The organism is Acetobacter vaccinii, from assembly GCF_008365315.1.
Lineage (GTDB): Bacteria > Pseudomonadota > Alphaproteobacteria > Acetobacterales > Acetobacteraceae > Acetobacter > Acetobacter vaccinii.
Window position 1 is genome coordinate 1,443,239 of record NZ_CP043506.1, and the last position, 55,333, is coordinate 1,498,571.

The 55,333-nt window shown below is 61.1% G+C and carries 55 protein-coding genes and 2 tRNA genes (1 of these 57 only partly in view); 28 read left to right on the plus strand and 29 right to left on the minus strand.

Annotation, left to right across the window (positions count from 1 at the left end):
* Positions 1-74 precede the first annotated feature (74 nt).
* Complete coding sequence (locus FLP30_RS06415) at positions 75-767, minus strand: YggS family pyridoxal phosphate-dependent enzyme (RefSeq protein WP_149279073.1); 693 nt, start codon at positions 765-767, stop codon at positions 75-77.
* Between the two features lie 130 nt (positions 768-897).
* Between FLP30_RS06415 and FLP30_RS06420 the strand changes: the two genes are divergently transcribed.
* Positions 898-1,185 carry a CBU_0592 family membrane protein gene (locus FLP30_RS06420; RefSeq protein ID WP_149279074.1) on the plus strand — a complete coding sequence of 96 codons (288 nt, stop codon included), beginning with the start codon at positions 898-900 and terminating at the stop codon, positions 1,183-1,185.
* Here the strand turns inward: FLP30_RS06420 and FLP30_RS06425 are convergent.
* The 9 genes from FLP30_RS06425 to tkt all read right to left on the minus strand — a co-directional run bounded on the left by FLP30_RS06425 (position 1,172) and on the right by tkt (position 12,702).
* On the minus strand, positions 1,172-2,197 hold the full coding sequence (locus tag FLP30_RS06425) for an NAD(P)H-quinone oxidoreductase (protein ID WP_246856445.1): 1,026 nt from the start codon (positions 2,195-2,197) through the stop codon (positions 1,172-1,174). The genes FLP30_RS06420 and FLP30_RS06425 overlap by 14 nt on opposite strands.
* A gap of 221 nt (positions 2,198-2,418) precedes the next feature.
* A complete protein-coding gene (locus FLP30_RS06430) occupies positions 2,419-4,182 on the minus strand; it encodes a chloride channel protein (RefSeq protein ID WP_149279075.1) in 1,764 nt (587 codons plus the stop codon).
* Positions 4,183-4,259: 77 nt separating this feature from the next.
* Positions 4,260-4,487, minus strand: coding sequence for a hypothetical protein (locus FLP30_RS06435; protein ID WP_149279076.1), 228 nt, complete (start codon positions 4,485-4,487; stop codon positions 4,260-4,262).
* Positions 4,460-5,089 carry a gluconokinase gene (locus tag FLP30_RS06440; protein WP_149279077.1) on the minus strand — a complete coding sequence of 210 codons (630 nt, stop codon included), beginning with the start codon at positions 5,087-5,089 and terminating at the stop codon, positions 4,460-4,462. The genes FLP30_RS06435 and FLP30_RS06440 overlap by 28 nt, the downstream gene beginning before the upstream one ends.
* Before the next feature lie 4 nt (positions 5,090-5,093).
* Entirely contained in the window at positions 5,094-5,807 is a 714-nt protein-coding gene (gene rpiA / locus FLP30_RS06445) for a ribose-5-phosphate isomerase RpiA (RefSeq protein WP_149279078.1), read from the minus strand.
* Entirely contained in the window at positions 5,804-6,616 is an 813-nt protein-coding gene (pgl, locus tag FLP30_RS06450; protein ID WP_149279079.1) for a 6-phosphogluconolactonase, read from the minus strand. Before pgl ends, rpiA begins: the two co-directional genes overlap by 4 nt.
* Positions 6,617-6,629: 13 nt before the next feature.
* Positions 6,630-7,628: a phosphogluconate dehydrogenase (NAD(+)-dependent, decarboxylating) gene (gnd, locus tag FLP30_RS06455; protein WP_149280270.1), complete on the minus strand. Its 999-nt coding sequence runs from the start codon at positions 7,626-7,628 to the stop codon at positions 6,630-6,632.
* Positions 7,629-7,653: 25 nt separating this feature from the next.
* Positions 7,654-10,506: a bifunctional transaldolase/phosoglucose isomerase gene (locus FLP30_RS06460; protein ID WP_149279080.1), complete on the minus strand. Its 2,853-nt coding sequence runs from the start codon at positions 10,504-10,506 to the stop codon at positions 7,654-7,656.
* A 93-nt stretch (positions 10,507-10,599) separates the two neighbouring features.
* A complete protein-coding gene (gene tkt / locus FLP30_RS06465) occupies positions 10,600-12,702 on the minus strand; it encodes a transketolase (protein WP_149279081.1) in 2,103 nt (700 codons plus the stop codon).
* A 258-nt stretch (positions 12,703-12,960) separates the two neighbouring features.
* Here tkt and FLP30_RS06470 point away from each other — a divergent pair, with 258 nt between their 5' ends.
* From FLP30_RS06470 to FLP30_RS06485, 4 genes are all read left to right on the plus strand, one after another.
* Positions 12,961-13,527 (plus strand): ankyrin repeat domain-containing protein, encoded by a 567-nt coding sequence (locus FLP30_RS06470; protein WP_149279082.1) that lies wholly within the window; start codon positions 12,961-12,963, stop codon positions 13,525-13,527.
* 151 nt (positions 13,528-13,678) lie between these two features.
* Positions 13,679-14,746, plus strand: a complete 1,068-nt coding sequence (locus FLP30_RS06475) for a pyridoxal phosphate-dependent aminotransferase (RefSeq protein WP_149279083.1) — start codon at positions 13,679-13,681, stop codon at positions 14,744-14,746.
* Positions 14,747-14,928: 182 nt separating this feature from the next.
* Positions 14,929-15,183, plus strand: coding sequence for a hypothetical protein (locus tag FLP30_RS06480; RefSeq protein WP_149279084.1), 255 nt, complete (start codon positions 14,929-14,931; stop codon positions 15,181-15,183).
* A 140-nt stretch (positions 15,184-15,323) separates the two neighbouring features.
* Positions 15,324-16,379, plus strand: coding sequence for a CorA family divalent cation transporter (locus tag FLP30_RS06485; protein ID WP_149279085.1), 1,056 nt, complete (start codon positions 15,324-15,326; stop codon positions 16,377-16,379).
* 91 nt (positions 16,380-16,470) lie between these two features.
* Here the strand turns inward: FLP30_RS06485 and FLP30_RS06490 are convergent, their stop codons facing one another.
* Positions 16,471-17,259 carry an ABC transporter ATP-binding protein gene (locus FLP30_RS06490; RefSeq protein ID WP_149279086.1) on the minus strand — a complete coding sequence of 263 codons (789 nt, stop codon included), beginning with the start codon at positions 17,257-17,259 and terminating at the stop codon, positions 16,471-16,473.
* Complete coding sequence (locus FLP30_RS06495) at positions 17,256-18,074, minus strand: ABC transporter permease (protein WP_149279087.1); 819 nt, start codon at positions 18,072-18,074, stop codon at positions 17,256-17,258. The genes FLP30_RS06490 and FLP30_RS06495 overlap by 4 nt, the downstream gene beginning before the upstream one ends.
* A gap of 180 nt (positions 18,075-18,254) precedes the next feature.
* Here FLP30_RS06495 and FLP30_RS06500 point away from each other — a divergent pair, with 180 nt between their 5' ends.
* Positions 18,255-19,622 carry a lytic transglycosylase domain-containing protein gene (locus FLP30_RS06500; RefSeq protein WP_149279088.1) on the plus strand — a complete coding sequence of 456 codons (1,368 nt, stop codon included), beginning with the start codon at positions 18,255-18,257 and terminating at the stop codon, positions 19,620-19,622.
* 121 nt (positions 19,623-19,743) lie between these two features.
* Here the strand turns inward: FLP30_RS06500 and FLP30_RS06505 are convergent, their stop codons facing one another.
* The 5 genes from FLP30_RS06505 to rfaD are packed head-to-tail and all read right to left on the minus strand — an operon-like array spanning position 19,744 to position 24,380.
* Positions 19,744-20,685 carry a hypothetical protein gene (locus tag FLP30_RS06505; protein WP_149279089.1) on the minus strand — a complete coding sequence of 314 codons (942 nt, stop codon included), beginning with the start codon at positions 20,683-20,685 and terminating at the stop codon, positions 19,744-19,746.
* Positions 20,682-21,482: a peptidoglycan editing factor PgeF gene (pgeF, locus tag FLP30_RS06510; RefSeq protein WP_149279090.1), complete on the minus strand. Its 801-nt coding sequence runs from the start codon at positions 21,480-21,482 to the stop codon at positions 20,682-20,684. The genes FLP30_RS06505 and pgeF overlap by 4 nt, the downstream gene beginning before the upstream one ends.
* Positions 21,479-22,507, minus strand: a complete 1,029-nt coding sequence (locus FLP30_RS06515) for a class I SAM-dependent methyltransferase (protein WP_149279091.1) — start codon at positions 22,505-22,507, stop codon at positions 21,479-21,481. The genes pgeF and FLP30_RS06515 overlap by 4 nt, the downstream gene beginning before the upstream one ends.
* Entirely contained in the window at positions 22,504-23,376 is an 873-nt protein-coding gene (lgt, locus tag FLP30_RS06520) for a prolipoprotein diacylglyceryl transferase (RefSeq protein ID WP_149279092.1), read from the minus strand. Before lgt ends, FLP30_RS06515 begins: the two co-directional genes overlap by 4 nt.
* A 23-nt stretch (positions 23,377-23,399) precedes the next feature.
* The gene (rfaD, locus tag FLP30_RS06525) at positions 23,400-24,380 is read right to left on the minus strand and encodes an ADP-glyceromanno-heptose 6-epimerase (protein ID WP_149279093.1); all 981 of its coding nucleotides are present in this window, start codon (positions 24,378-24,380) and stop codon (positions 23,400-23,402) included.
* A gap of 133 nt (positions 24,381-24,513) precedes the next feature.
* On the opposite strand from rfaD, the gene FLP30_RS06530 reads away from it, so the two are divergent.
* Both FLP30_RS06530 and FLP30_RS06535 read left to right on the plus strand, forming a co-directional pair.
* Positions 24,514-24,816, plus strand: coding sequence for a putative quinol monooxygenase (locus FLP30_RS06530; protein ID WP_149279094.1), 303 nt, complete (start codon positions 24,514-24,516; stop codon positions 24,814-24,816).
* Between the two features lie 188 nt (positions 24,817-25,004).
* Positions 25,005-26,111: a lytic transglycosylase domain-containing protein gene (locus FLP30_RS06535; RefSeq protein WP_246856446.1), complete on the plus strand. Its 1,107-nt coding sequence runs from the start codon at positions 25,005-25,007 to the stop codon at positions 26,109-26,111.
* A gap of 79 nt (positions 26,112-26,190) precedes the next feature.
* Here FLP30_RS06535 and FLP30_RS06540 read toward each other — a convergent pair whose 3' ends face one another.
* The 4 genes from FLP30_RS06540 to FLP30_RS06555 form a co-directional block, all read right to left on the minus strand.
* Positions 26,191-26,637: an Ivy family c-type lysozyme inhibitor gene (locus tag FLP30_RS06540; RefSeq protein ID WP_210419257.1), complete on the minus strand. Its 447-nt coding sequence runs from the start codon at positions 26,635-26,637 to the stop codon at positions 26,191-26,193.
* Positions 26,638-26,872: 235 nt separating this feature from the next.
* Positions 26,873-27,289 (minus strand): hypothetical protein, encoded by a 417-nt coding sequence (locus tag FLP30_RS06545; protein WP_149279096.1) that lies wholly within the window; start codon positions 27,287-27,289, stop codon positions 26,873-26,875.
* 220 nt (positions 27,290-27,509) lie between these two features.
* Positions 27,510-27,586 (minus strand) — tRNA-Arg (locus FLP30_RS06550).
* Positions 27,587-27,709: 123 nt separating this feature from the next.
* Positions 27,710-28,150, minus strand: coding sequence for a hypothetical protein (locus FLP30_RS06555; RefSeq protein ID WP_149279097.1), 441 nt, complete (start codon positions 28,148-28,150; stop codon positions 27,710-27,712).
* Between the two features lie 220 nt (positions 28,151-28,370).
* On the opposite strand from FLP30_RS06555, the gene guaA reads away from it, so the two are divergent.
* Entirely contained in the window at positions 28,371-29,969 is a 1,599-nt protein-coding gene (guaA, locus tag FLP30_RS06560) for a glutamine-hydrolyzing GMP synthase (RefSeq protein ID WP_149279098.1), read from the plus strand.
* Positions 29,970-30,317: 348 nt separating this feature from the next.
* Here guaA and FLP30_RS06565 read toward each other — a convergent pair whose 3' ends face one another.
* Positions 30,318-31,004 carry an acyl carrier protein gene (locus FLP30_RS06565; protein ID WP_149279099.1) on the minus strand — a complete coding sequence of 229 codons (687 nt, stop codon included), beginning with the start codon at positions 31,002-31,004 and terminating at the stop codon, positions 30,318-30,320.
* A 659-nt stretch (positions 31,005-31,663) separates the two neighbouring features.
* Here FLP30_RS06565 and FLP30_RS06570 point away from each other — a divergent pair.
* Both FLP30_RS06570 and FLP30_RS06575 read left to right on the plus strand, forming a co-directional pair.
* Entirely contained in the window at positions 31,664-32,023 is a 360-nt protein-coding gene (locus FLP30_RS06570) for a hypothetical protein (protein WP_168200058.1), read from the plus strand.
* Between the two features lie 307 nt (positions 32,024-32,330).
* Positions 32,331-33,053 carry an MgtC/SapB family protein gene (locus tag FLP30_RS06575; protein WP_149279101.1) on the plus strand — a complete coding sequence of 241 codons (723 nt, stop codon included), beginning with the start codon at positions 32,331-32,333 and terminating at the stop codon, positions 33,051-33,053.
* 50 nt (positions 33,054-33,103) lie between these two features.
* Here FLP30_RS06575 and FLP30_RS06580 read toward each other — a convergent pair whose 3' ends face one another.
* From FLP30_RS06580 to FLP30_RS06595, 4 genes are all read right to left on the minus strand, one after another.
* Positions 33,104-33,523, minus strand: a complete 420-nt coding sequence (locus tag FLP30_RS06580; protein WP_246856447.1) for an RcnB family protein — start codon at positions 33,521-33,523, stop codon at positions 33,104-33,106.
* A gap of 118 nt (positions 33,524-33,641) precedes the next feature.
* Positions 33,642-34,214, minus strand: coding sequence for a DNA-3-methyladenine glycosylase I (locus FLP30_RS06585; RefSeq protein ID WP_149279102.1), 573 nt, complete (start codon positions 34,212-34,214; stop codon positions 33,642-33,644).
* On the minus strand, positions 34,195-34,614 hold the full coding sequence (locus FLP30_RS06590; RefSeq protein ID WP_149279103.1) for an ArsR/SmtB family transcription factor: 420 nt from the start codon (positions 34,612-34,614) through the stop codon (positions 34,195-34,197). The genes FLP30_RS06585 and FLP30_RS06590 overlap by 20 nt, the downstream gene beginning before the upstream one ends.
* Complete coding sequence (locus FLP30_RS06595; protein WP_149279104.1) at positions 34,611-35,273, minus strand: peroxiredoxin; 663 nt, start codon at positions 35,271-35,273, stop codon at positions 34,611-34,613. The genes FLP30_RS06590 and FLP30_RS06595 overlap by 4 nt, the downstream gene beginning before the upstream one ends.
* Before the next feature lie 107 nt (positions 35,274-35,380).
* Here FLP30_RS06595 and FLP30_RS06600 point away from each other — a divergent pair, with 107 nt between their 5' ends.
* Together FLP30_RS06600 and FLP30_RS06605 are read left to right on the plus strand one after the other, a co-directional pair.
* Positions 35,381-36,307: an MBL fold metallo-hydrolase gene (locus FLP30_RS06600; protein WP_149279105.1), complete on the plus strand. Its 927-nt coding sequence runs from the start codon at positions 35,381-35,383 to the stop codon at positions 36,305-36,307.
* A gap of 41 nt (positions 36,308-36,348) precedes the next feature.
* Positions 36,349-37,134 (plus strand): sulfite exporter TauE/SafE family protein, encoded by a 786-nt coding sequence (locus FLP30_RS06605; RefSeq protein WP_149279106.1) that lies wholly within the window; start codon positions 36,349-36,351, stop codon positions 37,132-37,134.
* A 112-nt stretch (positions 37,135-37,246) separates the two neighbouring features.
* Here FLP30_RS06605 and FLP30_RS06610 read toward each other — a convergent pair whose 3' ends face one another.
* Positions 37,247-38,935: a SulP family inorganic anion transporter gene (locus FLP30_RS06610; RefSeq protein ID WP_408834351.1), complete on the minus strand. Its 1,689-nt coding sequence runs from the start codon at positions 38,933-38,935 to the stop codon at positions 37,247-37,249.
* Between the two features lie 107 nt (positions 38,936-39,042).
* Here FLP30_RS06610 and arsC point away from each other — a divergent pair, with 107 nt between their 5' ends.
* The gene (gene arsC / locus FLP30_RS06615) at positions 39,043-39,393 is read left to right on the plus strand and encodes an arsenate reductase (glutaredoxin) (protein ID WP_149279108.1); all 351 of its coding nucleotides are present in this window, start codon (positions 39,043-39,045) and stop codon (positions 39,391-39,393) included.
* A 100-nt stretch (positions 39,394-39,493) separates the two neighbouring features.
* On the opposite strand, the gene htpG is transcribed toward arsC, so the two are convergent.
* Together htpG and FLP30_RS06625 are read right to left on the minus strand one after the other, a co-directional pair.
* The gene (htpG, locus tag FLP30_RS06620) at positions 39,494-41,356 is read right to left on the minus strand and encodes a molecular chaperone HtpG (RefSeq protein WP_149279109.1); all 1,863 of its coding nucleotides are present in this window, start codon (positions 41,354-41,356) and stop codon (positions 39,494-39,496) included.
* Positions 41,357-41,489: 133 nt separating this feature from the next.
* Complete coding sequence (locus FLP30_RS06625) at positions 41,490-42,413, minus strand: N-formylglutamate amidohydrolase (protein ID WP_149279110.1); 924 nt, start codon at positions 42,411-42,413, stop codon at positions 41,490-41,492.
* Between the two features lie 68 nt (positions 42,414-42,481).
* Between FLP30_RS06625 and FLP30_RS06630 the strand changes: the two genes are divergently transcribed.
* From FLP30_RS06630 to FLP30_RS06695, 14 genes are all read left to right on the plus strand, one after another.
* A tRNA-Val gene (locus FLP30_RS06630) sits at positions 42,482-42,556 on the plus strand.
* A gap of 505 nt (positions 42,557-43,061) precedes the next feature.
* The gene (locus FLP30_RS06635; protein ID WP_149279111.1) at positions 43,062-43,544 is read left to right on the plus strand and encodes a flavin reductase; all 483 of its coding nucleotides are present in this window, start codon (positions 43,062-43,064) and stop codon (positions 43,542-43,544) included.
* Positions 43,545-43,632: 88 nt separating this feature from the next.
* Complete coding sequence (locus tag FLP30_RS06640) at positions 43,633-44,217, plus strand: amino acid synthesis family protein (protein WP_246856448.1); 585 nt, start codon at positions 43,633-43,635, stop codon at positions 44,215-44,217.
* Positions 44,210-45,010 (plus strand): alpha/beta fold hydrolase, encoded by an 801-nt coding sequence (locus FLP30_RS06645; protein WP_149279113.1) that lies wholly within the window; start codon positions 44,210-44,212, stop codon positions 45,008-45,010. Before FLP30_RS06640 ends, FLP30_RS06645 begins: the two co-directional genes overlap by 8 nt.
* A 23-nt stretch (positions 45,011-45,033) precedes the next feature.
* Complete coding sequence (locus tag FLP30_RS06650; protein WP_149279114.1) at positions 45,034-46,068, plus strand: LLM class flavin-dependent oxidoreductase; 1,035 nt, start codon at positions 45,034-45,036, stop codon at positions 46,066-46,068.
* Between the two features lie 28 nt (positions 46,069-46,096).
* Positions 46,097-47,566 (plus strand): aldehyde dehydrogenase, encoded by a 1,470-nt coding sequence (locus FLP30_RS06655; RefSeq protein WP_149279115.1) that lies wholly within the window; start codon positions 46,097-46,099, stop codon positions 47,564-47,566.
* Positions 47,567-47,570: 4 nt separating this feature from the next.
* Positions 47,571-47,885 (plus strand): NIPSNAP family protein, encoded by a 315-nt coding sequence (locus FLP30_RS06660; protein ID WP_149279116.1) that lies wholly within the window; start codon positions 47,571-47,573, stop codon positions 47,883-47,885.
* A gap of 15 nt (positions 47,886-47,900) precedes the next feature.
* Entirely contained in the window at positions 47,901-48,908 is a 1,008-nt protein-coding gene (locus FLP30_RS06665) for an ABC transporter substrate-binding protein (protein WP_149279117.1), read from the plus strand.
* Positions 48,909-48,929: 21 nt separating this feature from the next.
* Positions 48,930-49,751: an ABC transporter permease gene (locus tag FLP30_RS06670; RefSeq protein ID WP_149279118.1), complete on the plus strand. Its 822-nt coding sequence runs from the start codon at positions 48,930-48,932 to the stop codon at positions 49,749-49,751.
* A gap of 12 nt (positions 49,752-49,763) precedes the next feature.
* Positions 49,764-50,564: an ABC transporter permease gene (locus FLP30_RS06675; protein WP_149279119.1), complete on the plus strand. Its 801-nt coding sequence runs from the start codon at positions 49,764-49,766 to the stop codon at positions 50,562-50,564.
* Positions 50,561-51,628, plus strand: a complete 1,068-nt coding sequence (locus tag FLP30_RS06680; RefSeq protein ID WP_149279120.1) for an ABC transporter ATP-binding protein — start codon at positions 50,561-50,563, stop codon at positions 51,626-51,628. The genes FLP30_RS06675 and FLP30_RS06680 overlap by 4 nt, the downstream gene beginning before the upstream one ends.
* Before the next feature lie 59 nt (positions 51,629-51,687).
* Complete coding sequence (locus FLP30_RS06685) at positions 51,688-53,214, plus strand: alginate export family protein (RefSeq protein WP_149279121.1); 1,527 nt, start codon at positions 51,688-51,690, stop codon at positions 53,212-53,214.
* 356 nt (positions 53,215-53,570) lie between these two features.
* On the plus strand, positions 53,571-54,998 hold the full coding sequence (locus tag FLP30_RS06690) for a gamma-aminobutyraldehyde dehydrogenase (protein ID WP_149279122.1): 1,428 nt from the start codon (positions 53,571-53,573) through the stop codon (positions 54,996-54,998).
* An 8-nt stretch (positions 54,999-55,006) separates the two neighbouring features.
* Positions 55,007-55,333, plus strand: the 5' portion of a protein-coding gene (locus FLP30_RS06695; RefSeq protein WP_149279123.1) for an ABC transporter ATP-binding protein. 714 nt of this gene lie beyond the right edge of the window; only the first 327 of its 1,041 coding nucleotides appear in the window; its start codon is at positions 55,007-55,009; its stop codon lies beyond the right edge, outside the window.

Sequence of the window (55,333 nt, forward strand, 5' to 3'; positions counted from 1 at the left end):
CATAGGGGGATAACACAGGCCAAGGCAAGGTATACCGGTGTCCGGCCATGGGCAGGCCGGGCGGTCGGCAGGTGTCAGGCGCTGGCGGGCCGTGTGCCGAAGATGGCACTGCCAACCCGGACATGGGTGGCCCCCTGGGCAATGGCCTGCTCAAAGTCGGCGGACATGCCCATGGACAGCACGGACAGCCCATGCGTGTGGGCCATGGCGCGCAGTAGCGCAAAGTGGGGCACGGGGTCTGCATCGGCGGGGGGGATACACATCAGCCCGCGCACGTTTGCCCCAAAGCGCTGGCGGCAGGCGCGGATAAAGCTGTCGGCTTCCTCCCGTGGGACGCCGTATTTTTGGGGTTCGTCGCCTGTGTTGACCTCAATCAGCAGGTCGGGCAGGCGGCCTTCGGCCTGGGCAGCCCGGTCCAGCGCATCGGCCAGGGCGGGGCGGTCCAGACTTTCGATCATGCTGGCAAGGCGCACGGCCTCGCGCGCCTTGTTGGTTTGCAGTCCGCCGATCAGGTGCAGTTGCACGGCCGGGGTGGCAGCCTGAAGGGGGGGGAACTTGGCGGCGGCTTCCTGCACGCGGTTTTCCCCAAACACATGCTGGCCAGCCTGTATGGCCTCCAGCACACTGCTGGCGGGGTGGAACTTGGACACCGCGACCAGTGCCACGGCGGAGGGGTCACGCCCGGCGCGGGTTGCCGCGCTGGCCATGCGGGCGCGGATGGCGGCAAGCCGCCCGGCCACGCCGGAAAGGGAAGGAAGGGTCTCCATGCGGGCGCAGGATTCCTTGAACTCGCCTGTGTGGTCAAGTGTGGCGTAGGGGCAGGCGGGGAAGGGTTGCCCCTTTGGTCCCCACGGGCGAAGAGGGGGGACGAAAAACAAGAAGCGGGAGAATGACCAGATGGTTCCGGGTCTGCACTGGTATGATGTGTTCGGCTATATGGGGTCAGCCATTGTCGTGGTGCTGTATTTTCTGAACATGAGGGGCATGATCAGCACCCGCGGGCTGTCTTACCCGCTGGTCAACCTGCTGGGCTGTTTCCTGATCATCAGTTCCCTCTGGCACGATTTTAACCTGCCCGCGTTTCTGATCGAGGCCTTCTGGGCGCTGGTCAGTGTTTACGGCATTGCCGAAACCCTGTGGCAGCGCCGTGTGAGCCCAGCCAGTCGCCAGCCTAATCAGGGCTGACCTGAAGGATGATTTTGCCGCTGTGTTCCCCGTCTTCCATGGTCTGGTGGGCGGTTGCTGCGTCCTCCAGCGGGAAGACGGCGTGGATCAGCGGGGCAATGGTGCCTGCGTCCAGCAGGGGCCAGACATGGGTGTGCAACTCTTGGGCAATCCGGGCCTTGCTGGCGCTGTCACGCGGGCGCAGGCTGCTGCCTGTTACCGTCAGCCGCCGGGTCATGATCCGGGCCAGATCAGCCTGCTCCGCCTTGGCACCACCCTGAAGCGCGATGATGACCAGCCGCCCATCCATGGCCAGGCACTTGAGGTTGCGGTTGAAATACGCCCCACCCACAAGGTCGAGGATGATGTTCACCCCCTTGTCGTGTGTCATTTCCCGAATACGGGTCAGAAAATCCTCGTCCCGGTAATTGATGGCTCTGGCACCCAGTGTTTCGCACAGGGCGCATTTTTCCGCCGTGCCTGCCGTGGCATAGGCCTCGCCACCCAGGGCATGGACAAGCTGGATGGCCGTTGTGCCAATGCCGCTGGTGCCCCCATGCACCAGCACCCGCGTGCCAGCGGGGGGGATGGCGGGCATGAACAGGTTTGACCAGACTGTAAAATAGGTTTCAGGCAGGGCTGCGGCCTGCACGGCGGTGTATCCGGTGGGCCAGGGCAGGCATTGCCCCGCAGGCACCAGACAGTACTGCGCGTAGCCGCCCCCGTTTGTCAGCGCGCAGACACGGCTGCCAATGGCGGGCATGGTGGTGCCCTCCTGCGGTAAGCCACAGGCGACAACTTCCCCCGCAATTTCCAGCCCCAGCCGTGGGCAGGCACCGGGCGGTGGCGGGTACAGGCCCTTGCGCTGCATGATGTCGGGGCGGTTCACGCCTGCTGCCATAACCCGCACCAGCACTTCCCCCCGGCCGGGTTGCGGCAGGGTCAGGGTTTCCACGCGCAGGACATCCGGCTCGCCGGGGTCGGCAAAGGTGATAGCCCGCATGGTGGTGGGCAGGGGGGGCTGAACTGTCATGACATGGCCGCAATGCTGTAAACACAATGCTAAGAACTATGGTCTCGCCCCGGTCGGTATGAAAGGGGCGGGCTGTTCACGACACTGCTAGCGCGGTCAGGCTGATTTCAACACTCTGCGACCCCGGTTGGGTACCAGTCAGTCAGGGGCTGCGGTGCGGTGCTGCGCAATGTCAGACGGAAGAAAGTCTGCGGCGTATGGTTCTGCCGGGGTGCTAGGGCTCAGCGGGTGTATTTTTCCCCCGCAAGGTCCCGGCGGGTGCGCTCCAGTTCCTCCGCATGGCGGCGCAGGACATAGCGCTCGCTCAGCAGGCCCACAACATGGCGCTGGGCATCCACAACAGGCAGGGCGGGGTAGTTGATGCGCTCAAACGTCGCAACCGCTTCCGAAATGCAGGAGGACGGTGCCAGCACTTCCTGCATGGCTTCCGCCAATGAGGACAGGGGAGCATCGGGCTTTGCGTCCACGCTGTTCAGCCGCGTGCTTTCTACCATGCCCCTGTAATGGCCCTGTGCATCCAGCAGCACGACATGGCGGGGCGGTGTTTTGCCAAAGGTGGTGCGGGCCTGCTCCACGCTCAGGGTTTCTGGCAGGGTATCCACCTGCGGGCGCATCATCTGCGCCACGGTCAGGCTGCGCATCCAGCCAATATCCACACCGGAGTGGATGTTTTCCCCCCGCAGGTGGAAGCGCCATGTCGCAAAGGAGTAGCCGAAGATCCGCCGTGTCGTGACCGAGGCCACAATGGCCGCCAGTGCTACGGCGGCGGTCATGGTCGGGCTTTTTGTGGTTTCCAGCGCCAGCAGGATGGTTGTCAGCGGCCCGCCGACAATGGTGGTGGCCAGTGCCGACATGCCCGCGATGGTGCAGAGTGTTACCGGCAGGGGCGCAAAGGGGGCAGTAACCCCGGCAAAAGCGGCCCCTAGCAGCACCCCCAGATAGAGCGAGGCAAAAAACAGCCCACCCCGAAAACCCGCTCCGATGGAAATGCTCGACGCCATGGCCTTGAGCGCAAACAGCCACAGTGCCAGCAGCAGCCCCGGCGGCGCCACCAGCCCTTCGCGCATGGCAATATGCCCTGATGACAGCACCGAGGGCGAGACCAGCGCCAGCAGCCCGACCAGCAGCCCCCCCACAGCCGGGCGCAGCCAGTTGGGGCGGATAGCCTGCCGGAACAGCCGTTCGGCCACGGTCACGCCCTTCATCAACCCCACGCCGGTCATGGCTGCGGCAAAGCCCAGGGCAATCAGCAGCGGGTAGGCCAGTGGCGGTACAGTCGCGGGTGTTGTCAGCGCCAGTTCGGGCAGGGTTGCGCCGCAGAGCCGCACCACCGCCAAGCCGCACAGGGTTGCACACATGACCGGGGCCAGCAGCGGGAAGGTGTAGGACCCCAGAATAAGCTCGAACGCGTAAAACGCCCCGGCCAGGGGGGCATCAAACGCTGCCCCGATGGCCCCTGCCGTGCCACAGCCCACCAGCAGGCGCACATCGGCACGGTGCAGTCGCAGGTTCCGCCCGATGCGTGCGCCAAAGGCTGCGGCAATCTGGCTGAACCCGGCCTCCAGCCCCAGTGATGCCCCGCAACCGTTGGACAGAATCGTCTGCCCCGTGACCACAAGGCTGTCACGCAGGGACATCCGCCCCCCATGCAGGGCATTGGCCTCAATAGGGTCAACCGGGCGGTGGCGTGGGCTTAGCCGTAACTGCCACAGGCCCAGCAGCAGCCCGCCCAGCGTGGGCACGCACAGGGCACGCCAGGGGGTAATGGCGACCAGCCCGGACAGGCGCTCCTCCCCCGGTGAGAGCAACTGGTGGGCGTAGAGAGTAGTCCAGGTAATCAGCGCCACGGCCAGCCCTGCCAGCAGGCCGGTGATAATGGCCAGGACGATCAGCCACAGCGAATCCGTCCGCACCAGCGCGCGCAGGGCGGCCAGCAGGCGGGTGGGGGTGTGGTGGGCGCGCAGATGCTCCAGCAGGGCTGTCATGCCCCTGCCTTACCAGCATGCAGGGCTGTGCTTCAACGACAGAGCGTAGGTGTACCCTGCCGGAGGGGGCTTTCAGCTCAGGTTATGACCGTGCGGTTACGCCGCCAGCTCTCTTCCAGCGCGCTGGCCGGGTCTGGGGCGGGGTCGCTCCACTGGCCATCCTGGCCTGGAGCCTGCGCCAGGGCACGCCATGTGGCCTCGCCAGCGGTGCGCTCCACCACAATGCGCCAGGACGGGGGGATACGCTCTAGAAGGCGTTCCATTTTCTGGCCTGTGGTCAGGGGGCGGGCGTAATTATGTCCCATGCTGCCATGTCCTGCTGTGGGGTGGGTTGGCTGCCAGCCTGCCCTGTGTCGGGCAGGGCGGCAAGGCGGGCCAGAACATGGGTGAGTGTTGCCTGCACGGGGGCTGTGGCGTCAAAGCTCCAGGCCAGTTCGTCGGGCTGGGGTGGTTCCAGCGTGGCAAGCTGGCTGGGCAACAGGCTTGCAGGCATGAAATGGTTGGTGCGTTGGGTCAGCCGTTCTGCCAGTTGGGCAGGGCTGGCGCAGAGATGGATGATGATGGGCTGCCACGGTGCAGGCAGGCCAAGGCCCAGCCTGTCGCGGTACCTGCGCTTTAGGGCGGAGCAGGCCAGAATCCCACCCTCGCCCCGTGCGGCCTGTCTGGCCAGCCAGTCGTGGCAGCGGGTCAGCCAGCCTGCACGGTCCTGATCATCCAGCGCGATTCCCGCCGCCATTTTGGCACGGCTGGCGGCACTGTGCAGGGGGTCGGCATCCTGCCAGGGCCAGCCCAGTGCCTCATGCAAGGCGGTGGCAAAGGTGGTTTTGCCAGTGCCGCTGACACCCATGACCACAATCAGCCGTGGGCGCAGGCCGGGCCGGAGGGTGGTCGGGGTGTCGGCCTGCATGGGTTCAGCGGGGCTTGGGGGTGAGAACTTTTACGCCGTCCGGCCCGGCGGTAATGGTCTGGGTGGCCATGTGCAGGAACAGCCCGTGCTCCACAACGCCCACAATGTTCAGGATATCGGCCGCCAGTGCATCGGGGTTGGTCATGGGCGGGAACAGGCAGTCGATGATCAGGTTTTTCTCATCCGTGAGGAAGAGGGAGCCATCGCGCAGACGGCGTGGTGTGGTCTGTGCCCCCAGTGCGTCCAGCCTGTGGGCGGCACTTTCCCAGCCGAAGGGAATAACCTCAACCGGCAGCGGGCAGTGCATGCCCAGATGGTCCACATATTTGCTGGCGTCAGCCACAATCACGAACTGGCGCGCAATGGACGCCACGATTTTTTCCCACAGCAGTGCCCCGCCCAGCCCTTTGATCAGGTTGAGGGTGGTGGGCTCGATTTCGTCCGCCCCGTCGATGGCAATGTCCAGCTCCGGGTGCTCGGCAAAGGTTGTCAGCGGGATGCCTTCTTCCTGTGCCTGCGTGCGGGTGGCGATGGAGGTGGGAATGGCGTTGATCCGCAGCCCTTCCTCACGCACACGGCGGCCCAGTTCCGCCACCACAAAGCGTGCGGTGGAGCCGGTGCCGAGGCCCACGGCCATACCGTCCTGCACGAGGGCCGCAGCCTGAATGGCGGCCTGCTGCTTGAAGGCGGCTGCCGGATCGGGGGGGAGGCTGCTCATGCGTCGGGTCCTGTTGCTGTATGGGTGTCTAGCGGGTGGGAGGGGGCGGCCGCCTGGTCCACAAACCATGAGACATCGCCCATGGCGGTAATGGCGCTGGCCGGGTAGGGGGACCCTGTGGTGCGGACCTGGGCCAGAATATCGGCTTTGCCCGCACCTTCGGCCAGGAAGATAATGTGCTGGCTGGCGTGCAGGGCCGGGTATGTCAGGGTCAGGCGCGTATGGGGTGCCGTTGTGGGGGTGCAGGGGGCAACCCAGGCTGTGCGCTCGGACAGAACCGGCTGGGTGGGAAAGAGCGAGGCGGTATGCCCGTCGGTGCCAAGCCCCAGCAGTGTGACATCAAACAGCGGCCTGTCGGGGTGCAGGGTGGTGCTGCCGTACTGGGCGCGCAATGTGGCCTCGTAACTGGCGGCGGCGTCCTGCGGGGTGCCGCTGTCAGGCATGAGGAAAATGGCGCTTTCAGGAACAGGCACCTGTGACAGCAGCAGGCGGCGGAACATGCCTGCGTTGCTGTCGGCGTGATCGTGGGGCACAAAGCGGTCGTCCCCCACAAAAAACTGCATCTGTTGCCACGGAAAACGCTGGGCGTAAGCCGGGCTGGCCATCAACGCATAAAGCCGCTGCGGGGTGGAACCACCGCTGAGGGCTATGCGGAAAGGACCGTCCTTACGCGCCACTTTTTCCAGCGCCAGAGCCAGCAGGCGGTCTGCCAGCGCGCGTACAAGATCGTCCCCCGTGGGGTAGACGTGGAGCGCGCCGGTAATGGCGCTTTGCCCCTGCGGGGGGGTACCCTGTGTGTGTGCTGTCATCCCGCCGTACCCTTCAGCCTTTGGTTTCGATATGACCACCAAAGCCGTAGCGCATGGCAGAGAGTATCTTTTCAGCAAAGGTGTTGCCGCTGCGGGAACGGAAACGTGTGAACAGGGCAGCGGTCATGACCGGCACCGGCACGGCTTCCTCAATCGCGGCTTCGATCGTCCAGCGGCCTTCGCCCGAATCGCTGACTTCACCGCTGAAGGGGGCAAGGTCCCCATTGCGGGCCAGGGCCTCGGCTGTCAGGTCCAGCAGCCAGGAGGACACAACACTGCCACGGCGCCACACCTCGGCAATGTCCGCCAGATTGAGGGAGAAGCGCTCACCTTCGGCAACAAGGGGGGAATCCTTGCGGTGCATGACATCAAAGCCTTCGGCAAAGGCCTGCATCATGCCGTATTCGATCCCGTTGTGGACCATTTTGACAAAATGGCCCGACCCGGCTGGGCCGCAGTACAGGTAGCCCTGCTCGGCACGGGGGTCCAGCCCGTCGCGGTCACGGTCGCGCGTGCGGGGGATGTCGCCCTGGCCGGGGGCCAGCGCGGACAGGATCGGGTCCAGGTAGGCAGCGGCGTCGGGGTTGCCGCCGTACATCATGCAGTAGCCGCGCTCCAGCCCCCACACCCCGCCAGAGGTGCCGACATCAAGGTAATCGATCCCCTTTGCCGCCAGTTCGGCCGCACGGCGGATGTCGTCCTTGTAGTAGGTGTTGCCACCATCGATGATGATGTCACCCTGCCCCAGCAGGCCACCCAGGGTCTGGACTGTGGTTTCGGTAATCTCACCCGCAGGCAGCATGGACCAGACCACCCGCTTGGAGCCAGCCAGCTTGGCCACCATGTCTTCCAGGCTGGTGGCGGCGACCGCACGCCCGGCTTCGGCCCGGGCAACGGTTTTTTCCACCACGGCGGGGTCATGGTCATGCACCACAACCTCGTGCCCGTGGCGTGTCAGCCTGACGGCAATGTTGCCGCCCATCCGGCCCAGTCCGACAATGCCAATCCGCATGATGTGCTCTCCTGTATTGCGCGTGTTACAGCGCGTCATGCAGGGCGGTGGCCAGGGCTGCAAGCCCTTCTTTCAGCGAACCGTGCAGATGCACGCGGATAATGCGCCGCTCCCGCTCGGCCAGAACGCTGAAATCCCCACGGGCCTGGGCACTTTCCACCAGCCCGAAGGTCAGGCTTGTGCCCGGTATGGGCAGGTCCTGCGCGTTATCGGCGGTGATCTGGAGGAAAACACCCGTATTGGGGCCAGCCTTGTACGCCTGCCCGGTGGAGTGGAGGAAGCGCGGCCCGAACTCGGCCGCTGTGGCGCAGTTCAGCCCGTCGCGCAGGTGCAGCCGTGTGTGCTGCATCCATTCCTGCGTGTCGCGGTTGCGGGGCAGGTAGGCCAGCAGGGCTACGTAGTCCGAAGGCTGGACCCGCGCAAAATGGGCCTTGAGGACAGCCACGGCATCCGCCCCCTGCGTGGCGGCGGCATTGGCCGGGTCGGCAAAAAAGGACAGCGGACCAAAGCTTGCAAACGGGGCTTCGGGCGGCAGGGAGCCTGTTTTTTCGTAGGCTTCGGTCAGCCTGCGGGTTTCGATCTTGCTGAATTCCACGTCCTGCTGGTCAAAGGGGTGGATCCCCAGCACGGCCCCGGCCACGGCGGTTGCCATTTCCCAATGGAAGAACTCCTGCGCGATCTGGCGGCGGTTGTGCAGGGTTATGGTCAGCACAGGCTGTCCCGCCTCGCGCAGGGTGGCGATGGCCTCGTCCTGCTCATGGCGGTGTTCTGGGGCCAGACGCAGGTAAACAAACAGGCGGTCTGCACCATAATGGCGCAGGCTGCCCGGTGTTTCATTATCGATGGGGATAATGCCCAGACCGTTCTTGCCCGTGGATTCGGCCACGAGCTGTTCCATCCATGCCCCGAAATCCGCGATTTCCGGTGTGGCCAGAATGGTCAGCTTGTCGCGGCCAAGGCGGGCTGCTGTGCCCAGAATCAGGCCAAGCTGCACACCCCGGTTAACGGCGGGGGGCACGCTGGCATCGCACAGGCGCACACCGCGCAGGGCGTCAGCAACAAAGGGGTGCAGCGGCACACCCGCAGCGGCTGCGGGGACAAGGCCGAAATTGGACAGGACGGAATAGCGCCCGCCAATTTTTGGGTCCCCGTGGAAAATTTTCCAGAACCCTTCCGCCTGCGCCAGTTTTTCCAGGCTGGAGCCGGGGTCGGTAATGGCCACAAAATGCGCCCCGGCCTGTGCGCCCAGAGTGCGTTTGGCCAGATCGTGGAAATAGGACAGCATGATGCTGGGTTCGAGCGTGCTGCCCGACTTGGACGCCACGATAAACAGCGTGTGCGCGATATCGAGCTTCTTCTCGGTCGCGGCAACCTGCTGCGGGTCCGTGCTGTCGAGGATGTAGAGGTGCCCAAAGCCCTCGTGCTTGCCAAAGGTTGTGGCCAGCACTTCCGGCCCAAGGCTGGAGCCCCCCATGCCCATGAGCAGAACCTGGGTAAAACCACGGGCACGCACTTCGGTCTGAAAGGCCTCCAGTTCCGCCAGATTGGCGGCGCGGTCGTCCACAATGGTCAGCCAGTTCAGCCAGTCGGCCTCGGTGCCGCCTGTCCAGACGGTGGCGTCTTTCGCCCAGAGGCGGCGGATGGTGCCATTGCGCCGCCAGTCGTCCTGCGCCTGTGTTACGGCGGCGGACAGGTCGGCGGGCAGGCTGGTTTTCAGCCCGGTCAGGCTGTCGCCCATCAGGGCGGCCTGCTTGGCAGCGACCGAGGCCAGAAGCGTATCAAACGCTTCCTCAAACGCGGTCACACCTTCATCCAGCAGGGCGTCGGTCACGCTGTCCAGGTCCAGTCCAAGGCGCTGGGTTTCTGCGAGAATATGGCGGGCGTCATCCAGCCCTGCGGTCAGGGTCTCGCGCACGGTGCCGTGGTCGCGGAAGGCGTCCATGGTGGCCGGGGGCAGGGTGTTGACGGTCTGCGGGCCGATCAGGCTGTCCACGTACAGCACATCGCTATACGCTTTGTCCTTGGTGCCGGTGGAGGCCCACAGCAGGCGCTGGGTCTGTGCCCCGGCGGCTTCCAGCACTTTCCAGCGCGGGCTTTGCATGATGTCCTGCCAGTAGGCATAGGCCAGCTTGGCGTTGGCAATGGCGACCTTGCCGCGCAGGGTGGCCAGAGCTGCCGCCTGGGCATCCCCCGCACTGGTGCGCTGGTCGATGGCGCTATCAATCCGGGCATCAATCCGGCTGACAAAAAAGGACGCTACCGACGCCACGCGGGACAGGTTGCCGCCCTTGGCGTGCAGCTCTTCCAGCCCGGTCAGCCAGGCTTCCACCACGTCCCGATAGGCCGCGAGTGAGAAAATAAGCGTGACATTGACATTGATACCCGCCGCAATGCTCTGCCGGATGGCAGGAATGCTCTGCGGTGTGGCGGGGATTTTGACCATCAGGTTCGGGGCGGCAACATCGGCCCACAGGCGTGCGGCTTCCTGCGTCGTGCCGTGTTCATCCCGCGCCAGATAGGGCGACACCTCAAGGCTTACAAAACCGTCCGTGCCCTGTGTCTGCTCATACACGGGGGCCAGCACCTTGGCTGCGGCCTGGATGTCGGTAATGGCCAGGCGCTCATACAGCGCGCCGGGGGTTGGCGTGCTTTTGGCCAGAAGGGCGCGCATCTGGGCATCGTATTCCGTGCCGTCCCCAATGGCCTTCTGGAAAATGGCGGGGTTGGAGGTCACACCCCGGATATCGCCTGCGTGCACCAGTGCTGCAAGGGAGCCATCTTCAACAAAGGAGCGGCGGATAAAGTCCAGCCAGGGGGATTGTTGGGCGCCAGCAAGAGCCTGCAAAGGGTTGGCACCGGTGGGGGCGGAGGCTGTCATAGTGCTATCCTTGGAATGCGTTCGGCCACATAGCGCCTGCATAAAGCGGCGGATATGTGGCCGGGTATTGTCCTGTTCGCGGTGGGGCGGGGGTTAGCCCGCCTGCCTGCGTGCGGCGGCGAGAACAGCCTCGGGCGTAAAGCCGAAGTGCCGGGCAAGCTGCCCGGCCGGGGCGGAGGCGCCAAAACCACCCATGGCGATAATGTCCCCACTGGGTCCGGCGTAGCGGTCCCAGCCGATGGGCGAGGCGGCTTCCACCACCACGCGGCCGGTGACGGTGGGGGGCAGAACGCTGTCGCGGTAGTCTTTGGACTGGGCTTCAAACAGTTCCCAGCTTGGCATGGACACCACGCGGGCGGGAATGCCCTCGGCGGTCAGGGTTTCGTAGGCACCGACAGCCAGCCCGATCTCACTGCCCGAGGCAATCAGGATCACACGCGGGGTCTGTGTGCTGCTGGCCAGTACATAGCCACCCTGGGCCAAGCCGCTGGCGGGGGCGTAGTGGGTGCGGTCCAGTGTCGGCAGGTTCTGGCGGCTCAGCGCCAGGGCCGTGGGGCCGGTTTTGCGGGCCATCAGCACACGCCATGCTTCGGCAACCTCGTTGGCGTCAGCCGGGCGCAGGGTCACAAGCCCAGGTGTTGCACGCAGTTGCACAAGCTGTTCCACCGGCTGGTGGGTCGGCCCATCCTCGCCCACCCCGATCGAGTCATGGGTGAAGATGTAAGTTACCGGCAGGCCCATCAGCGCGGACAGGCGGATGGGGGCTTTCATGTAGTCGGAAAAGATGAGGAAGCCCGCTGCATAGGGGCGCAGACCATAGAGCGCCATGCCGTTGACGATGGACCCCATGGCATGCTCGCGCACACCAAAGTGGAAGTTGCGTCCGGCGTAGTCCCCACCCCAGCGCGGGGGCTGGAAGCTGTCCTGCCCCTTGAGCAGGGTTTTGGTGGAGGGAGCAAGGTCGGCCGAGCCACCCAGCAGCCACGGCAGGCGGCCTGCCACGGCGTTCAGCGCTGTGCCAGAGCTGGAGCGGGAGGCATCACCCTTGTCACTGGTGGGGAAGGTCGGGATATCGGCATCCCACCCTTCGGGCAGGGTGCCTGCAAAAATGGCAGCCAGTTCCGCCCCTTCGGTCGGGTAGGTGGTGTTGTAGCGGGCCAGCAGCGCCTTCCATGCCGCATTGGCAGCCTTGCCCCGTGCGCCCAGGCCCGCGGCGATATGCGGCAGCACGCTGTCGGGTACCTCAAAGCTGCTGTCTTCGGGCCAGCCCAGAACCTGCTTGGTGGCGCGGACTTCGGCCTCACCCAGGGCCTCGCCATGGGCGGAGGCCTTGCCTGCCTTGTTGGGTGAACCCCAGGCAATGACAGAGTGGGCAATAATCAGGCTCGGGCGGGTGGTTTCAGCCTTGGCCTGGGCCAGCAGGGCGCGCAGGGTTGCGGTGTCGTTGGCGTCCTTGAGCTCCAGCACCTGCCAGCCATAGGCGGCAAAACGCTCGGCCACGTTCTCGGTAAAGGCGACATCGGTCGAGCCTTCAATGGAGATCCGGTTGGAGTCATAGATCCATGTCAGGTTGCCAAGCTGGTAATGCCCGGCAAGGGATGCGGCCTCGCTTGTCACGCCTTCCATCATGTCGCCATCGCCACACAGGGTGTACACCGTGTGGTCAAACAGCGTGTAGCCGGGGCGGTTGTAGCGGGCGGCAAGCCATTTTTCGGCCACGGCCATGCCAACGGATGTGGCGCAGCCAGCACCCAGCGGGCCTGTTGTGGTTTCCACGCCGGTGGTGTGGCCATATTCGGGGTGGCCGGGTGTGCGCGAGCCAAACTGGCGGAACTGGCGCAGGTCTTCCACGCTCAGGGCGGGCTGGTCTGTCACAACGCCGTCGCGCACGTCGCGGATACCGGTGACATGGATCAGGGCGTACAGCAGCATGGAAGCATGGCCGATGGACAGCACAAAGCGGTCGCGGTTGGGCCACAGCGGGTCTGCCGGGTCATAGGCCATGACATCCTGCCACAGCGTATAGGCGACGGGTGCCATGGACATGGCAGCACCGGGGTGGCCCGAATTGGCTTTCTGCACCGCGTCCATGACCAGCGTGCGGATTGTGTTGATACACACGGCATCGGCCTTGGCGGCCCCACCGGCTTCGGCTCCGGCAGGAGCGCGGCAAGGGGCGGGAAAAGAAACGCGCATGCAGACCTGTCCTCCATCTGGGCTTTGTCCGCAAAGCCCGTATGTCATATCGGGGGCCGTGATAAGGGCCCGGCAAGTGGGGGCACAATCCCATGGTTCCGGGTTTTTCGGCAAGACGTTGTCGTGCGTGTTATGTCAGATGGTGCGTGCGGGCCTGCTCTGGCGGGGCTGTACGCGCGGTGTTTGCGGTATGGGCGTGGGCGGGATATGCTGTGCGCCGTCGTAGTGTACAGATTAATTTTTCCCCGGAGGTCAAAAATGACACAAGAGTCTTCCCGGACTCCGCCCGTGCAGGACCAGGCCGCTCCGGTATCGGGGGAAGGCGCGCAGGCTTTCACACGCGCCCAGGTGGAGGAACTGTTCCTGAACGCCGCGCGGGAAGGGGATGCAGACCTGCTGACCCGCTTTCTTGCCGCAGGGATGGACCCGAACCTGAGGGCGGAAAAAGGATACACACCGCTTATTCTGGCCACCTACAATGGTCATGCACAGGCCGCTGCCGTGCTGCTGGCCCATGGTGCCCAGCCCGACCTGCAGGACGAAAAAGGGGCAACCGCCTTGGCCGGGGTGGCTTTTAAGGGTGATGTCGCTCTGGCCCGCCAGTTGCTGGATGCCGGTGCCAGTGTGGACGTGCCCAACGCCGTGGGGCGCACCCCGCTGATGTTTGCGGTCATGTTCGGGCGCGAGCCCATGGCCCGCCTGCTGCTGGAGGCTGGTGCCAGCCCCACCCTGCGTGATGGGGAAGGGCTGAGCGCGGTTGATCTTGCCCAGCGACAGGGCAACACGGCGCTGGCGCAGGATATCCGACACGCAGCCCAGGGCTGACAGACAGCCCGTTTGCGTGTGGCCATGGCGTTGGGGCGTGCCCCGCCCATGGTGCCGGCGCGGGGGCACGCTGGATTTTTTCTAACCCTTTGTGATCCGATTTTTCCTCGGTCCGGTTTCCGGGCCTGCATTGTTGTGGATAGTACCCGCCATGAGCCGTTTCTGGAGCCCCCTCGTTCACAGCCTGACCCCGTATGTGCCGGGTGAGCAGCCCAAGCTGGCTGATCTGGTCAAGCTGAACACCAATGAACTGCCCTGCGGCCCATCCCCTCGCGCCCTGGCCGCCATTAAGGCTGCGGCGGATGACACGCTGCGCCTGTACCCCGACCCGGAGGCTCTGGCCCTGCGTACGGCTCTTGGCGCGCGCGTGGGCCTGCCAGCGGACCATGTTTTTGTGGGCAACGGGTCGGACGAGGTGCTGGCCCACGCCTTTCAGGCTTTTTTCTCACACGGGGAGGCCGTGCTGTTCCCCGATGTGACCTACAGTTTCTACAAGGTCTATTGTGGCCTGTATGCCCTGCCATACCGTCTGGTGCCGCTTGATGCGGGGATGAAGCTGGTGGTCGATGACTACGCCGGGCCGTGCGGTGGTGTTGTGATTGCCAACCCCAACGCCCCGACAGGCACGGCACTGGGGCTGGAGGACATTCGCCGCCTGCTGGCCCTGCACCCCGACCGTGTGGTGCTGGTTGATGAAGCCTATGTGGACTTTGGGGCCGAGAGTGCCGCAGCCCTTGTGCGTGACTACCCCAACCTGCTGGTGGTGCAGACATTCTCCAAGTCCCGTGCGCTGGCCGGGTTGAGGGTGGGGTTTGCCTTTGGCCAGCCCGAGCTGATCGAAGGGCTGACCCGCGTCAAGGACAGCTTTAACTCCTACCCGTTGGACCGGCTGGCCCAGGCCGGGGCGCTGGCCTCTGTCGAGGATGAAGCCTGGTTTACCAGCGCTGTGGCCGCTGTCGTGCAGGCGCGCGGTGTGCTGGCGCAGGGGTTGGAGGGGCTTGGCTTCACGGTCTTGCCGTCGGCGGCCAATTTTGTTTACACTCGTCATTCTGGGCATGACGCGGCAGAGCTTGCCGCCCAGTTGAGGGCGCGTGCCATTATTGTCAGGCACCTCAAGGGTGACCGTACGGCCCAGTGGTTGCGCATCACTGTTGGCACCGACGCGCAATGCGCGGCGCTGCTGTCGGCCTTGCGCGATATCCTGCACCGCGTTTCGTAACTTTCGGTCTTTCCTCCACGCTGTTTGTGGTGGTGTCGCCCCTGCCTTTTCCGGTTGGCATGGGGCGTTGGCCCTGTGTGCTGTTTGCCTCAGGGGTGGGCCTGAACATTAGCCGGATGTGCCGCAGCGTGTGGGTGTGCCCCCTGCTGCGTGCCCTGTGTATTTTATGATGGAGTTTAAAAATGCGTTCTGTTCATGGACAGTTATCCGACAATCAGCCAATCCGCCGCTCGCTGGAAGAAAAACAGCGGCAGTTGCGTGACCTTAAGGAAACGCTGGCGGCCATGAAAGCCCATACATCTCCCGCTCTGCGTGAGAGCGTGCGTAAGCGTATTACCCAGCTGGAGGCAGAACTGGCGGCAGCACCCGTGCTTAAGGCAGCCGGGCGTGGTGGTGCGCCGCGTACACCCCGGCCTGCTCGTCCGGGTGCACGCTAGACATCATAGTTTCATTTTTGCATGGCGTTTCGCGGCCTTTTGCATGGGGCTGGCCCATGGTAAGAAACGCCAAGGCAGCCCCTGGAGACCCGGCTACCGCTTGACCAACACAGCCTATGCTTTCGACGGGGAATGCTGCGATGGCCCAAACCTCACCCTCCCTGTCCCAGATTGTTTCAGAAGGCGGCACCTTTCAGCGTGACGGGCTTGTGTGGGGCATTTTCTGCCAGCAGGGGCAGGAGCCTGTCGAACTTGAGCGTGATGTGGTGCTGCACCGCCTGACCACAGGCGTCTTCCCCCCCGAATTTTCTGGCAAGGAAGGGTGGGGCTGGTTCCATTTTGATATCGTGCACACGCTGTCCCGCACCCAGATTGAATCCCTGCCGTTTTTTCCCGAGGTCGTGCGGCAGGGGCTGACCAATATGGAGCGGGGCATCCGTCTGGAAAGCGTGGGGCAGATCGTTTTTGGCGCGCTGCCCTCTTTTGACGATACCTCCCCCGATGATGAGCGTAATGTCAGCACATGGCGGTTTGCCCTGGAGCCGGATCTGCTGCTGACAACCCGCCGCCACCCCATCCCGGCCCTTGGGGTTGTGTACCACGAGCTACGGCGTGGGTTTGTACCGCGCTCTCCCGCCATGCTGGTGGACAGGGCGTTGTTGGAATTTGCCGATACCCTGCGCCGGGACTTTGCCCGTCTGGACGACCAGCTTGACCGTGCGGAAGACGTGCTGCTCATGCTCGACCGGGATACCGATCTGGGCCGTGTCAGCGGGTTGCTGGGTGTTGTGCGGCGGCGATCGACCGAGTTGCGGCGTGTTCTGGCCCCTGTTGACCGTATTTTCAGCGATGAGGAGTTTGACCTGCCCGACTGGGCAGAGGATGACCTGCGCGACCGCTCCCACCGGCAGGTTCATGCTGCACTGGACGATCTTCTGGCTTTGCAGGACCGCGCGCGCTCCTTGCAGGACGAGCTGACCTCCAACCAGACGGAAGAGACCAACCGGCGGCTGTATATCGTCTCGGTTGGCACGACCTTGATGCTGCCTGCCACCTTTGTAACCGGCTTTTTCGGTATGAACACCGGCGGCATGTTCCTGACAGACGGACCATGGGGCACGGTGGAGGCAGGTGGCCTGTGCTTTCTGATCATGGTGGGCACCTGGCTGGTGCTCAAGCTGACCAAACTGCTTTAGGGCTGGGGTATGCCCGCCTGACAAGATGGCGGTCTTTGTCGCCTGTGAACAGGCGCGGCAGATGGGGCGGCCTTGTTTTTAAAACGCCCGCTCACCCCTCGGCAGCGGCGCGGTAGGCTGCAAGTACGGCAGGGGCGGGGCCATCACGCACAATCCGCCCGGCCTCCAGCCAGAGGATGCGGGTGCACCATTTTTCCAGCACGTCCAGCGCGTGGGATGTCATGACGACAATCTGGGTCGCATTGACTAGGCGTGTCAGCCTTTGTTCCGCCATGGCCTGAAAATGCGCGTCCCCGGCCATGAACCATTCATCCATCAGCAGAATATCGGGTGTTACGGCGGTCGCCAGCCCAAAGCCCAGGCGGATGCTCATGCCGCTGGAATACAGGCGCACAGGCAGGTCCATAAAACTGCCCAGCCCAGCAAAGGCCTCCACATCGTCTTCAAGCTGGCGGATGCGCCGTTTGTCAAAGCCCTGCTGGTGGCCAAACAGGGTAATGTTGTCGCGGCCGGTCAGGCTGGGTTGCATGCCAGCATTCAGGCTCAGTAGTGCGGCGACATGGCCTTGTATAGTCACATGGGGCGAATCCGGTAGGTAAATCCCGGCCATAACCCGCAGCAGCGTGGACTTGCCTGCGCCGTTATGGCCCACCAGCCCGACGCGCTCTCCGGCTGTTATGTGCAGGTTCAGGTCATGCAGGGCGTCCACCATGGTTGTGCCGGTCTGGCTCTGCGCCGTGCCGGACAAGCGGGACCGCCCCCAGTGGAACAGCATCTTCTTGAGCGACCGCCCCCCACTTTGAAAAATGGGGAAACGCAGGTTCAGGGTCTGAATAGTAATGGCGGCCTGTATCTGGGGGGCGGGGCAGGGCGCGCTCATACCCAGAAGGCCAGTTGTGCGCGGCAGCGGGCAAACACCCCAAGAGCCAGCGCCCAGATGGCAAGACTACTCCCCCCGGCGACCAGCCAGAGTGCCGGGCGCGGCGTATGGCCCAGCAGGGGGGTGCGCAGGATTTCCAGCATGGCGTAGCACGGGTTGTACACAAGCCACCCTCCAAGATGGCCCAGTTGCCGGGCCTCCCAGATGACAGGTGTGACATAAAACACCAGTTGCAGCACACTGCCGACAATGGGCGTGATATCGCGGTAGCGCGCGCAGGTGCAGCCCAGCAGCAGGCATAGTCCTGCACCTGTGGCCAGCCAGAGCCCAAAGGCAGGCAGGGCCAACAGCAGGGGCCAGCCCGGCCAGAGCCTGAAAATAGCAAACACGACAATGGGTACAACCATGGCGTGGGCCAGTGTCAGGGTGCAGCGTGTCAGTGTGCGAATGACCTGAACGGTATAGGGGAGCCTGACCGAGCGTATGCTGCTGGCGGCCTGCGTGAACGTGGTGCAGCTTTCCTGCACCAGCAGGGCAAGGCCGGATTGCCATAAAATAAGCGAAATTGAGAGGTAAGGCAGGTAGTCGCGCAGGACAAGATGGAACAGCTGCGAATAGATTAACCCCATGGACCCCGCCATGACCCCACTTGTCACTGTCAGCCATAACGGCCCCAGCCGCGCGCCCTGGAACTGTAGGCGAATGTCCAGCCACCCCAGGGCTGTGGCCAGCCGCCACAGGCGCAGCCCGGCCAGCAGGTCGTGGCTGGCGGCACGGGCCGGGGGTAATGCAGTGTGTAGTGGGGTGGCCGTCATGCTGTCCTGTCAGTGTGGGCGTGTGGCTGGCGGCAATGTCGGGCGGGGCAATGCTGTGGCGTTTTCTTGCACGCATCCCGCGTGGGGTGTACAGCATCGTACGGTGTTTTCATGCCAGTTTGCCAGAGTGAATTCCGGACAGGCCGGCATCCCGTTCCGTGACAAGGATCGATGAGCAGCATGCAGGCCAGACAGTCCCTTGAAAGTGGCAGGGTGCCCGGTGGCCCCCGTGGTGGCAACGCCCGGCGGATGGCGCGGGCGGCACAGGCCTGTCTGCTTTTTGGGTTCATGGCTCTGCTGTCGGCTTGTGCCAATGGCCCCGGCGGCAGTGACATGACCGTGCCGGTGGCGGAAGAAGCCGCCTATTACCGCTCCCACGCACGCACCTACTATCAGCCGCCCGGCCCGCCGGAAGACCCGTGGGGGCCGTATGTGCAGGAGGCATCACGCCGGTTTGATGTGCCGGAGGAATGGGTGCGCGCCGTTATCCAGCAGGAATCTGGCGGGCGGCTGTTCCATAACGGCCAGCTTGTGACCTCAGGCCCCGGAGCCATGGGGCTGATGCAGTTGATGCCCCCCACGTATGATGAAATGCGCAGCGCCTATAATCTGGGTGGGGATGCGTACGAACCGCACGACAACATCATGGCGGGCACGGCCTATATCCGCCAGTTGTACGATGTGTATGGTTCCCCCGGTTTTCTGGCGGCCTACAATGCAGGGCCGGGGCGGCTGGAAGATTTTATTACCCACAACCGCACCCTCCCGCGTGAGACACGCAATTATGTTGCCTCCATCGGGCGGCGTATTGCGGGCATTTCCCCCACCAACCGTTCCCAGGCTGACCTGCTGGTGGCCAGCCATGATTCCCTGACCCAGTCCTCCAAGCCCGTGCAGGTTGCCTCGCAGACGCAGGCTGTCAGGGCGGCATGGTCGGCGCGCTCCGGGGGGCAGCCTGTCAGGATGGCCGATGCCATCGGGGGGGATGAGAGTGCTGCATCGGACGATACCTCCGCTGTCAGCCAGGCGCCTTCGGGCTATGGGCGGGAGTGGCATGCTGTGCCGCGCACGTCGCGCATTGCGGGGCTGGCGGAAACGCCGTCTGATGTCAGCGCGGTCTGGGCCAAGCGGCTTGGGGCATCCCAGCAATCGGTGGCGGACACACCTTTGCAGGTGGCACAGGCGCCTGAAACAGCGGCCGATCCGGCACCTGTTCAGCCCGAATCGCATACGTTACGCCTTTTCCCTGCCGCACAGGCTGAGCCAGCACCCTTGCTGACCCGCAAGACCCGCGGGCAGGAACCGCGTGACTGGGCCATTCAGGTCGGGGCGTTTGGGTCGGTATCGCTCGCGCAGCATGCTGCGGGCGAGGCCCGTAACCGCGCCACCCAGTCATTGGGCGCGGCGCGGCCTCAGGTCGCTACGGTGCAGGTTCATAATGGCAAGCTGTATCGCGCCCGGCTGACCAATCTGTCCCACACACAGGCGCTGGACGCATGCCGCAAGCTGAGCGGTTGCATGGTTGTTGCCCCCGATTCCTCGTCCTGATCGGTACGGGTGCTTATTAAAGCGGGGGCAGGGGCCGATGGTCCCTGTTCCGTATTTCAGGGCACAGCCCTGACCTTAAAAGACTTTGAGCGCCATGATCTGCTTCGCCCGCACCATTTTTTCAGGGTGTGTGGGCGTTGGCCAGTGGTGTGTTGGTGCGGCCTGAATAGCGGTCGATAATCTGCCGTGCGGCAGCGGCGGCCTCCTGCGCGGCGGCGGTGGCGACGTCCCCCCAGTATCCGTCCAGCGAGTGGGCGGGGATGTCATGCAACTGGGTTGCAGCCCCGGCTTCCTTGCCGGTTTTGTCATGCACGGACCAGACAATTTCCACATGCTGCTGGGGGTGGCCGGTTGTGCCCACGGGGCCGTTGGTCAGCCTGACAGTGGCCGTAATGGTAAAGTCGGCCTGATCCGGACTGTTCTGCAACGTGTCGGCACTGTCGCGGAAGGCGGCGGCAAAGGCGCGGGCCAGGGCAATGTCTCCATCACCCGGCGCACCCCGGACACCGGTAAAATAGACACGGGCTGGCCTGTTCTTCAGGCTTTTGGGGTCTTTTTCCATATCCGCGGCCTGGATGCCTGTCAGGGCTGCGGCAATTCTGGGGGCGGCATCCTGCGCGACCATGGCCAACAGGCTGGCGTCCGCCACGGCCCAGCGGGCCGTGGGGATGGGCTGGCCCTGCTGCGTTGCGCGCAATGTGTTCTGCGGGGTCATGATCCGGTAGAGCGGCACCACGCTGGCCCCATGCTGCTCGGCCCTCATGTCCAGCCACCAGTCGCCCGGGCGGGTGGGCTGGGCGATGGCGGGGATGGTCTGCTCCAGCAGGGCGGTGGTGGTGCTTTTGGCCCACAGGCGGGCGCTGGCCTCAGGCAGCAGGGAGGCCATGGGGGTTGGTACGTCCAGCCGGGCAGGCAGGGCGTGGTGAGCAAGCCCCGCGTTGGGCCCACCCCGGCTGGCAAAGGGGTGCGGCACATCCAGGCACCCGGCCAGCAGCAGGAGCGTGCCCAGAAGCGGTAGTTTGTGGGAATGAGACAGAAGGCGGGCAGGCAGCGGGCGTGTCATCCGTGGGGGACCTTTGTGGCAATAGCCGAGGTCTGGTGGCCGATCTGGCCCCCGCCTGCCAGTGTGCGCCGCCGGTGGCTGAAAAACCGTTTCTCGTCCGACAGCGTATCCACGCCCAGAGCGGCCGCCCGCCCGATGCCAGCACGTTGCAGGCGGAAGACACACCACCCGGCAAGGTCAAACTGGTAATGCCCGGCCCGTGTGCCGGGGGTAAAGAAGGTTGCTGCCTGCCGGTCCACTGCCAGAATGGCCGAGCGCATGTCATCCGCTGTTTCGTAGCTTTCCTGGGCAATGCAGGGGCCAACAACGGCGTGAATATCCTGTGCCTTTGCGCCCAGTGCCACCATGGCGTCTTTTGTGGCCTCCAGCACACCGGACAGTGCCCCCCGCCACCCGGCATGGGCTGCCCCGACAATGGAGCCATCAGCGGTGCTGAACAGGACAGGCGCACAGTCGGCAGTAATGACCGTTATGGCCAGATCCGGCCTGTTGGTAACAAGGGCATCGGCCTGTGCGCCGGTGCCGGGGGCCCAGGGGTGGGTGGCTGTGAGTACCACGCGGCCATGGACCTGGGTTGCCCCCAGCAGGTGGGTGGGTTCCACCCCAAGGTGCAGGGCGACCCTGCGGCGGTTTTCAGCCAGATTTTCTGGCGTGTCGCCTGAGCGCATGGAGCAGTTGAGGCTGGTATAGGGGCCGGTGGACACCCCGCCTTCACGGGTGAAGAAACCATGCCGTGCCTGCCCCAGCAGAGGGCTGGTCAGCGGGGAAAGCCGGGGAAACGCCGGGCCTTGGGTCATGTAGCCGGTCCTTTTGTAAAGCCGGGGGGCGGGGGCAGGAAGGGGGAGGCAAGGGCCATTACCCTGAACAGGTGGCCCATTTTTTCAGGCGCGGCCAGCCTGTGGGCGCTGTCACGCAGGGTTGCGGCCTCGGCCGGGGTTGCCGTGCGGGCCAGTTGCTCGGTCCGCTCCATCAGGCCCAGACGGCGGAGGAAAGCCCCCTGTGTTTCGGTCCCGTAAACCGCAGCCCCTGCCTGCGTTGCGGCGGCGGCAAAGGCGGTAAAATCGACATGGGCTGTTAGGTCGGCCTCCCCCGCTGCTTCCAGCGGTGGGGCATGGCGGGCATGGCGCAGGGCTTGCAGGGAATCGCCTGTCAGGGTGGAGGCATGGCCATAATCAATAAACAGTCCGGCACCGGGGCTGTGGGCCAGCCGCTGGCCCAGCCACCGTGCGGTCGCCAGTGCGGGCTCGCACAGTTCCACCACGGTCTGGGGCTCCAGCGCGCGGTTGTCGGGCAGGGTCGGGGCTGCAGAGGGGGCCAGATGGAACGCACCATCGGCCACGTAACGCTCATGCCAGCCTGTGTCGGTCTGGATGAACTGGCGGATGGGTAACGCATCCAGAAATTCATTGGCCAGCAGGATCAGCGGGCCGTCAGGCAGGGTGTTGATGTCATTGTGCCAGATGGGGCTGGCATAGGGGGCCAGAGCCTGTGCCTGAGCAGCCCGCATGAGGGGTGATGTCTCGACCAGATGCACGGTCTGTGCCTGGGCCATGGCGGGCACATGGCGGGTGATCAGGCGCAGAGCATCGGCCATCAGCGTGCCCCGGCCCGGCCCGGCCTCGGCCAGGGTAAAGGACGCTGGACACCCCATGCCCTGCCAGACCATGGCGGCCCAGCCGCCCAGAAGTTCGCCAAAGACCTGGCTGATTTCCGGGGCGGTAATAAAGTCGCTCAGCAGCGGGGTGCTGGCGTAATAGCGCGCATTGGCCTGGGCCATGAAATGGTCCAGCCGCTGCGCGTGGGGGGGCAGGGCTGCCGTCATGCGCGGGGCTGGCTGCCCGGGCTTGCGGGGGTGGCCAGCGTTGCATCCGGCTCGGGGGTGCCGGTGTACAGGGGGGCGCGGCGGGCATGCACCATCAGGGCAATACCGGTCAGCAGCATGGGAATGCACAGCAACTGCCCCATGGTAATGCCCCCTGCCAGGAACCCGAGGAAGGCGTCTGGCTCGCGGAAGAATTCACAAAACGAGCGGGCACAAGCGTAGCCGACCAGGAACATACCCGCCAGAAAACCGGGCCGCTGGCGAATGCTGATCCGGCGTGAGGCAATATACAGCACCGTAAACAGCAGCAGCCCCTCGGTCAGCGATTCGTAAAGCTGCGAGGGGTGGCGCGGAATGGGGCCACCGCCGGGAAAGATCATGGCCCAGGGCAGGCTTGCCGGAGCCTCACGCCCCCAGAGTTCCCCGTTGATGAAGTTGGCCAGCCGGCCCAATCCCAGCCCGATGGGCACAGCAACGGTCACACGGTCTGCAAAGGCCAGAAAGTTGATTTTGTTCCTGCGGGTAAACAGCACCATGGCTGCAATAACCCCCAAAGCCCCACCGTGGAAGGACATGCCGCCATGCCACACTTCCACCATGGCGACGGGGTGGGTCAGGTAATAGCTGGGCTGGTAGAACAGCACGTATCCCAGCCGCCCGCCCAGCAGCACCCCCAGGGTCACCCATGTCAGAAAGTCATCAGCCTGTTCGGGCGTGGCCACGCGTGGGGCCAGCACTGCCAGCCTGCGGAGCAGGATAACCCCCAGCACAATGCCGGTAATATAGGACAGCGCGTACCATCGCACGGCCAGTGGCCCGAAATGCACCAGCACCGGGTCAAACTGTGGAAACATCAGAACAGGAAGCATGGTCGGGTGTCCGCGGCCAGGGGTCAGTAATAAGGGTGGGGGGTGGCAAGATAGTCCTGCACGTAGCGTCTGACACCCTCTTCCAGCGTTGTGAAGCGGCCAGTGTACCCCGCAGCCCGCAGGCGTGTCAGGTCGGCCTGGGTGTAGGACTGGTACTGGCCGTGCAGGCTTGGGGGCATGTCCACAAATTCCACCCGGCGCTCGCAGCCTGCGGCATCGCAGACGGCATACGCCAGGTCCAGATAGGTGCGGGCCACGCCGGTGCCGCAGTTGAACAGCCCGGATACGTCAGGCGTGTCATAGAGCCAGAGCATGATGTCCACCACGTCCTGCACCCATATGAAGTCGCGCGCCTGCATACCATCTGCCAGATCGGGCCTGTCGGAGCGGAATAGCCGTGCGGGCTGGCCCGACCGCACCTCATCATACTTGACCTTGACGACCGAGAGCATGCGGCCCTTGTGATATTCATTAGGGCCATAGACGTTAAAGAACTTGAGCCCGGCCCACTGGGGTGGTGTGGGGCCACCATTATGCGCCTTGGCTACAACCTGACGGTCAAAAACATGCTTGGACCAGCCATACAGGTTGAGCGGGTGCAGGGTGTCCAGCAGGCTCGGGTCGTCGGAAAACTGTTCGGGCTTGTCCGCAGCCCCGTAGGTTGCGGCGGAGGAGGCGTAAACAAACCGTGTGCCGGTATGGGTGCACCACTTCCATAATGTCTGCGACAGGGCGACATTGGTCTGCCACACTAGGTCACCATCACGTGCGGTGGTTTCGCTGATGGCCCCCATGTGGAACACCGCCTCGGCCCCGCTGAGCGTGTCGAGGAAGGCAGGCAGGGTATGGGGGTCAATGACCCTGACGGGCGGGTGGCCCGCAATATTGCGCCATTTTCCCTCCGTGCCCAGCCAGTCGACAATCACAGTATCCTGCCCTCTGGCAACCAGCGCCGCCTGAAGGCACGAGCCGACGAACCCGGCCCCACCAGTAATGATGATCATGGCGCGGGAGTATAGGGGCTGGGCCTGTTCCCTCCAAGTCGCTTCGGGCAGGGCGGTGTGCGGCGTGGTAGCCAGGGGGCGCGTATTTGCCTAGCATGCAGTCTGTTATGACACTTATGGAGCAAGGTGGATCATGAGCAGCGAAATTACAGTGGTGGCCATTCTCAAAGCCCAGCCGGGCAAGGAAGCCGCCGTGGCCCAGGCCATGGCAGACTGTGTGGCCCCGACCCTGACCGAGACAGGCAACAGCCTGTATGTGCCCAATCAGGACCTTGATGACCCTCAGAGCTTTGTTTTTGTAGAGCGTTGGGCCAGCCGCGCCGCGCTGGAGTCCCACCTGCAAACCCCGCATTTCAAACAGCTTGCCGCCACGCTGGAAACCCTGCTGGCTGAACCGCTGAAAGTGCATATTCTCCAGCCCGTTCCCGGTGCCTGAACCCTATGGGCGGGCCATGCGAGTGGCCTGCCCTGTTCCTGGTGGCATTGACGGGCATAATAAAGACATAGTGGCTGTCTACAGGGCGGCCAGTAAAAGACTGTATGCGCCTGCAACGGCACAGGCAGGCATGGCGCAGGAAGAAGAGGTGCGTTGTGGTGGGGGACAGGGGGCTACAGGCAGCCTGTATGGCGTTGCTGCTGGGGTTGGGCGCGTGCTCGACCACGCCGGTTCAACCTGCTTATGACGCTGCGGCCCAGTACCGCTCGGCCGCAGACCCGGCGGCCTATAGGGCACCCGGCCCTGCCGAAGACCCGTGGGGCCCTTATGTGCGTGAGGCCGCAGGGCGTTTTGCCATACCGGATAGCTGGGTGCGTGCCGTCATGCATCAGGAATCCGGCGGGCATCAGTATCTGCATGGACAACTGACAACATCATCCGCCGGGGCCATGGGTCTGATGCAGCTTATGCCTGCCACCTATGCCGACCTGCAAAGTCAGTATGGCCTGGGGGATGACCCCTATAATCCGCACGACAATATCATGGCCGGGGCGGGGTATATCCGCCAGATGTATGACCGCTATGGCTCCCCCGGCTTTCTGGCCGCCTATAACGCCGGGCCTCAGAGGGTGGATGATTATCTGTCGTCCGGCCGTGCCCTGCCGGATGAGACGGTCAATTACGTTGCCGCCATTTCCCCCCATCTGGGTGACAGCGTAGCCAGTGGCGTGCCGTCGCGCGGGCGTGTTGTTGTGGCGTCTGCAACCCCGGCGGTGGCCTATGGGGCCGCTGCGGGGGCAGGGGATGGGGGTGTTAACGACTATGCCCGCACCGACCTGACCCGCACAGCCGATGGCTGCCTGCGGAATGCCGATGCCGCCTATGACCCCTCCACCCCCTGCCTGATGGACCGTGACACCCCCCACCCCGACCCCGACCCTGTGAGCCAGCCTGTGCAGCAGGTGGCTATGGCGGATATGCCCGCCATAGCTCCGGTGCGGACATTGGGGCAGGCGGCGGCTTTCCGGCCTGTGTCCCTGTCCTCCGCTGTGACGGGCACCGTGCAGGTGGGGGCATTTGCCTCCTACGCCGAGGCCCAGAGTACGCTCGATTCGGTGCGGGGTCTGCTGGCGGCCCATGCCCTCAAGGTGCGGCCTGCGGTGCGGCAGGCCTCGGTGTCGGGGCGGCAGTTCTATCGCGCCCAGTTTGAGACCGCACAGGACACAGGCCCGGCTGACGTCTGCCTTGTCCTGCGTGCGCGCTCTCTGCCCTGTATTCAGGTGCGAGGGGGCTGAGGGCTCAGGCTACGGCTGACAGCCCCGCGCAATGGTCTTGCGGCCTTATGTTGGGCAGTCGCAGGCTTCTGGGCCGCTATTATTGCGGGTTGCTGGCCTTATAGGCGTCGTTCAGGGCGTGCAGGATGGTATCATCCGGGTCGCCCAGAGGCATCTGGTACACTTTGCCGCCTATGGTGCTGGACAGGAGCCCCCAGGCTTTGTGACCGTCTTCGGTGAAGATGACCTCTAGCTGATTGTTCCCACAATTATGCGGCTCGCACAGGTTGCCGACCCGATAGTGCTTGCCCCCAATACTGAGCGGGGTGGTGGGGGTTGAGGTAGCATGTGGCAGCGCCGCCCATTCAGGCAGCTTGACCATGCTCTGATAGGCTTTTGCAAATTTTGGGTTGCGGGCAATGGCGTCTGTATAGCTGGCCAGGTCGGGGGCTGCTGTGCTGGTTGCTGCCGGTTTGTCGGCGGCCCAGAGGGGGGTGGCCATGCCAGAAAGAAGCAGGGTGGTCAGGCCAAGCAGGACAGGGCGCATGGGGTGTTCCGTTCTGGTTTGTGTGCGGCGCAGCCTTGGCGGACCGCACAGGATGGGACTGCAGTTTACAAAGCCTGACCCTGGCTGGTGGTTGCGCCGGGTGTGACTGAAACTGCACCGAGGTCCCTCACGATAGGGTATTGTCCTCCTCTGGCCCATGCTCTGTGGCGTGGGGGAGGTCTGCTGGTAACGGGCAGCCTGAGTGTGGGGCTTTCTGCCCGGACCGCCAGATCCTTTAGCCACCGTCCTGAAAGTGAATCTCGCGTGACTCGGGTATTTCAGGGGAGCTTGTGGGGGGCTGGCAGGGGAACATGGGCGTATGGGTCGGGTCAGCGGCATCGGGTTGCGTTGCGGCGGTGTCCATCATTGTCCGTGGGCCGCCCTGACCCAGTCCAAACTGTGACATGGTCTGCCGCAGGCCCATGCCCGCGACCATGCCGCCTACGCCGCCCATGCCGGGCACGGCACGGGCAGCCATGGGGGCCATTTGCCCAAGACCGCTGCCAAAGCTCTCGGTAATGCTACCGTGCATGCCTGAACGGGGTGTCGTGCGCTGGCAGGTGGACTGGGCGTCTTCCTCCGGTTTGGAGTGGCACCCTGCGGTGGCAAGGCAGGCTGTCAGAAAAGCGAGTGTCAGTGTGCGTGCTGTCATGGAAAGCCTTGCAGGAGCATGCTGTCCCGCCAAGGGGGCGGGCACAAGGCTACACCATAGCTGGGCGTATCAACTTGCACAGGGGGTGTTCTGCATGGCGGAGGGGGGCTGAACAGCAGCCAGCACAGTGCCGGGCCGAAGCGTAAGACAAGCAGATGACATATTCCGCAAAAGGGAATTTTCTGCTTGCTTAAGGCGCTTTATTTTTTTTAGGAAAGTTTGGCGCACCCGAAAGGACTCGAACCTCTAACCCCCAGATTCGTAGTCTGGTGCTCTATCCAGTTGAGCTACGGGTGCGCTGTGAGGCGGTTTCTATGCCAACGAGGGGGAGGCGGCAACCCCTAAAATTCATTTTTTTGAATTTTTTTATCGGGATTATGAAAAATCCCCAGAAAGCCGCCATTTCTGAGGGGTTCTTTTTTAGTCCTCGCCCATAAAGTTCTTCCAGCTCCGGCTTTGCGGGCGGTGCAGGGTGACATGGGCACGGCAATTTGGGGTGCCATAAACACCTTCAAACACGGCTCCGTTCGGGTGGGCCTCAAAAACAAGGGGGAGGGGCTGTTTGCGTGCGTCTTGAAGCACAAGCTGGGCATGGTAGTGCTGGCGGGCCTTGTCGGGCACACCCCGCAGGACCAGGGTGCCGGTTTCAGGCACAAAAATCATACGCCCGTCCTGAATCTGCATGAGCGACGTGCCTTCTGTGGGGCAGTCAGTGCCCTGATCACGGACCAGCGTGCCTATCCAGTCTCCATACGGGTCTTCTGCTGCGGACTCTTCCGCCCTGACCGGGTGGGGGGCTGCAACACCTGCCAGAAAAAGGGTGCTCAGCAGGCCGAGGGCTTTCAGGCGGGCTGGGGTCATCGTCTGTTCTCCTTATACGGGCGGGGACTGTGCGTGGGCTGGGGCAGGCAGGCAAGCCGTGCTGTGGGCTGGCTGCCACGCGGGTATGGTTTTATTGGGGTGACGGCGGCCACCCATGGCTTTATATCCGCCTGTAGATATGATCATCCGGCGTTACGCGCGCCAGATGTTGCCCCGCAAGACAACCCCCCGTGGTGTTGACCAGAAAGACCAGTAGCCCATGCTCGAAGCCACTTCGCCTGTTTCTCCTGTCGCGTTGGATGAAACCCTGCACCAGGATCGTATCCTGATTCTGGATTTTGGCAGCCAGGTGACGCAGCTTATTGCGCGCCGCGTGCGTGAAAGTGGCGTGTACTGCGAAATCTGGCCCTTTACCGCAACAGCAGAGCGTATCCGTGGTTTTGCACCGCGCGGCATTATCCTGTCCGGTGGTCCGGCCAGCGTGAATGGCCCCGATGCCCCGCGTGTGCCTGATGTGGTGTTTGAGCTGGCAGTGCCGGTGATGGGCATCTGCTATGGCCAGCAGGCCATGTGCAAGCAGCTTGGCGGGCAAGTTGAAAGTGGTGACCACCGCGAATTCGGCCGTGCGTTTGTTGATATTGTGGAAGACTGCGCCTTGTTCCGCGGTGCGTGGTCACGCGGTGGGCGTGAGCAGGTGTGGATGAGCCATGGTGACCGGGTGACAGCCCTGCCGCCGGGTTTCCGCACGGTTGCTGTCAGCGAAGGGGCACCTTTTGCTGTTATCGCTGATGAAGGGCGCAGGCTGTATGGCGTGCAGTTCCACCCCGAAGTGGTGCATACCCCCCACGGCGCAGCCCTGCTGCGGAACTTCACGCATGATGTGGCCGGGTGCTCTGGCACATGGACCATGGCTGGCTTCCGCGATATGGAAATTGCCCGGATCAAGGAACAGGTTGGCACAGGCCGGGTCATCTGCGGTCTGTCCGGCGGGGTTGATTCCTCCGTTGCGGCAGTGCTGATCCACGAAGCCATTGGCGACCAGTTGACCTGCATCTTTGTTGACCACGGCATGCTGCGCGCGGGCGAGGCGGAGGAGGTTATCCGCACCTTCCGCGGCCAGTTCAACATCCAGCTTGTCCACCGTGATGCGTCCGACCTCTTCCTGTCCGCCCTTGATGGCGTGACCGACCCTGAAATCAAGCGCAAGACCATTGGTCGCCTGTTTGTGGAAGTGTTTGAGGAAGAAGCAACCAAGCTGGGCGGCGCGCAGTTTCTGGCGCAGGGTACGCTGTATCCGGATGTTATTGAAAGCGTCAGCTTTACGGGTGGGCCGTCTGTTACCATCAAGTCGCACCACAACGTGGGTGGCCTGCCCGAACGTATGAATATGAAGCTGGTCGAGCCCCTGCGCGAACTCTTCAAGGACGAAGTGCGTGCCCTTGGGCGGGAGCTGGATATTCCCGAAAACATTGTCGGGCGTCATCCTTTCCCTGGGCCGGGGCTGGCCATTCGTATCCCCGGTGCCATCACGCGCGACAAGCTGGACCTGCTGCGCAAGGTTGATACCGTCTTCTTGGAAGAAATCCGCGCGGCCGGCCTGTATGATGCCATCTGGCAGGCTTTTGCAGTGCTGCTGCCCGTCCGCACGGTGGGTGTCATGGGTGATGGCCGGACATACGACCAGGCCTGTGCCCTGCGCGCCGTGACCAGCACGGACGGCATGACAGCGGATGTCTATCCGTTTGACATGAGCTTCCTCAACCGTGTGGCAGGCCGTATTGTCAACGAGGTGCGTGGTATCAACCGCGTGACCTATGACATTACGTCCAAGCCGCCGGGCACGATCGAGTGGGAATGATCCAGAAATACAAATGATTGTTTTTTTAGGAAAAATACTGAAAAAACAATCATTTATCCTGCGTCATCAAGGATAGTCTTCATGGTATCGGCGGCTTGAAGCCGCCGATACCATGACTGGGCCTGTGGCCTCATCGTGGTCTTTGCTTGCCAACGAGAGCCACCGCCATTTTGGCCAATAACTGAAGACAAAACTGTCCCTTAGAGTCATGCCGATGGCAGCTAAAGGCCAGTTCGAACATGCTATTGCGTCTATCTCGATGCATGAGACGGCTTTGCCGCCATATCTCTTCCATGTAACCCTCATATGGTGGAATGGCGGTGGACACGTGCTCTGCGGATGGCCTGCTTACGCGTTTGCCAGCTTTGGGTGCAGAAGGAGCGTTTCGGGGGCTATTGCCTCTTTTGGCAAAAGCGTGTGGTCAGAGAGCACGTCTCTAAAAATGTCCCACGCTTCCGACGTCCTTAGCCGTGCCCCTTGTTTAGCCAATGTGCCGATGTTCCGTGATGAGACTGACCGAACGAGATCGCCGAACGTAAGTAGAGTGTCGGGCAACCGGATCGGCATTTTGCGAAATACGCTTATCGCCAATAAGGCGGCCAGGATGGCGCTCCACCAGCCCAAACCTAAAGCCATGGCCGCTACCGGCAGGGCAGGGATTGCCACCAGTGCGACACAGCCCCAGCAGGAGATAAAATGCCCTGGAGGACGGAGCCCGCAGTCTTCCTTTATGATACGCAGCAACTCTTGCACGCGAAGATCTGAAAGTGCGGAAAGAGACGTTCCGGGTCGTAAGGTGGTGGCTATCCGGGGCTGGATGGCGCGACGTAGCCGATAGAAGGTCATTGCTGTTGCACAGTTTCCCGCAAAACTACTGGCTGGCAGGCGGGCCTTAACAAGCTCGAATAAATCACCAACAGTCCGGCAATGGCTGAGGTCACAGTCAGACAGTCGGAAGCCAAAAGCGCCTTCAACATCTTCGATCAAGTCTATATCGTCAAAATCACCTTGCAGGCCCAGAGATGATGACATCATCCGCTCTTTCAGTTCGAGAATAGCATAACGCCTGCTTTAAATATGCGTTCCTGAAGAGGGCGTTGTCGATGGCAATTTCCTCCTTGTTACGCGGGCCAGATGTCCGAGCATGACCGCGTCTGTGCCACGATGGCTTCAAGTGCCCCCTTTGGGCGAGATGTCTTCGCTGATGACGGCAATGGCGTCAGGTCTGGCCAGCAAGCTTCGTAAGCGGATGATGCCTGCTCATCTCCCACATAATCATGTCGTGTGATTCGGATAGTTCAGCGACGGGAATATTGGCACGGTCGGTGTTCATGTTCTCGCTTCTATAGGCAAAGCTCATGACACCCGTTTTATTGAGTGCCGTGACCATGAAACGCCGTAAGGCGAAAGCGGCAGTCGTATTGCCATGTCAAAACCATAGGTCACCTTCCGGTAACAAGGCACCAGTGCTGTTGTGTCGAGAGGAAGGTAAAGCTGCTTTTGGCTCTATGGTCTCACTAAAAAACCGAGCGGGGCTCTGATTGGCGGCCCCTGCCAGGAGCAGGCCACGCCAGCCCGAAGGGTTTCGCAAGTGGCTCTCATTTCCCTTGGTCAATGCATTTATACAGTATATATATAGGTCTTCAACCGTGTGCTTACGTATTAACCGCGATTCCTATTAATGGACTGTAACAATGTCTTCAAAATTCTTTTTTAAAACTGTCAGTTCTATTTGTGCACTGTCTTCATTATGTTTCCTCGCGGGATGCACAAACTGGGTAAAACCCGGTACCGGGCCTGGTGAATTGAACGCCGCCACGACCCATTGTGAGGCTGTCTCTTATGCGACATTGCCGGTCAATACTGTTTCCAACATGCAGTTTGGCTCTAACTATGCCGAGCGCGATAAGTGCGAGAAAAACAGCCCTAATGGCTGCGTTAAAAGAGATGGCCGTTATTACGCGGTCATGCAGACATCCCACGATACCAACAGCTATGGTCGCTCGACCATATTCCGTGACTGCATGGTCCAGAACGGTTGGCATGATGAGTGAGCGTAATTCTGCTTTTCCCTGATTATTAGGGAGAGTTTTTATCTCCCTCTGAAAAATCTGTGTGTGTTACAGTCCCTCCAGTGTGCTGCCGGCCGGATTATAGGCAGCATATTGGGGAGCTGGCGGCAGTCATGCCTGCCTGTGTGTGCCGCAGCGGGCTTGAGGGCGAGGTCCTGGTGCCGCCCCTTATTGTGTATTTTCCCAAATGTTACAGAACTGTGGCGAGGGCACGCAGGTGGTTGGCGTGCCATGGTCTGGGCGTTAAAGCCTGATCTGTCGTGCTGCGCGTGACGGAAAGGGAAACAGGGTGCGGTTTGTTCAAACTTTTGATGTTTCAACCTTTGCGGACAGTTTCATCAGTCTGCTGGGAGCGTTTGTGCTGGGCACGCTGATCGGGGCGGAGCGGCAGTACAGGCAGCGCACGGCGGGTGTTCGCACCAATGCGCTGGTGGCTCTTGGTGGTGCGGCCTTTGTGGACCTTGCCCAGCGGATCGCGGGGGATGTCGAGTCCCTGCGTGTGATTGCCTATGTCGTGTCTGGCATTGGCTTTCTGGGTGCTGGGGCCATTATTAAAGAGGGCACCAATGTAAGGGGCATGAACACGGCCGCAACGCTTTGGTGCTCGGCGGCGGTGGGGGCCTGTGCAGGCAGCGACATGCTGGCCGAAGCTGTGTTGCTGACGTTTTTTGTGATTGCGGGTAACACGCTGCTGCGCCCGATTGTGCGGGCTATCAACCGCACACCTGTCCAGACCGAAACCCTTGAAAACGGCTACCAGATCAGGTTGGAAACCCATTATGATGATTGCCGCCGTCTTGCGGGGGAACTGGAGGATAAACTGCTGGAGCGTGGCTATGCCATGCGTACAGTCTCCTTTGTCCGTGATGAGGACGAGACTGATCTTTGCACCGCGTTGCTGACTCTGCTGCCGTGTGAGGATGCACCGGCGGGTCTGAATGATATTGTCGCCAGCCTGCTGGCGGATGAGGCTGTGGAATCTGCATCCTGGCAGATGAATACGGACGGCTGATCGCCCTCATGCCCCTGGGGTAGCGGTGTGCTGCCCCAGGGGTGTCGGTTTTAGCGGGTGGCGTTGTTGATTGACCCGGCCACAATGGCCGAAATCACGCCTGTTGCAATGGCGGTCAGCAGGAACTGGTCGCCCGTGCGTACCCAGCGGTACCCGTAAGGGGGCGCATAAAGGCCGGGGTAGGACTGCCAGTTGTTAACCCAGGGGGCGCTGCCCCAGTAACGGTCACCCCGACGCCAGTTGCCTCCGGGCGGGGGCGGTGGGGGCTGCCGCCGCCAGCCGCCGCCGGGGCCACCCCCCGGGCGGCCACCACCATGCCAGCCATGATCCCGTGGGCCACCACCATACCCACCTGGGCCACCCGGTCCACCGGGGCCGCCAGGACCACCCGGGCCACGTTGGGCAAATGCTGCCAATGGCGCCATGCCAAGACAACCTGCCAGAAGCAGTGCGACAGCTTTTGTGTTCACGCGATACCTCCTTGGGACATTCTGGCCGCGGCCAGTCATCAACTCCTGGATTATAAGGCATTTCAGGTGACGAAAATACGGCGATCCGCACGCCCCCTGTTTTTGTGTAACGTGCGGGTCAGCCTGCGTGCAGGAAACAGCCTGGTTCGTGGTCGTTGACCATACCGATTGCCTGCATCCAGGCGTACACGGTCACGGGGCCGACAAAGGTGAATCCACGTGCCTTCAGAGCCGCCGCCAATATGCGCGAGTGCGGGGTCTGACTGGGTGGCGGGCTTGTGGCCGGTATGGTCTGGGGGGCAGGGGCCATGGACCAGACAAGCTGTGCAAAATCCTCGCCCTGTTCTTGCATGGCAACCCAGGCGCGGGCGTTGGTGATGGTGGCGGCAATCTTGCCGCGTGAGCGTATGATGCCTGCATCCATAACCAGCCGTGCTTCATCCTCCGGTGTCAGCCGTGCGACGGCGTGAGGGTCGAAGCCGCAAAAGGCGCGGCGGAAGTTCTCGCGTTTTTGCAGCACGGTGTTCCATGACAGGCCGGACTGAAAACTCTCCAGTAACAGCATTTCCCACAGCAGGCGGCTGTCGCGTGTGGGGCGGCCCCACTCGGTGTCATGGTACTGGCGCATCAGGGCGTTGCTTTGCGCCCAGTGACAGCGCTGCCGGGGTGGCTCAGGGGCGGCGCTGGTCATCGGTGCGGATAAAGGCAAATTGTGCGCCACCGTCCATGTCGGGCCGGGGGGCGCGTTCCTTGCCGTAGTATTCGGCTACAGCGCGCAGGGCGGGCATGGCGGTGCGGTCGTTATGCAGCAGGCCAAGCAGGGCGCGCACCCGCAGGGCGTGCTCATCACTGGCCAGGCTGTAATAAATGGTGCGGGATTCGCGCCGTGTGGCAACAATTTCCGCCCGGCGGAGGGTGCCTAGCTGCTGGCTCAGGGTTGGCTGGCCAATGCCGGTGCAGGTTTCCAACTCCCCCACAGCTAGGGGGCCGTTGCGCAGCAGGGCGTCCAGAATGACAAGCCGTTGTGGCTGGGCAAACAGTTTCATCTGTTCAACCAGCAGGCGGGCGGTCTCGACAGACAGGGCACTCATGCCTGCGTATCCTTTTGCAGGGTCATGAACCAGCAGGGGCCAGCCTGTGCCACAGCGTCCTGCGTCTGGCTGGGGGGCAGCATGACAGGCGCACCGGGTGTCCAGCCCTCGGGGGTCAGCACATCGCCCTTTTCCACGCGTTGCAGGGCGGCCAGCATACGCAGCATTTCGGCTGCCGAGCGGCCAATGGTCATGGGGTACCATGTCATGGCCCGCACAATCCCCTGCGGGTCGATAAAATAGGTGGCCCGGATCGTGGCGCTGTTGCGCGCGGTGCTGTCGAGCATGCCATAGGCGATGGCAATGGCCATGGAGGGGTCCTCCACCACGGGGAAGGGAATACGCACATCAAAGCGCTCCCTGATGGCATCCACCCAGGCCAGATGGGTAGGCAGGCTGTCCACCGACAGGCCGACAAGGGCGCAGCCCATGGCGGCAAAGTCTGGCTCTGCCTTGGCAAGGGCTATGAATTCGCTTGTGCAGACAGGCGTGAAATCCGCAGGGTGGGAGAACAGAATAACCCACCGCCCCCGTAATGCGCTGAGGGTAAGGGTGCCTTGCGTGGTGCGGGCCACGAAGTCGGGGGCGAGGTCTCCGATCTTCACTGGGGCCTGTTGGGTGGCGGCTGCGGTGCCGGGGGTGGGAACAGTGTCGTGCATAGGGATTTTCTTTACGCGAAGACATTATCTTGACGCAAGATGGTTTCATATTTAGTGAAAGTGAATATTCATTTTTACTTTAAGTTAGAAACCTTGGGAGTCCCACCATGTCCGAGTCTGCCCTTGCAGCCGCTACAGCCCGGATTGAAGCGGCCCTGACCACACCGCAGGCGCGGCCCTGTGTGCGCAGTTTTTTTGACCCTGCCACCTTTACCGCCAGCCATGTCGTGCATGACCCGGAGACCGGGGAGGCCGCGGTTATTGACAGTGTCATGGATTATGACCCGGTGTCGGGCCGTACGGATTATCGCTCTGCCCAGCAGATTGTGGACTATGTGCAGCGCGAAAAGCTGACGGTTGTCTGGCAGCTTGAAACCCACGCCCATGCCGACCACCTCTCCGCCGCCCCGTGGCTGCGCGACCAGCTTGGCGGGCGTATTGGGATCGGGGCTGATATTGTACGGGTGCAGCACACGTTTGGCTCTATTTTCAACGCGGGCACGGGTTTTGCCCGGGACGGATCACAGTTTGACCACCTCTTTACGGATGGTGAGTGTTTCAAGCTGGGTGCGCTGGACTGTATTGCCCTGCACGTACCCGGCCACACCCCTGCCGATATGGCCTTTGTGATCGGGGATGCCGCCTTTATTGGCGATACGTTGTTCATGCCCGATTATGGCACGGCCCGCGCGGATTTTCCGGGTGGGGATGCCCGTATGCTGTTCCGCTCCATCCGCCGCCTTCTCAGCCTGCCAGGGCAGACACGGCTGTTTCTGTGCCACGACTACAAAGCCCCCGGCCGCGATACCTTTGCCTGGGAAACCACCGTTGCCGCTGAAAAAGCAGGGAACATCCACGTCCATGATGGTGTGGAGGAAGACAGCTTTGTGACCATGCGTACCACGCGTGATGCCGGGCTTTCCCTGCCAACGTTGATCATGCCGTCCGTGCAGGTCAATATGCGGGCGGGGCACCTGCCAGAGCCGGAGAGCAATGGCGTCAGCTATATCAAGATTCCCGTTAATCGTTTCTGATATATCCCGCTTTCCCGTTTTCCGTTTGGTCGGTTCTGCCCATGTTGCTGTCGTCTGTGTTTCATCTCGGTCTGGAAGCGCTGTCCGGGGCGCTTGTAGGGTTTACCCTGGGGCTGATCGGTGGTGGCGGGTCCATCCTTGCTGTGCCGTTGATGGTGTATGTGGTGGGTGTTGCCGACGCCCATGTGGCCATTGGGACCAGTGCGCTGGCGGTGGCCATCAACGCTCTGGCAGGGCTGGTGCAGCATGCCCGCAAGCAAACGGTAAAATGGCGTTGCGCGGCCATTTTTGCCTCCTGCGGGGTGGTGGGGGCCTTTCTGGGGGCCGGGCTTGGCAAAAGCATGGATGGCAGACGGCTGTTGCTGCTTTTTGCGATATTGATGGTTGTTGTGGGCGTACTGATGCTGCGCGGGCGCAAGAACATGGGCACCCCCGGGGCAAGCTGTAACCGGCATAATGCTGGTAAGGTTATGGCCTACGGGCTGGGCACGGGGGCGCTGTCAGGTTTTTTTGGGATTGGCGGCGGGTTTCTGATTGTACCGGGGCTTATGGCGTCAACCGGCATGCCCATTATTAATGCTGTCGGAACATCGCTTGTCGCGGTCTCGGCTTTTGGTTTTAGCACCGCGCTAAGCTATACGCTGTCCGGGTTTGTGGACTGGCAACTGGCGGTGCTGTTTATTATCGGCGGTGTGGTGGGCAGCACTGTGGGCACACGGGCTGCTCATGGCATGGCGGGGTCTGCGGGCAGGCTGACTGTGCTGTTCTCTGGGGTTATTTTTGTGGTGGCAGCCTATATGATCGCCAAAAGCTTACAGCTTATCTAAAGATCAAAAGTTTTTGGTGAAGCTTTTTTCAAAAAGCTTCAGGGAATGTCACCTTTTTGAAAAAATGACACCCAAAAACTTTGATTCTTTTTTGCCAAATAGCCTTGGAGCACTAACTGCCTGCTGAGGCCAGAGGAATGGCCGGGTCAGCATCATGATTGGCCTTGCGGGCAGCCTCCAGTGCTGTGTGCAGTTGTGAAAAAATGGCGTTTTGGCCAACGGCGTTGACAATCCCGTGCCGCTCCATATCCGCCAGGGCATACGGGGCTACCCGCCCGAAAAAGACCTGAATCCCGGCCTCATGGAGGGTGCTGATAACCGCCCGCACGGTGCTGGCAGCAGAATAGTCAATATCCGTAATGGCGCTGCAATCCACCACAACACAGTGGACAGGGCTGGGGGCTGTGGTGGTCAGCAGGGTAATGTCGCGGGCAAACAGGGCGCAGTTGGCGTAAAACAGATCGGCTGAAAAACGGTAGAGGATAATCCCCGGTTCGGTCTGTGCGCCGGGGTGTACGGGTTCGGTTTCCAGCGCACCCGACGCAGCATCGGGTCGTAGCACCATGGTGTGGGGCCGGTAGCTGTGGTGCACATGCCGGAACAGCGACAGCGCCAGAGCGATGAAGATACCTTGCTCCACCCCAATCCCAACCACGCTCACGGCGGTGGTCAGGGCCAGCCAGAACTCGCCGGGGCTTTCCTTGCGGATGGCCCGCAGGGCGGCCACATCCACCATGCCCACCGCAACACAGAACACCACAGCCGCCAGAATACAGCGTGGCAGGTAGTGGAGCGGCATGCTCAGAAACAGCAGCACACACAGGGTTACAGCCGCATGGACCAACTGCGCCCGCTGGCTTGTGGCCCCGGACCGCACAGCCATGGCCGTCAGGGCCGGGCTGCCGTTAACCGTAAAGGCACCGCTGAGCCCCGCGGCGGCATTGGCGGCGCAGAGGCCCAGAATATCCCTGTTTTCATCCGCAGCACTGCGGGGGGTGTCGGCAAAGGCGCGGGCTGTGGCCGCACTTTGGGTAATAATCACAAACACGCAGGAGGCCGAAACCGGCAGCAGGGCCACAAGGTCGTTCCAGCTTATCCAGGGCAGGGTGAGTGTTGGTAGCCCGCCAGAAACCTGCCCCAGAGTAGGGATTCCTAAATGGGACAGGGGTAAAACCCAGCCCAGCCCCATGCCCATGATGATAATGGCCAGCGTGATGGGGATATGGGGCCAAAGCGCCTGCCCCACCAGCAGCACGGCGCAAACGACCGCAGACAGCAGGCATTCCAGCCCATGGGCATGGGGCAGCATGGGGATGAGGGCGGCAATCTGGTAGGCCGGGTTGTGGCTGTCTGGGTGCAGCCCGGCCATATCGTACACCATGGTCAGCCCCACCTGCACGCCAGCACCGGCCAGAAACCCTACCAGCACCGTGCGGGACAGAAAGTCAGCCAGAAACCCCAGCCGGAACAGGCGGGCGGTGAGCAGGAACCCGGCGTTCAGCAGGGTCATGGCGCAGACAAGGGTGATGTAATGGGGGCTGCCTTCGGGCGCCATTTGGGAAATGGCGCTGGAAAAAATGGCGGCTGTGGCAGAATCCGCCCCTACAACAAGGTGGCGTGAGGAGCCAACACACGCAAAGGCCACAAGGGGCAGCAGCACGGTGTAAAGGCCGGTGACGGCGGGCATGCCCGCAATGCGGGTATAGCCCAGCACGCGGGGGATGTTCATGGCGGCCAGGGACAGTCCTGCCAGTATGTCGCGCCGCACGCTGGTGGGCGACCATAGTTGGGAATCAGACACCCTGTTTGCACATCCGCCGCTGTTTTGCCGGTGGGCAGGGGGTGGTATGGCCCCTTGCCATTTGGGGGCAGGATGTAACATTTCCTTCTTTTTGCAAAGGATATGCCATGACTGTGACAGTCTATCACAACCCGTCCTGCGGCACGGCCCGCTCTGTGCTGGAACTGGTGCGCAATGCCGGGATCGAGCCAGAGGTTATCCAGTATCTCAAAACCCCGCCGACCCTGGCGGAGCTGGAAGCTCTGGTGCGTCAGGGGCCAGCCACCGCGCATGACCTGCTGCGGACAAAGGAAAAACTCTGTGCTGAACTGGGACTGGACCAGCCCGGCGTGACGGATGCCGCCATCCTGCAGGCCATAGCTGCCAACCCGGTGTTGCTGAACCGGCCTGTTGTGGTGTCACCCAAGGGGGTCAAGGCCTGCCGCCCGGCGGATACCGTGCTGTCGCTGCTGCCCTGACACAAAAAACGGGGTGCCCGCACAAGGCACCCCGTCTGATGGTCGCAGGCTGTTACGCCGGAGGGGGACCCCGATGGGGCACCCTCCAGCGGTTATGGGGTCAGGCGGCTGTGCCGGAGTTGACCAGATAATCCATGATCCTGCGCGAGAAAGCGTTGACGTCCTTGGGGGCCTCCCCACTCTGGATGCTGGCGACATCAAGCAGGATCTGGGCCAGGGTGGCGATGTCCTCACCAGCCTGCGCACGGGCCACCAGAGTGTGCATGAGCGGGTGGCCGGGGTTGATTTCCAGCACCGGCGCTGTTTCAGGCATGGCCTGACCGCTGCGTTCCATCAGCTTGCGCAGTTGCAGGTCTGGCCCGCCTTCGGCAGCGCTCAGCACCATGGCGCTGGATACCAGCCGGTCGGTGGCGCGGACATCGGACACGCTCTCACCCAACGCGGTTTTCAGCGCGGGCAGCAGGGTGTCCATATCGGCCTTCTGGGCGGCGGTTTCTTCCGGCGCGCCAAATTTTTCAAGGTCGGTCAGACCCTGTGCCACATTCCGCAGGCTTTTGCCTTCGTAAGTGCCAAGGCGTTCGGGCCAGAAGGAATCCACCGGGTCGGACAGCAGCAGCACTTCCACCCCACGGGCCTTGAAGCCTTCGATCTGCGGCGAGGCTGCCAGAACATCGGCACTATCACCCGTGACGTAATAGATTACGTCCTGTTCGGGCTTCATGCGGCTCAGGTAGTCATCCAGAGTTGTCAGCCCTTCCACAGCGCTGGAGCGGAAGCGGCTGAGGGCTGCCACGTCGGCGCGGTAGATGGGGTCGTCCCACATGCCTTCCTTCAGCACGGGGCCGAAGTTGTCCCAGAATGCGGCGTAGCTTTCTGCATCCTTGCCGCGGTTTTTCAGCTCGGTCAGCACCTTGCCTGTCACGGCCTTGCGGATACGCGCCAGTACCGGGGTGGCCTGCAACATCTCGCGCGAGACGTTAAGGGGCAGGTCTTCCGTATCCACTACGCCCTGCACAAAGCGCAGCCACGGCGGCAGGATTTCAGCATCATCGGTAATGAACATGCGCCGGACATGCAGGCGCACCTTGCTTTCGCGCGTCTGCTCCCCGAACTCGAACGGGCGGGAGGAGGGAATGAACAGCAGAGCCGAAAACTCGGTCGTGCCTTCTGCCCGCCAGTGCAGCGTGTCCCACGGTGTGTCGAAGTTGTGGGTCAGATGGCGGTAGAATTCCTCCAGCTGCTCGGGCGTGACCTCATTGCGCGACTTGCGCCACAGGGCCGTGCCTTCGTTGGCAGGTTCTTCCTTGCCGTCGCGCAGGATGGTGACAGGCCATGCGATGTGGTCCGACCATTTGCGGATGATGGCCTGCAACCGCCACGGGTCCAGGAACTCGTCCGCATCGCTTTTGATATGCAGGGTAATGTCGGTGCCTGCGGTGTCGCGCGTGGCGGGTTCGAGCGTATAGGCACCCTTGCCGTCCGACGACCAGCGCCAGGCCTCGTCCGATCCGGCCCGGCGGGACACCACGTCCACTTTGTCCGCCACCATGAAGGCCGCATAAAAGCCAACGCCAAACTGGCCGATCAGGCTGGGCTTGTCTTCGGGCTTGGCGTTTTCAAGCTGCTGGCCAAAGGCGCGGGTGCCAGAGCGGGCAATGGTGCCAAGGTTGCTGACAAGTTCTTCCCGGCTCATGCCAGTGCCATCGTCACGGATGGTCAGCAGGCGGGCGTCCTTGTCGGGGCTGATGCTGATATGCGCGTTTTCAGGCAGGGCGCGTGCGCCGTCGGTCAGTGCCTCAAAGCGCCTGCGGTCGGTGGCGTCGGCGGCGTTGGCGACCAGCTCACGCAGGAAGATCTCACGCTCGGAGTAAAGGGAGTGGACAACGAGGTCGAGCAGGCGGCCGACCTCGGCGCTGAATTCATGGGTCTCGCTGCTGGGGGAGGGAGAGGCTGTCTCGGTCATGCCTTGGTCCTGTGCCGTTGCTGTGTTGCGCGGAGGGGTGCCCCGCCTTTTGCTAGGGCAGGAGATGTGGCCCCCTGCGCGCGTTTTCAATCCCGTTTCTGCATTTTTTACCCGGTGGATCAAGACCTTCGGGCTATTGCTCCAGCAGGGCACGTACCACGTCCGCCAGGGCGGCCGTCAGCGTGGCAAAGCCTGCGTGGGGGGTGTGGGTGGCCTCGTCCATATACAGGCTACGGCGGATTTCAATTTGCAGGGCATGGCGGCTTTCGTGCGGGCGGCCGTAATGCTGGGTAATGTAGCCGCCTGCAAAGGGCATGTTGCGCGCGGTGCTGAACCCCAGCCCCTGCAAGGTCTGCTGCACCTTGTCCACAATTGGCCCTGCACAGCTTGTTCCGTGCCGGTCACCCAGCACAAAGTCAGCGACATCGGGGGCATCGGGCATGGAGTGCAGGTCCAGCAGCAGGCAATGGCCGTGGTGCTTGCGTGTCTGCTCCAGCATGGCGGCCAGTGCTGCGTGGTAGGGCATCCAGTAATGCTGGATACGCAGTGCGGCTTCCATAAAGGGCAGGCGGTTGCGGTAGATGGGCCGCCGGTCGCCGGTAATGCGTGGGATCGACCCCAGACCCGACAGGCCCCGCGCCGTCGGGCGGACAAAGGAGGGGATGGGACCGTCAAACATGCGGGTATCCAGGTCCCAAGCGGCGCGGTTGGCGTCACAGAACACTCTGGGAAAGGTGGCGCAGATCAGTGCTGGCCCCAGGGCGTGGGCCTGACTGGCCAGAGCGTCCACAAAGCTGTCCTCCCCGGTGCGCAGGGTATGGAGCGGCTGGCGGGAGTCGCGGACGAATCGTTCAGGATAGAATCGGCCCGAATGGGGCGACGCCAGAACAAGCGGGGTTGTGGGTGCGCCAGACACCTGCACCGGGCCGGGGGCAGGGATGGGCCGTGCCTGATTCTGCGGGTCTGTCACCCTGGAATCGGGCGAATTGCGGGGATCAGACAGGCCTGATGGTTTGGTCAGCCCCGAGAAAAGGGGGGGAGGGGCAAAATTTTTCATCGTGTCTGTAATTGGGGGGCTTGCGCTCTCAAGGCAAGAAGGATATGAAACGCCCACACCACGGGAATGGGCGCATAGCTCAGCGGTAGAGCACTACCTTGACATGGTAGGGGTCACAGGTTCAATCCCTGTTGCGCCCACCATTCCCGGATCACACTTTCGTGTGATTTCGCCATGTCGCATTTCTCCTTAAAATTCAAAGCCTTCCCGACTGGGTCTCCCCCACAGGGCGCGGCTGTCTGCCCATCAGGGTTGGTGCGGGCCTGTTCTCGTGCGCCTTCTTTCTGGGGGTAATTCTGTGCGGCTTTTGGTGGGCGCGTTGCCTGGTAATTTTTATCTCCCTGCCGCTTTATTTTTTAAAAATCATTGTTTTTTAATAAGAGTTTCATTTGTCATGGGCTGTTGGATGGCAATGCCCATCTGATTTTTAGTTTTGAAAAAGAAACGATAAAACAAAGAGCTATCGCTGAATGGCCTGATTTCAGGGGCGGGAATAGGTTGATATAAATCATAAGGTATAATGAAAACTTATGATAACCTAAAGGCTCAGGTCGCATAGTCCTAAAAGGAGAGTGCAGGGCCAGTCATCATCCCGACGGGTGGCCCGTTGCATATCCTCTTAAGACATTATGCCGATGAGGAACTTTAATGGTTGCTGAAGTGGCATTTCGAAATGCCATGGCCAATCTCGGGGCAGCGGTCAGCATTATTACCAGTGATGGCGTTTCCGGTCTGGCAGGTCTGACTGTTTCTGCGGTCTGTTCTGTCAGCGACACGCCTCCGACACTTCTTGTCTGTATCAACCGCAACAGCAGGTCATTTCCTGTTATCCGTGATAACGGAAAGCTGTGCGTCAATGTGTTGGGGAGCCATCACGAGCAGATTTCCAATCTGTTCGCAGGTAAGGCTGAAATTCAGGACCGTTTTGCTTCGGTTGACTGGCACGCCGGTAGTCTGGGGCAGCCTGTCATTGATGACGCCTTGGTTTCGTTTGAATGTGAGATTGACGAAGTCAAGGATGTTGGCACGCACGGGGTTTTCATGTGCCGTGTCAAGGATATCGTTATCAGCGATGGTGGGCATGGTCTCATCTATTTTCGGCGGTCATATCACGCAATTCTGAGTGTGTGATAAAATATGGTATTTTCTTTAATTCGTTTCGGGTTAGTATCTAGGCCGAGGCGTTAGGTTCACTACCCCCCAATCCGGGAATACTCTGATGACTGAAGTTCGTAAAATTGTCGCCTTCCAGGAAGAGACCATTATCGAAGGCAGCAAGGTCGCAGCAACACCGCTCAAGATTTTTTCTGTAGCGGCAGTCCTGAAGAATCCGTGGTGGGGGTTGGATTTTGTTGAAGACCTGGGGCCGGCCATCCGTGAGGTTGCACCGTACCTGGGGGAACTCCTGACCAGCCGTATTATTGAAATGGCCGGTGGTGGAGATAAAATTGAAGCCTACGGCAAATCTGCTGTTGTGGGCACCGGGGGCGAAATTGAACATGCTTCGGCCCTGATTCATACCCTGCGTTTTGGCAACCATTTCCGTCGTGCTGTTGGCGCCAAGTCCTATCTGGCGTTTACCAACACGCGTGGTGGCCCCAATGCGCCCATTACCATTCCTCTTATGGATAAAATTGACGAGGGCAGGCGGTCCCATTACCTGACGGCGCAGTTTTCTATCAACGACGCGCCTGCTCCGGATGAAATCGTGGTAGCCCTTGGGGCGTCCATCGGTGGGCGGCCGCATCACCGCATTGGTGATCGGTATAAGGATCTGGAAGAACTCGGCAGTACTCATGGATAGCGCTGGCCAGTTTCACGCTGGTACGCGTTATCGTGTTGCCTGGCCCGACGGCCCGGCAACGCATGACACGGTCGTTTTTATCCATGGCGTTGGCATGTCTCTGGAATTCTGGGAACCACAGATGCGTGAGTTCTCGGAAGGGCATCGCTGTATAGCCTATGACATGCTCGGGCACGGTAAAAGCGCATTGCCGCCTGCCAAGCCCGTGCTTGCGGACTACGTCCGGCAGCTTGACTGCCTGATGACATTCCTTGGTGTGGAGACTTTTACACTCGTTGGCCATTCCATGGGGGCGCTGATCGCTATTGAGGCGGCCCTGACAATGCCCCAGCGGGTTAAAAAGCTAGTCGCCATGAATGCCGTTTATGAACGTAGCCCCGAGCAGAGCGCGGCAATTGCCGCGCGTGTCGAGGCTTTGGCTGATGCACCGCCTGACTGGGCTCCTACGCTGACACGCTGGTTCGGGGACACCCCGGTCGGTGATGCAGCACGGAAACGTCAGGAACTGGAGGCCATTCTGGGGCAGGTCAATTGTGAGGGTTATGCCCGCACATACGGTCTGTTTTCCAGGTCGGATCGGACACATTCGGGCAAGTTGCAGTCCCTGGCCATGCCAGCACTGTTCCTGACCGGAGAGGGTGACCCCAATTCGACCCCGGAAATGTCCCGGGCAATGGCAGCAGCTGCGCCTTATGGACAAGCGGTCATTCTTCCACATCAGCGCCATATGATGAGTTTTATCGATCCTGGCAGCACAAATGCCGTTTTGAAGAAATTCTTCGACGCCGCCTGATTTCATACCGACTGGAATGTCACATGAAATTCTCTTTGTTCGTCCACATGGAGCGTTTTGCTCCATCGCAGACGCATGCCGAGCTGTTTGAGCAACTGGAAGAACTGGTCCTGATTGCCGAAGCCGGTGGCATGGAAACCGCGTGGATTGGTGAGCACCATTGTATGGAGTTCACCATTGCGCCCAACCCGTTCATCAACATTGCCCATCTTGGTGCGCGCACCCAGCGTATCCGGCTGGGCACGGGCACTGTCATTGCTCCGTTCTGGCACCCCCTGCGCCTGGCGGGTGAGGCCGCAATGACCGACCTGGCAACGGGTGGTCGGCTGGATCTGGGCATTGCCCGTGGGGCTTATGCCTTTGAGTACGAGCGTCTGTCACCGGGCCTGAATGCCTGGGATGCCGGGCAGAAAATGCGTGAAATGGTGCCCCTGCTGCCCAAGCTGTGGGAAGGTGACGTAACGCATGAAGGTGAATTCTGGCAGTTTCCGAAATCAACGTCGGTGCCCAAGCCTGCCCAGAAGCAGATCCCGCTGTGGATTGCCGCGCGTGACCCCAATTCCCACGCCTATGCGGTTGCCAATGGGTGCAATGTCCAGGTAACGCCGCTGGCATCGGGGGATGAGGAAGTCAAAAGCCTTGCCCAGCGCTTTGATGATGCCTGCAAACAGCATTCGGACGTGCCGCGCCCCGAGGTCATGCTGCTGATGCACACCTATGTGGGTGATTCCGATACGGATACGGAGCAGGCCAGCCGCGAATTCAGCCGTTTCTATTGTTATTTCGATGCCTGGTTCAAAAACCAGCGCACCATTACAAACGGTCTGATCGAAAACCTCAGCGATGAGGAAATGGCAGAACTGCCGCGTTACGCTCCCGACCTGCTCAAGAAAAACCTTGTCATAGGCACGCCAGATGAGGTGATCGCCCGTCTGAAATCCTATGAGGCCATGGGTTACGACCAGTATAGTTTCTGGATCGACAGCCTTATGCCGTTTGAACGTAAAAAAGCCTCTCTGGAACGCTTTATACGGGATGTTATGCCCGCTTTTTCCTGAGATGACCAAGTAACAGGGGGCTTGTCCCGTGGATATTTTCCAGCATTATATTGATGGCTGCTTCGAAGAGGCGTCCCAGACGTTCGACAGTATCGACCCTGCAACAGCCCAGCCTTGGGCACGCATGCCCCGGGCAGGCGCGCAGGATGTAGACCGTGCCGTGCGTGCGGCAGACCGTGCCTTGCGCGACCCGGCCTGGGCCGGGCTGAATGCAACACAGCGTGGCCGCCTGCTGTTCCGGCTGGCGGACCTGATCGAACGGGATGTCGCCCTTCTGGCGCAGCTTGAAACCCGTGATACTGGCAAGATCATTCGCGAAACAAGCTTCCAGTTACGCTATGTTGCAGAATACTATCGGTATTACGGCGGCCTTGCCGACAAGATTGAGGGCCGCTGTGTGCCGGTGGACAAGCCGGATATGGAAGCGTTTATCCATAACGAGCCCATAGGGGTTGTGGCGGCCATTGTGCCGTGGAACTCCCAGTTGTTTCTGTCCGCGGTCAAGCTGGCTCCGGCTCTTGCCGCAGGCTGCACAATCGTGCTCAAGGCGTCGGAGGAGGCACCAGCCCCCTTGCTGGCATTTGCCCGGCTGGTGCATGAGGCAGGCTTTCCCCCCGGTGTGCTGTCCATCCTGACCGGCTTTGGGGATGATTGCGGCCGCTGCCTGACCAGCCACCCGCTGGTCTCGCGCATTGCCTTTACCGGTGGCCCGGCCACAGCCCGGCACGTTGTCCGCAACAGTGCGGAAAATCTGGCGTCCCTGTCACTGGAGCTGGGGGGCAAATCCCCCATGCTGGTGTTTGGGGATGCCGACCTGGACAGCACGGTTAACGCCATTATGGCCGGTATCTTTGCGGCATCGGGGCAAAGCTGCGTGGCGGGCTCGCGCCTGCTTGTGCATAAGGATATTGCAGGCGAGCTGCTGTCCCGTCTGGCTGGTCGGGCTGGGCTGATCCGTATTGGTGCGCCTGACGACCTGACGACGGAAATGGGGCCACTGGCCACCAAGCGCCAGCTTGAGCATGTGGACGCTCTTGTCAAACGCAGTGTGGAGCAGGGGGCAGCCCTTGTTACGGGCGGTAAACCTGCGACCCAGGCGGGGGCTGGGTATTATTATGAGCCTACAATCCTGCTGTGTGAAAATGCCCAGACAGCCTGCCTGGAAGAAGAGTTTTTTGGCCCGGTTCTGAGCGTTCTGCTGTTTGAAGATGAAGCAGATGCAATCCAGAAAGCCAATGACAGCAAGTTTGGTCTGGCTGCGGGTGTGTTTACCCAGAATCTTGCGCGGGCACACCGCGTGGTCAAGGCGCTCCGGAGCGGCGTGGTTTGGGTTAACACCTACCGCGTAATTTCCCCCATGATGCCTTTTGGCGGCTATGGGCTGAGCGGGCTTGGGCGTGAAGGCGGCCGCGAGGCGATCGGGGACTACCTGCGCACCAAATCCGTCTGGATCCGCACGTCGGATGAACCAATTTCTGACCCGTTTGTTATGAGGTGATGGCATGATTTACGAAGTCAGAACATACCGCCTTCAGGTCGGTGCCATAGGGGAATACCTGCGCCTTGTCGGCACGGAAGGGATTGTGATCCAGCAGTCCTATCTGGGCCAGCTTGTGGGCTATTTCTCGTCGGAAATCGGCCCGTTGAACGAGATCACACATATCTGGGCCTATCGTGATCTTGAAGACAGGCGGCAGCGGCGGCAGGCGTTGCAGGCTGACCCGAAATGGGTGGCTTTCCTGCCGAAAATTCAGACACTCATCGTTGAAATGCAGAACAAGATTCTGCTGCCAACCGAATTCTCGCCTCTCCAGTAACAGGAAACTTAAGAGATGATCAGGAAGTTCGGAATTTTGGGCCTGATGGCTGGCGCGTGTCTTTCTCTTTCCGCTGCGCGGGCCGAGACGTCGCTTGTGTTTACAAGCTGGGGTGGCTCCACGGAAGATATGCAGGAAAAATACTGGCTGCTTCCGTTCACCAAGGAAAGCGGTGTGGCTGTTCAAAAGGACGGCCCGACCAACTACGGCAAGCTCAAGGCCATGATCGACACCGGTAATGTGACCTGGGACGTGGTGGATGTTGAGGCCGATTTTGCCGCCAAAGCCGCAAATGACGGACTTTTGGAGCCTGTAGGCGTGGATAACCTGCAAAAGGTTGACCCGCGCTTTCGTAACAAGTTTTACGTTGGCAGCTTCTACTTTTCCTTCGTGCTGGGGTACAAGGGTGCGACAGCCGCACACCCGAAAGACTGGCAGGAATTTTTTGATACTCAGAAGTTCCCCGGCAAGCGTGCGCTGTACAAATGGCCCAGCCCCGGTGTGATCGAAATGGCGCTGCTGGCCGATGGCGTGCCCGCCGACAAGCTGTATCCGCTTGATCTGGACCGGGCTTTCCGCAAGCTGGACACCATTAAATCCTCCATCCGCTGGTGGTCGTCGGGCGCGCAGTCGCAGCAGATGCTGGCATCGGGCAGTGTCAAATACGGCATGTTCTGGAATGGCCGCGTGCAGGCACTACAGGATGGCGGCGCTGATGTGGGCATGTCCTGGACACAGAACATCACCATGGCTGACATGCTGGTTATCCCCCGTGGGTCGCACCATGTTGCGGAAGCGCAGAAGCTGATTGCCTTTGCAACTGGCGCCAAGCCGCAGGCCGAGTTTGCCCGCAGCACCGGCTATGCCCCGGTCAACATGGACAGTATTGCCCTGTTGTCCCCGGCAGAGCGTGAAAAACTGCCTCAGGCCCATACTGAAGGCCACGTGGACCCTGACATTGCCTACTGGGCCGCGCACCGCGACGAAATCGCGAAGCGCTGGTACGAATGGCAGGCCCGCTAACACACGATTGAGGACACAGGCATGCAGCGCTCAGCAGGCGGCATTGTGCTCCCAGGACTGGGATTTCTAGCCGTATTTTTCTTTTTCCCTGTTCTGGTCATTCTGTTCAAGAGCATCCACGGACCGCATTTTACACTCAGCCACTACGAGTTCATCGTAGGGAGTTCTGTCTATCGGGGTGTGTTTCTCAACACCTTTGAACTGGCTGGGGTGGTCACGGCTGTCTCGCTTGCTGTGGGGCTACCGGTGGCCTGGTATCTTGCGGTAGGGCCACGCCGGTGGTGCGAGGTTGTCTCCATGGTCATGGTTTTGTCCATGTGGACCAACCTTCTGGCACGCACCTATGCGTGGGTGGTGCTGTTGCAGGACAACGGCCCCGTCAACAAGGCGTTGATGGCGCTGGGTGCCATAACAGACCCCCTGCCGATGATGAACTCGCTTTTTGCCGTCACCATAGGCATGACCTACATCATGGTGCCGTTTGTGGTTATTCCGCTGCGTAATCGCATTGCGTCGCTGGACCCTGCGGTGTTTCAGGCGGCGGAAATATGCGGTGCGGGCAGGGCGGTTATTTTCTGCCGCGTGTTCCTGCCTGCCATTGCAACAACCTTTGCCATGACCGGGGTTACGGTTTTTGTCATGTCCCTTGGGTACTACATTACGCCAACCCTGTTGGGCAGTGAGTCCTCCATGGTGCTGGCTGAACTGATTGCCCAGTTGGTGCAGTCGCAGCTGGACTGGGGTGCGGCGGGTGCGGCGGCGTTCCTGCTGCTGGTCATGACTGTAATCCTTTACTTTGTGCAGCAGACCGTGCTTGCCAAAAAATCCGCGACAGGCCGCTAAGGGGGAAAGCCGATGTTACTGTCATTGTCACGGCTGGGCTGGATCAGGCCCCTTCTTACGGCGTCGTCCGTTGCGATTGTCGTGTTTCTGCTGTGCCCGCTGGTGCTGCTGATGGTGCTGTCTTTTGGCAGCTCCCAGTGGTTTGAGTTCCCACCGCACTCCTTCACATTCCGTTGGTATCAGTCGATTATTGCCAATCCGGAATGGATGCAGTCACTGGCCACCAGTCTGGAGGTCGGGTGCGTGGTGGCCCTGCTGTCCGTGCTGCTGGGCACGCTCAGCGCCTTTGGCATCATGCGTTGCCCGGCACGCATCAGGGGTAGCCTTGAAACGGTTTTCCTGCTGCCCATGATCTTTCCGGTCGTGGTGACGGCTGTCAGTGTCTATCTGTTTTTCTCCACCACGCATCTGAACGGCACATTCGTAGGGTTTGTAATCGGCCATCTGGTCATTGCCTTGCCTTTTGCCGTGTCGGCGGTGCTGAACGGCCTGAAGGAGCTTGATGGCGCGGTGGAGGATGCCGCCGTGCTGTGTGGGGCATCACGCTTGCAGGCCGCCTTTAGGGTAACACTGCCTGCCTTGAAGTCCTCTTTGACCTCAGCAGCAGTTTTTTCATTCCTTGCGTCATGGGACGATGTGGTGGTGGCCATTTTCATGTCCAGCCCCAGCCTTCAGACAATCCCTGTAAAAATATGGGGCAATCTGCAGCAGGATCTGTCCCCCGATATCGCGGCGGTTTCCACGTTTCTTATTGTTTCCAGCGGAATTGTCATTTTCTGTATGAACAGGGTCCAGGGAGGGGCTGAAGAGTGAACGCTTTCATAAGCATCCAGGGTATCCGTAAGGATTATGGGGGCAATGTAGCCGTCAGCGACGTTACCCTTGATATCCAGAAGGGAGAGTTCGTCTCGTTCCTTGGGCCATCGGGTTCGGGCAAGAGCACCACGTTGTATGTCATGGCCGGTCTGGTTGACCCCGACCAGGGCGATGTGCAGGTCGAGGGCAAGAGCATTCTGCAAATGCCCTCCAACAAGCGCAATATTGGCATGGTGTTCCAGCGCTACACGCTTTTTCCCAACATGACTGTTGCCGAAAACATTGCGTTTCCGCTGACGGTCAGGAAGGTGAACAAGGCTGAAATTGCAGAACGCACGGCAGAAATGCTGCGCCTTGTGCGGATGGAGGCTCTGGCTGACCGTTACCCACAGCAGATGTCGGGTGGGCAGCAGCAGCGCGTGGCCATTGCGCGCGCCATGATCTACAACCCCAACATCCTGCTGATGGACGAACCCCTGTCCGCGCTGGACCGGAAACTGCGAGAAGAAATCCAGTCCGAAATCAAGCGCGTGCATGAGGAAACAGGCGTTACCATCCTGTATGTTACGCATGATCAAGAGGAAGCCTTGCGCCTGTCGGACAGGGTTGTCCTGTTCAATCAGGGTAAAGTGGAGCAGATAGGCACCTGCCGCGACCTTTACGAAAAGCCGGTCTCGCGTTTCTGTGCCGGGTTTTTTGGCAGTTCCAATATTCTGGAAACAACAGCCTGTGACCCGGACACCCGCAAAGTGCGCCTTGTCAGTGGTGAAGTGCTTGAAGATATAGGAATTTTCCAACAGCGCCATATTTTTGGTGAAGAACCAAGCCTGATGGTGCGGCCTGAGGATATGAGCTTCAGTCGGGAAAAATCAGCCAATGTTATTGCAGGTACGGTGCTTGATATCACCTTCCTGGGGGCTTTGCTGATGTGCTCCATCCAGTTGCGCAGTGGCGAGTGCGTGAAAATGCAGCTGCCCCGCGTGTTTGAAGATAGCGTGCCCGCTCTGGGCTCGGAAGTTTTTGTTAAAATAAATACAAATAATTCTGTCGCTTTTTACTAGAGAATCGGAATCACTTTATGCAATAATACTGTGTCTTCATAAATGTAAGGGGCACAGTCTTGCGTAAGGTATTGTCTGCTCTGTGCGCTTTTGGCGCTATTTGTTACGCTAACGAAACTATGGCCGAAGTGACCTTTGTTTCGACCAAACGACTGTCTCTTCAGGGCTCACTCGATATTGGGGGAGATTTCTTCGCGCTTCCCCATAGCAACTTTGGTGCAGGGTCTTATGCCAAATTGCCGAGTGGGGATTACAAAAGGCATGGTGACGTCAGCTATAGTGAGTTCTTTGGTAAACCTGCGGTCACCGGCCGTTGGGATACGCCATGGGGCTTTTCTGTCATAGGTAAAGCATCGGCTGTTGGCAGTGGCACAGTCGGTGATGGGGATGCCATGAGCATTTCCCAGACAGCAGGCGGCCCCAGCGCAGTCACCTGGGAAGAGGGGTACCTGGGTGTTGTGGTGCCTTTCAAACTTCTGCACACCAAACAGACATTGACTGTGCAGGGCGGGCGCCAGGCTTTTACTATTGATGATGGTTTTCTTGTCGGTAAAGGCGGTTACAGTACGACAGGCACTGGTGCCTGGTGGTATGCGCCCCGTTATGCTTTTGCTGGCCCCGGCACGATCAAGATTGAAGGGGAAAATACGCGCGCTGATATCTTTATGTTGGAAAACAGCACCAACAATCAGCGGGCACAGGGAAACGACCGTCCGCGGACAAAATTTGTAGGGTTTGACTTTAGCTGGTTTATCAACACCAAAGGCGGAAACGGCGGCAAGAACTATTTTGACCGTAAAGCCTATGTCACGCTGACCTATTTCCACGTGCTGGATGCCGACGTTTCAAGCACCTATGACTATGCAGTCAGGGCGGACCGGCGCGGTATGAATGTGACATCGCTAAGCTGGGGCGGTAATGTTCTTCCGGTAAAAGCGTTGAATATGGAAAATGATTTCACGTTCTATGGCAACTTTGTATCGGAGCAGAACAGCCACGCGGGGAATGGTTATACAGGCGTGCAGGCATTTGGTATGTATTTCGAGCCTGGATATACATTTAGCAAACTGCCATGGAAACCCCATGTGTTTTATCGGTATACCCGCTATGGTGGCGCCAAGAACACAACGGATAAGGTCAAGAGAAACTACGACCCGTTCTTTCTGTATGATGGCAAGCGCTATGTTTACGGTGGTTACTGGCCGGGTGAAATCGTGGGTATGTATCTGGCCCCGCTTTCCGACCTTGAGATCCACCAGTTTGACGTAACGGCAACGCCTCCAATTCATCTTTTCAAGAGGAAAGATGAAGTGAAATTAGGTGTGCACTATTACGACCTGTCCCTGATCCATGTTGAGGGCATGTGGCTGCCCAAAGGCACGGGGCGGCATATCTCGCGTGAAGTCGATCTGACTGTGGAATACAATATGGACGACACGACATCCTTTGCGTTGGGGGGTGGTGTGGCATTTGCTGGGCCTGCCGGTCGCTCTCTTGCTGCTGCAAGTATTCCCACAGGGTATCAGTTGCATAACCTTGGGGAACATGCCGGAGTATTTGAAGGGTATTTCTACAAGCACTTCTGATTATCAGTTTTATTGCCTTTCCAAAGGCGCGCATGGTCCTGACAGGTCCTGCGCGCCTTTTTTTATGGTCCGGTGTGTTCTGGTGCGGGGCTGCTTATGGCTGCGGGATTCATCGTCATAACCGATGGGTTTGTGGGTATCAGGCATGCTTGCGCCAAAAACGCTCAGAAACACCAGTATCACGCGCTTTTGAAGGCCGGATGGTGGCGTGGATAGTGCCGATTCTAGGTATCGGTTTTTCCGATTGATGGCATGGGTATTATCTATTGGTTTGATCCCGAAACATGTGTCAGTGTTTTGACAACAGTGGAAACAAGCGGGTTTCCCCCCGTCTCTGGCGTTAAGGAGCCGATAAAATGTTCACAAAAATGCTGATAGGGCAGGGGTTTGTTGAGGGGCAGGGTGAAGCCGAAGTGCTTTACGCCCCCGCAACCGGTGACGTTATCATGGACCTGCCCGAGGCATCGCCCGCACAGGTTAATGCAGCGGTGGCGGCTGCAACTGCGGCATTTCCCGCCTGGGCGCTGACCCCACCGGCAGAGCGTTCGGCCCGCCTGCTGCGGGTGGCTGACGGGATCGAGCGTGAGGCCGAAACCCTGGCAAGGGTTGAATCCCTGAATACCGGCAAGCCCTATCATCTGGTGCTGGCGGACGAAATTCCCGCAGTGGCGGATTGTTTCCGCTATTTTGCCTCGGCAGCGCGCAACCTGCACGGGCCTGTCGCGGGGGAATATATGGCCGGGCATACCTCCATGCTGCGGCGTGACCCCGTGGGTGTTGTGGCCGGTATTGCCCCGTGGAACTACCCGCTGATGATGGCGGCCTGGAAGCTCGGCCCCGCACTGGCCGCAGGCAATACCTGCGTGATCAAACCGTCGGAAAACACGCCGCTGAGCCTGCTGCATCTGGGCGGTATTCTGGGGGATTGCCTGCCTGCCGGTGTTGTCAACATTGTGCTGGGTCGCGGCATGTCGGTTGGCCAGCAACTGCTTGACCACCCCGATATTGCCATGGTCTCGCTGACGGGTGATATTGCAACAGGCCGCAAGGTTATTGCTGCCGCCGCACGGTCAGTCAAACGCACTCATCTGGAACTGGGCGGGAAAGCCCCTGTTATTGTCTATGATGATGCGGACATTGATGCTGTTGTACAGGGTGTGCGTAACTTTGGCTATTACAATGCGGGGCAGGACTGCACGGCAGCCTGCCGTGTTTATGCGCATGAGAAAATTTACGACCGCCTTGTGGCAGACCTGACGAGTGCTGTCTCCAGCATTCGTTTTGCACAGGCGGAGGATGCGGTTAACGAAATGCCGCCCCTCATTTCCGCCCGCCAGCGTTCCCGCGTGGCAGCGTTTGTCGAGCGTGCGGCCGAACTGCCGCATATCGACATTACAACGGGCGGAAAAATGCATGATGGAAAAGGGTTTTTCTACGAACCCACTGTCATAGCCGGTGCTCTTGCGAGTGACGAGATCGTGCAGCGCGAAGTATTTGGCCCGGTTGTGTCAGTCACGCGGTGTGCGGATATGGATGCGGTTATTCAGGACGTTAATGCCTCGGCCTATGGTCTGGCATCCTCTGTCTGGACCGGCAGCATGCAGCGCGGCATGGAGGCCGCAGCCCGCCTGCGTTATGGCTGCACCTGGGTCAACACCCATTTCATGCTGGTCAATGAAATGCCGCACGGCGGGTTCCGCCAGTCTGGCTACGGCAAGGACCTCAGCCTTGGCGCGGTGGAGGACTATACCGTTGCCCGCCATGTCATGGTGAAGTGGGGGTAAGGCGTCTGATGGTCGAAGTTTCTGCACAGGCTGGTCTAGCCGTCGAGTTGGTCGGGCTGACCAAATCCTACGGGCACGGTAAGCCGGTGCTCAAGGGGATTGACCTGGAGATCAGGCAGGGGGAGTTTTTTACTCTTCTGGGCCCATCAGGGTCAGGCAAGACAACAACCCTGCGGCTGATTGGTGGGTTTGAACTGCCCGATGCCGGAACAATCATGCTGGGCGGGCAGACAGTAACGCGCCTGCTGCCGTATCAGCGTGATGTCAACACCATGTTTCAGGACTATGCGCTGTTCCCGCACATGAGCCTGCTGGACAACGTGGCCTATGGCATG

What these genes read in the sequence shown, in the direction of transcription:
- FLP30_RS06415 (WP_149279073.1), bottom strand. Translation starts at nt 767, where the DNA reads ATGGAGACCCTTCCTTCCCTTTCCGGCGTGGCCGGGCGGCTTGCCGCC.
- FLP30_RS06420 (WP_149279074.1), top strand. Translation starts at nt 898, where the DNA reads ATGGTTCCGGGTCTGCACTGGTATGATGTGTTCGGCTATATGGGGTCA.
- FLP30_RS06425 (WP_246856445.1), bottom strand. Translation starts at nt 2,197, where the DNA reads ATGACAGTTCAGCCCCCCCTGCCCACCACCATGCGGGCTATCACCTTT.
- FLP30_RS06430 (WP_149279075.1), bottom strand. Translation starts at nt 4,182, where the DNA reads ATGACAGCCCTGCTGGAGCATCTGCGCGCCCACCACACCCCCACCCGC.
- FLP30_RS06435 (WP_149279076.1), bottom strand. Translation starts at nt 4,487, where the DNA reads ATGGGACATAATTACGCCCGCCCCCTGACCACAGGCCAGAAAATGGAA.
- FLP30_RS06440 (WP_149279077.1), bottom strand. Translation starts at nt 5,089, where the DNA reads ATGCAGGCCGACACCCCGACCACCCTCCGGCCCGGCCTGCGCCCACGG.
- rpiA (WP_149279078.1), bottom strand. Translation starts at nt 5,807, where the DNA reads ATGAGCAGCCTCCCCCCCGATCCGGCAGCCGCCTTCAAGCAGCAGGCC.
- pgl (WP_149279079.1), bottom strand. Translation starts at nt 6,616, where the DNA reads ATGACAGCACACACACAGGGTACCCCCCCGCAGGGGCAAAGCGCCATT.
- gnd (WP_149280270.1), bottom strand. Translation starts at nt 7,628, where the DNA reads ATGCGGATTGGCATTGTCGGACTGGGCCGGATGGGCGGCAACATTGCC.
- FLP30_RS06460 (WP_149279080.1), bottom strand. Translation starts at nt 10,506, where the DNA reads ATGACAGCCTCCGCCCCCACCGGTGCCAACCCTTTGCAGGCTCTTGCT.
- tkt (WP_149279081.1), bottom strand. Translation starts at nt 12,702, where the DNA reads ATGCGCGTTTCTTTTCCCGCCCCTTGCCGCGCTCCTGCCGGAGCCGAA.
- FLP30_RS06470 (WP_149279082.1), top strand. Translation starts at nt 12,961, where the DNA reads ATGACACAAGAGTCTTCCCGGACTCCGCCCGTGCAGGACCAGGCCGCT.
- FLP30_RS06475 (WP_149279083.1), top strand. Translation starts at nt 13,679, where the DNA reads ATGAGCCGTTTCTGGAGCCCCCTCGTTCACAGCCTGACCCCGTATGTG.
- FLP30_RS06480 (WP_149279084.1), top strand. Translation starts at nt 14,929, where the DNA reads ATGCGTTCTGTTCATGGACAGTTATCCGACAATCAGCCAATCCGCCGC.
- FLP30_RS06485 (WP_149279085.1), top strand. Translation starts at nt 15,324, where the DNA reads ATGGCCCAAACCTCACCCTCCCTGTCCCAGATTGTTTCAGAAGGCGGC.
- FLP30_RS06490 (WP_149279086.1), bottom strand. Translation starts at nt 17,259, where the DNA reads ATGAGCGCGCCCTGCCCCGCCCCCCAGATACAGGCCGCCATTACTATT.
- FLP30_RS06495 (WP_149279087.1), bottom strand. Translation starts at nt 18,074, where the DNA reads ATGACGGCCACCCCACTACACACTGCATTACCCCCGGCCCGTGCCGCC.
- FLP30_RS06500 (WP_149279088.1), top strand. Translation starts at nt 18,255, where the DNA reads ATGCAGGCCAGACAGTCCCTTGAAAGTGGCAGGGTGCCCGGTGGCCCC.
- FLP30_RS06505 (WP_149279089.1), bottom strand. Translation starts at nt 20,685, where the DNA reads ATGACACGCCCGCTGCCTGCCCGCCTTCTGTCTCATTCCCACAAACTA.
- pgeF (WP_149279090.1), bottom strand. Translation starts at nt 21,482, where the DNA reads ATGACCCAAGGCCCGGCGTTTCCCCGGCTTTCCCCGCTGACCAGCCCT.
- FLP30_RS06515 (WP_149279091.1), bottom strand. Translation starts at nt 22,507, where the DNA reads ATGACGGCAGCCCTGCCCCCCCACGCGCAGCGGCTGGACCATTTCATG.
- lgt (WP_149279092.1), bottom strand. Translation starts at nt 23,376, where the DNA reads ATGCTTCCTGTTCTGATGTTTCCACAGTTTGACCCGGTGCTGGTGCAT.
- rfaD (WP_149279093.1), bottom strand. Translation starts at nt 24,380, where the DNA reads ATGATCATCATTACTGGTGGGGCCGGGTTCGTCGGCTCGTGCCTTCAG.
- FLP30_RS06530 (WP_149279094.1), top strand. Translation starts at nt 24,514, where the DNA reads ATGAGCAGCGAAATTACAGTGGTGGCCATTCTCAAAGCCCAGCCGGGC.
- FLP30_RS06535 (WP_246856446.1), top strand. Translation starts at nt 25,005, where the DNA reads ATGGCGTTGCTGCTGGGGTTGGGCGCGTGCTCGACCACGCCGGTTCAA.
- FLP30_RS06540 (WP_210419257.1), bottom strand. Translation starts at nt 26,637, where the DNA reads ATGCGCCCTGTCCTGCTTGGCCTGACCACCCTGCTTCTTTCTGGCATG.
- FLP30_RS06545 (WP_149279096.1), bottom strand. Translation starts at nt 27,289, where the DNA reads ATGACAGCACGCACACTGACACTCGCTTTTCTGACAGCCTGCCTTGCC.
- FLP30_RS06555 (WP_149279097.1), bottom strand. Translation starts at nt 28,150, where the DNA reads ATGACCCCAGCCCGCCTGAAAGCCCTCGGCCTGCTGAGCACCCTTTTT.
- guaA (WP_149279098.1), top strand. Translation starts at nt 28,371, where the DNA reads ATGCTCGAAGCCACTTCGCCTGTTTCTCCTGTCGCGTTGGATGAAACC.
- FLP30_RS06565 (WP_149279099.1), bottom strand. Translation starts at nt 31,004, where the DNA reads ATGATGTCATCATCTCTGGGCCTGCAAGGTGATTTTGACGATATAGAC.
- FLP30_RS06570 (WP_168200058.1), top strand. Translation starts at nt 31,664, where the DNA reads ATGTCTTCAAAATTCTTTTTTAAAACTGTCAGTTCTATTTGTGCACTG.
- FLP30_RS06585 (WP_149279102.1), bottom strand. Translation starts at nt 34,214, where the DNA reads ATGACCAGCGCCGCCCCTGAGCCACCCCGGCAGCGCTGTCACTGGGCG.
- FLP30_RS06590 (WP_149279103.1), bottom strand. Translation starts at nt 34,614, where the DNA reads ATGAGTGCCCTGTCTGTCGAGACCGCCCGCCTGCTGGTTGAACAGATG.
- FLP30_RS06595 (WP_149279104.1), bottom strand. Translation starts at nt 35,273, where the DNA reads ATGCACGACACTGTTCCCACCCCCGGCACCGCAGCCGCCACCCAACAG.
- FLP30_RS06600 (WP_149279105.1), top strand. Translation starts at nt 35,381, where the DNA reads ATGTCCGAGTCTGCCCTTGCAGCCGCTACAGCCCGGATTGAAGCGGCC.
- FLP30_RS06605 (WP_149279106.1), top strand. Translation starts at nt 36,349, where the DNA reads ATGTTGCTGTCGTCTGTGTTTCATCTCGGTCTGGAAGCGCTGTCCGGG.
- arsC (WP_149279108.1), top strand. Translation starts at nt 39,043, where the DNA reads ATGACTGTGACAGTCTATCACAACCCGTCCTGCGGCACGGCCCGCTCT.
- htpG (WP_149279109.1), bottom strand. Translation starts at nt 41,356, where the DNA reads ATGACCGAGACAGCCTCTCCCTCCCCCAGCAGCGAGACCCATGAATTC.
- FLP30_RS06625 (WP_149279110.1), bottom strand. Translation starts at nt 42,413, where the DNA reads ATGAAAAATTTTGCCCCTCCCCCCCTTTTCTCGGGGCTGACCAAACCA.
- FLP30_RS06635 (WP_149279111.1), top strand. Translation starts at nt 43,062, where the DNA reads ATGGTTGCTGAAGTGGCATTTCGAAATGCCATGGCCAATCTCGGGGCA.
- FLP30_RS06640 (WP_246856448.1), top strand. Translation starts at nt 43,633, where the DNA reads ATGACTGAAGTTCGTAAAATTGTCGCCTTCCAGGAAGAGACCATTATC.
- FLP30_RS06645 (WP_149279113.1), top strand. Translation starts at nt 44,210, where the DNA reads ATGGATAGCGCTGGCCAGTTTCACGCTGGTACGCGTTATCGTGTTGCC.
- FLP30_RS06650 (WP_149279114.1), top strand. Translation starts at nt 45,034, where the DNA reads ATGAAATTCTCTTTGTTCGTCCACATGGAGCGTTTTGCTCCATCGCAG.
- FLP30_RS06660 (WP_149279116.1), top strand. Translation starts at nt 47,571, where the DNA reads ATGATTTACGAAGTCAGAACATACCGCCTTCAGGTCGGTGCCATAGGG.
- FLP30_RS06665 (WP_149279117.1), top strand. Translation starts at nt 47,901, where the DNA reads ATGATCAGGAAGTTCGGAATTTTGGGCCTGATGGCTGGCGCGTGTCTT.
- FLP30_RS06670 (WP_149279118.1), top strand. Translation starts at nt 48,930, where the DNA reads ATGCAGCGCTCAGCAGGCGGCATTGTGCTCCCAGGACTGGGATTTCTA.
- FLP30_RS06675 (WP_149279119.1), top strand. Translation starts at nt 49,764, where the DNA reads ATGTTACTGTCATTGTCACGGCTGGGCTGGATCAGGCCCCTTCTTACG.
- FLP30_RS06690 (WP_149279122.1), top strand. Translation starts at nt 53,571, where the DNA reads ATGTTCACAAAAATGCTGATAGGGCAGGGGTTTGTTGAGGGGCAGGGT.